Origin of the sequence: Prevotella jejuni, assembly GCF_900187995.1 — a bacterium.
Taxonomy (GTDB): domain Bacteria; phylum Bacteroidota; class Bacteroidia; order Bacteroidales; family Bacteroidaceae; genus Prevotella; species Prevotella jejuni.
In genome coordinates this window covers 1-57,671 of the sequence record NZ_FZNZ01000005.1, presented here as the reverse complement: position 1 = coordinate 57,671, position 57,671 = coordinate 1, and the positions used below count along the sequence as shown (strand labels likewise).

General features: G+C 45.2%; 29 protein-coding genes (1 of these 29 running past the window's edge). 19 read left to right on the top strand and 10 right to left on the bottom strand.

Going from position 1 to position 57,671, the window contains the following annotated elements; translation table 11 throughout:
- The 6 genes from CHB62_RS02665 to CHB62_RS02640 all read left to right on the top strand — a co-directional run.
- On the top strand, window positions 1-1,828 hold the 3' portion of the coding sequence (locus CHB62_RS02665) for a fimbrillin family protein (protein WP_089365600.1). It extends 986 nt beyond the left edge of the window; the window shows 1,828 of its 2,814 coding nt (coding positions 987-2,814); its start codon lies beyond the left edge, outside the window; the stop codon is at window positions 1,826-1,828.
- A 1,159-nt stretch (window positions 1,829-2,987) separates the two neighbouring features.
- Complete coding sequence (locus CHB62_RS02660) at window positions 2,988-6,089, top strand: SusC/RagA family TonB-linked outer membrane protein (protein WP_089365599.1); 3,102 nt, start codon at window positions 2,988-2,990, stop codon at window positions 6,087-6,089.
- A gap of 31 nt (window positions 6,090-6,120) precedes the next feature.
- Window positions 6,121-7,674, top strand: a complete 1,554-nt coding sequence (locus CHB62_RS02655) for a RagB/SusD family nutrient uptake outer membrane protein (RefSeq protein ID WP_089365598.1) — start codon at window positions 6,121-6,123, stop codon at window positions 7,672-7,674.
- A gap of 35 nt (window positions 7,675-7,709) precedes the next feature.
- On the top strand, window positions 7,710-8,801 hold the full coding sequence (locus tag CHB62_RS02650; RefSeq protein ID WP_089365597.1) for a glycoside hydrolase family 18: 1,092 nt from the start codon (window positions 7,710-7,712) through the stop codon (window positions 8,799-8,801).
- Window positions 8,802-8,817: 16 nt separating this feature from the next.
- A complete protein-coding gene (locus tag CHB62_RS02645; RefSeq protein ID WP_089365596.1) occupies window positions 8,818-9,978 on the top strand; it encodes a BT_3987 domain-containing protein in 1,161 nt (386 codons plus the stop codon).
- Window positions 9,979-9,997: 19 nt separating this feature from the next.
- The gene (locus tag CHB62_RS02640) at window positions 9,998-11,005 is read left to right on the top strand and encodes a discoidin domain-containing protein (protein ID WP_089365646.1); all 1,008 of its coding nucleotides are present in this window, start codon (window positions 9,998-10,000) and stop codon (window positions 11,003-11,005) included.
- A gap of 1,939 nt (window positions 11,006-12,944) precedes the next feature.
- Here CHB62_RS02640 and CHB62_RS02635 read toward each other — a convergent pair.
- The 8 genes from CHB62_RS02635 to CHB62_RS02600 form a co-directional block, all read right to left on the bottom strand.
- A complete protein-coding gene (locus CHB62_RS02635; protein ID WP_089365595.1) occupies window positions 12,945-13,313 on the bottom strand; it encodes a tellurite resistance TerB family protein in 369 nt (122 codons plus the stop codon).
- 317 nt (window positions 13,314-13,630) lie between these two features.
- Window positions 13,631-14,335: a hypothetical protein gene (locus tag CHB62_RS02630; protein WP_102048277.1), complete on the bottom strand. Its 705-nt coding sequence runs from the start codon at window positions 14,333-14,335 to the stop codon at window positions 13,631-13,633.
- 1 nt (window position 14,336) lies between these two features.
- Window positions 14,337-14,918, bottom strand: a complete 582-nt coding sequence (locus CHB62_RS02625; protein ID WP_089365593.1) for a hypothetical protein — start codon at window positions 14,916-14,918, stop codon at window positions 14,337-14,339.
- A gap of 37 nt (window positions 14,919-14,955) precedes the next feature.
- Window positions 14,956-17,610, bottom strand: coding sequence for a coiled-coil domain-containing protein (locus CHB62_RS02620; RefSeq protein WP_089365592.1), 2,655 nt, complete (start codon window positions 17,608-17,610; stop codon window positions 14,956-14,958).
- Window positions 17,611-17,616: 6 nt separating this feature from the next.
- Window positions 17,617-21,003, bottom strand: a complete 3,387-nt coding sequence (locus CHB62_RS02615) for a hypothetical protein (protein WP_089365591.1) — start codon at window positions 21,001-21,003, stop codon at window positions 17,617-17,619.
- A 10-nt stretch (window positions 21,004-21,013) separates the two neighbouring features.
- Window positions 21,014-22,630 carry a hypothetical protein gene (locus CHB62_RS02610; RefSeq protein WP_089365590.1) on the bottom strand — a complete coding sequence of 539 codons (1,617 nt, stop codon included), beginning with the start codon at window positions 22,628-22,630 and terminating at the stop codon, window positions 21,014-21,016.
- A gap of 7 nt (window positions 22,631-22,637) precedes the next feature.
- Window positions 22,638-23,024: a hypothetical protein gene (locus CHB62_RS02605; RefSeq protein ID WP_089365589.1), complete on the bottom strand. Its 387-nt coding sequence runs from the start codon at window positions 23,022-23,024 to the stop codon at window positions 22,638-22,640.
- 18 nt (window positions 23,025-23,042) lie between these two features.
- Window positions 23,043-24,458: a hypothetical protein gene (locus tag CHB62_RS02600; RefSeq protein ID WP_089365588.1), complete on the bottom strand. Its 1,416-nt coding sequence runs from the start codon at window positions 24,456-24,458 to the stop codon at window positions 23,043-23,045.
- Window positions 24,459-25,840: 1,382 nt separating this feature from the next.
- On the opposite strand from CHB62_RS02600, the gene CHB62_RS02590 reads away from it, so the two are divergent.
- The 8 genes from CHB62_RS02590 (at window position 25,841) to CHB62_RS02550 (ending at window position 44,666) form a co-directional block, all read left to right on the top strand.
- Window positions 25,841-26,056 (top strand): hypothetical protein, encoded by a 216-nt coding sequence (locus CHB62_RS02590; RefSeq protein ID WP_089365586.1) that lies wholly within the window; start codon window positions 25,841-25,843, stop codon window positions 26,054-26,056.
- Window positions 26,057-26,189: 133 nt separating this feature from the next.
- Complete coding sequence (locus CHB62_RS02585) at window positions 26,190-29,987, top strand: TIM-barrel domain-containing protein (RefSeq protein WP_089365585.1); 3,798 nt, start codon at window positions 26,190-26,192, stop codon at window positions 29,985-29,987.
- Window positions 29,988-31,646: 1,659 nt separating this feature from the next.
- A complete protein-coding gene (locus CHB62_RS02575; protein ID WP_089365584.1) occupies window positions 31,647-33,137 on the top strand; it encodes an IPT/TIG domain-containing protein in 1,491 nt (496 codons plus the stop codon).
- 36 nt (window positions 33,138-33,173) lie between these two features.
- Window positions 33,174-36,290 (top strand): SusC/RagA family TonB-linked outer membrane protein, encoded by a 3,117-nt coding sequence (locus CHB62_RS02570; protein ID WP_089365583.1) that lies wholly within the window; start codon window positions 33,174-33,176, stop codon window positions 36,288-36,290.
- A 30-nt stretch (window positions 36,291-36,320) separates the two neighbouring features.
- Window positions 36,321-38,351 carry a RagB/SusD family nutrient uptake outer membrane protein gene (locus CHB62_RS02565; RefSeq protein WP_089365582.1) on the top strand — a complete coding sequence of 677 codons (2,031 nt, stop codon included), beginning with the start codon at window positions 36,321-36,323 and terminating at the stop codon, window positions 38,349-38,351.
- Window positions 38,352-38,374: 23 nt separating this feature from the next.
- Window positions 38,375-39,433 (top strand): DUF1735 domain-containing protein, encoded by a 1,059-nt coding sequence (locus CHB62_RS02560; RefSeq protein ID WP_089365581.1) that lies wholly within the window; start codon window positions 38,375-38,377, stop codon window positions 39,431-39,433.
- A 21-nt stretch (window positions 39,434-39,454) separates the two neighbouring features.
- Entirely contained in the window at window positions 39,455-41,260 is a 1,806-nt protein-coding gene (locus tag CHB62_RS02555) for a BACON domain-containing protein (RefSeq protein ID WP_089365580.1), read from the top strand.
- 214 nt (window positions 41,261-41,474) lie between these two features.
- Entirely contained in the window at window positions 41,475-44,666 is a 3,192-nt protein-coding gene (locus CHB62_RS02550; RefSeq protein ID WP_089365579.1) for a M60 family metallopeptidase, read from the top strand.
- A gap of 260 nt (window positions 44,667-44,926) precedes the next feature.
- On the opposite strand, the gene CHB62_RS02545 is transcribed toward CHB62_RS02550, so the two are convergent.
- A complete protein-coding gene (locus CHB62_RS02545) occupies window positions 44,927-45,247 on the bottom strand; it encodes a hypothetical protein (protein WP_089365578.1) in 321 nt (106 codons plus the stop codon).
- 1,044 nt (window positions 45,248-46,291) lie between these two features.
- Between CHB62_RS02545 and CHB62_RS02540 the strand changes: the two genes are divergently transcribed.
- From CHB62_RS02540 to CHB62_RS02515, 5 genes are all read left to right on the top strand, one after another.
- Window positions 46,292-47,653, top strand: coding sequence for a phosphatase PAP2 family protein (locus CHB62_RS02540; protein WP_089365577.1), 1,362 nt, complete (start codon window positions 46,292-46,294; stop codon window positions 47,651-47,653).
- Window positions 47,654-48,112: 459 nt separating this feature from the next.
- Window positions 48,113-48,595, top strand: coding sequence for a hypothetical protein (locus CHB62_RS02530; RefSeq protein WP_089365575.1), 483 nt, complete (start codon window positions 48,113-48,115; stop codon window positions 48,593-48,595).
- A 58-nt stretch (window positions 48,596-48,653) separates the two neighbouring features.
- Entirely contained in the window at window positions 48,654-49,406 is a 753-nt protein-coding gene (locus CHB62_RS02525) for a hypothetical protein (protein WP_141240397.1), read from the top strand.
- Between the two features lie 370 nt (window positions 49,407-49,776).
- Window positions 49,777-50,343: a hypothetical protein gene (locus tag CHB62_RS02520; RefSeq protein ID WP_089365573.1), complete on the top strand. Its 567-nt coding sequence runs from the start codon at window positions 49,777-49,779 to the stop codon at window positions 50,341-50,343.
- Window positions 50,344-50,564: 221 nt separating this feature from the next.
- A complete protein-coding gene (locus tag CHB62_RS02515) occupies window positions 50,565-52,397 on the top strand; it encodes an erythromycin esterase family protein (RefSeq protein WP_089365572.1) in 1,833 nt (610 codons plus the stop codon).
- A gap of 706 nt (window positions 52,398-53,103) precedes the next feature.
- On the opposite strand, the gene CHB62_RS02510 is transcribed toward CHB62_RS02515, so the two are convergent.
- A complete protein-coding gene (locus tag CHB62_RS02510; protein WP_089365571.1) occupies window positions 53,104-56,505 on the bottom strand; it encodes a trifunctional glycoside hydrolase family 18/polysaccharide deacetylase/glycosyltransferase family 2 protein in 3,402 nt (1,133 codons plus the stop codon).
- Between the last annotated feature and the right edge of the window lie 1,166 nt (window positions 56,506-57,671).

The following is a 57,671-nucleotide window of genomic DNA, read 5'->3' as shown; positions in this document are numbered from 1 at the left end:
CGAGACTATCGTTGGTAAGGATGGTGATAGCTTCACATTCTACATGATTCCACAAACGTTGTCATCGGATGTCAAGGTAAAGGTTTACTTCGACAATCAAGCTTCTCCAGCTATCGTAGCACCATTCGCTGGTACTTGGAAGGCTGGTACAACAAAGACATACGCATTGTCACAGTCTGCTAATAACCTTAAATACACCTTCGAAGCTACTCCTAATCCAACTGAAGCAGCAAACACTGAAGGTGCAACTACATCATATCAGATTACATCATACGTAGACGATGATAAGCAGCATCGCCCTGTTAAATGGAAGGTAGTTAGCTATGACGCTGATGGAGATGGTACCTTCTCTATGAGTGAGAAGCCTGATTGGTTGACTATTCCTAATGAAGGCAGAACAACAACACAAGATGTTGAGCAATATACTGCTACCTTCAAAGCCAACCAACGTGACGTTTTGGCTGATTTCAACAATGCAATGAAGACTGCAGATTCTGTTACAAACTACAATCTTGCTAATGCTAAAGGTGATCCAGCTATAGAGAATACAGCAAACTGTTACATTATCAGTGCACCTGGTACATACCGTATTCCATTGGTTTATGGTAATGCTATTGAGGGAGGGATTACTAACGCTTCTGCATATACAAGTACAGCACCAGTTACTCACTTACCGAAACCAGGTGGCGGATATTATCCTGAAGACCTCATCTTACATACATTCGTTGATCATAACGATGATCCAATTACTTCTCCATATATCAACATACAGAATGCTTCAGACCAAGCAACAAGTGCAAAAGTTATTTGGGAAGATTGCCAGGACATCGTTACAGCCCCTACCGTTACAGGAAGTGGCGCAGACTCTTACCTTACCTTTACAATCAAGAAAGAGAACCTGCAGAATGGAAATGCCGTTGTTGCAGTAACAAATGCAGCAGGTAATAAGGTAATGTGGTCATGGCACTTATGGTTTACTCCTAAGAGTTCTCTTAAGAAAATTGCCGTTACCAGTGATGGGTCTGAATATAAGTTTATGACTGATAACCTTGGTTGGAAATACACCAAATGGACAGGTGGACTTAAGCGTGAAGTTGTTGTTAAGATAGAACAACAGGCTGAAACAGGCGAAAAGAAGACTGCTACTATTACGCTTAAGCAGGCTCCAGGCAATAATGTTCGCGAAGGATATGGAAATCTTTATCAGTGGGGACGTAAGGATCCACTGCCTGGTATCAATACAACAGGTTTTACCTTCGATAACAACTATGTAGAGATACCTAAAGATAAGGGAGATGAACCTGCTAATGTAATTAAGATGAAGACCCGTACTATTGGACGTAGTATTCAAAATCCAGGCATAATGCTTCCAAAAGTTGGTGGTGGTAAATTAGGCTGGCATTATCAACAGATTATTAATATGTGGTCTGCAAACAATAATAAGCTTGATGGTTCTGTTCGCAATAATGTAAAAACCATCTATGACCCTTCTCCTGTAGGTTTCAAGGTGCCTGATGCACATGCATTCATGGGCTTTAGCACGACAGGAGCTGTATGGAGCAATGGTTATGCATTCAAAGTTGATAACGATAAGGAAATCTACTTCCAAGCAGGAGGTGCCCGTTATGGTACAAGTGGAGCATTAACTGCTAATGGTACTGTTGGTTTTTACTGGCAATCAGTCCCTAAGCCTGATGGTGCTGGTAGTCTTGGATTTGGTTACCGTACATCAATGAAAGATGGTACAATAGCAACAATTAATTCTCCTGCAACAGATGACCTTGGTTCTTATGCGAATGGTTATGGTGTACGCCCAGTAGCAGAGTAAACATAACTTTTCATTATTATATAATTACAGCCTCTCAGACGCGAGTTTGGGAGGTTGTTTTGTGTTGTCTGGTGTAGGGGAGGTTATTTGCTTTTTAGAAGTTGCTGTCATTCCTGTCATGTTTTGTGGGCATGTAAGTGGTTTGTAGTCAACGAGATTAGGGTAAATGTTAAAAGTGACAGCAAAGAAAAATAAAACTAAATTAGGGGTTGAGGAGAAGGAAAGAGGGATCGTTCTATCCGTCCTGTCCATCTTAGCAAATAGAGCCGTCCTCACAAAATCAAGCCGTTCTATCCGTCCTGTCCGTCTTAGCAAATAGAGCCGTCCTCACAAAATCAAGCCGTTCTATCCGTTCTGTCCGTCTTAGTAAATAGAGCCATCCTCACAAATTCAAGCCGTTTTAGCAAACTTATCAAATGGAGCAATCATCGTAATTTGAGCAATTTGTGTAATTCGTAGTCAAGTGTTATTTTATCTTGTTACTCCCTTCTGTTCCTCTGTTACCCTGTCTTCTCTTATCCTGTCACCGCCCCTGTTACCTTTCTGTTTCCTCTGTTATTCTGTCTCCTCTTACCCTATCACCTCCCCCTTGTTACCCCTCTCCGTTTTTCTGTTACCCTGTCTTCTCTTACTCCGTCCCTCTGTTACCCTGTCTCCTCTTACCCTGTCCCTGCTTGGTTATTCTGTCTATAGGATAGTGTTAACTATTCGCAAAGTGAGTAAAAAACATGATAATAGTGTTTATTATTGTTAAATTATTGATATAAATTAAGTGTTATAGCTGTGTAAAGTGTTATCTTTGTAATAACAAAGCTACAGAAAAAACCGTAAGCGCATGAGTAGTCATGGATAACTTTTGGACAATACCTATTTAGTATAGGGAATACCTCTAATTTAAGGGACACCGTAAAGAGAATGAGAACTACACTGATATGTATATAAGATGAAAGGCTAATATATATTAAGCTGGAGTCCTAATATATATAGCATGGAGTTCCAATATATATAACATGGAGTCCTTATATATATAAGGTGGATCTCTACAATGTGAGAGCCCTTCATGGTGAGGGGAGCTTTTAGTGTAGGAGGGAGCTGCTGAAGACATAAATAGGTTTACCTAAGTCAGAATAAGATTATCAACAAATATATAAAATAACTAATGAGAAAAGGAAAGATTCTACCAGTAAGTGTTTTCCTATCTTGCTGCTCTTTGACCGCTTTTGCCAGCAGTCATGTCACTTCGGCTGACAACATTGGCAAGAACGTAATCATTGCAGCTACCAAGGCCAATGCCGCAAAGGTAATGGGGACACAGCAATCAAGTGGTGACGTGAAGGTTACCGGAACAATCGTTGACAACACCGGAGAGCCTGTCATTGGTGCTACTATCCGCGTAAAGGATTCGCAGAATGGTACCACCACCGACCTCGATGGTAAGTTTGAGATTACGACTCATAAGGGTGCTACCCTTATCATCAGCTATATCGGTATGAACACCGAGGAGGTGAAGGTAAGTGGTGATGCACCATTGAACATCACTTTGAAGGCTGAGGCTCATCAGATTGAGGAAGTTGTGGTAACCGCTTTGGGTATCAAGCGTTCAGAGAAGGCGTTGAGCTATAACGTTCAGAAGGTAGGCGGTGAGAACCTTACAACGGTTAAGAATCCTAACTTCATGAACTCCCTCGCTGGTAAGGTAGCCGGTGTGAACATCAATGCGTCATCAGCTGGTATGGGTGGTGCAGCGCGCGTTGTGATGCGTGGTCCTAAGTCAATTACCCGTAGCAACCAAGCATTGTATGTAATCGACGGTGTGCCAATCAACAACACCAGTCAAGGAGAGATTTCAGGTGGTGCGTTCAGTTCACAGCCAGGTTCAGAAGGTATTGCCGATATCAACCCAGAGGATATCGAGTCAATCAGCGTCCTCAGTGGTCCTGCTGCTGCTGCCCTCTACGGTTCAGCTGCTGCGCAGGGTGTCATCATGATTACCACGAAGAAAGGTAAGGAGGGTAAGGTAAGCGTGACAGTAAGTAACAGTTCACAGTTTGCTAACCCATTTATCATGCCAGAGTTCCAGAACTCATACGTAAACCGTGCTGGCGAAGTGAAGTCATGGGGTGCAAAGACTCCATCAGTCTATGGAAACTATGAGCCAAAGGACTTCTTCAATACTGGTACGAACATTCAGAACAACGTAGCTCTGACAGCAGGTACAGACAAGAACCAGACCTATATCTCAGTAGGTACAACGAATGCAAAGGGTATCATTCCTAATAACAGCTACGACCGTTATAACTTTGCATTCCGCAATACAACAACGTTCTTGCACGACAAGATGACTTTCGACTTCAACTTCAATTACATCAAGGAGCATGATAAGAACTTGACAGCACAGGGTCAGTATTTCAACCCATTGACCGCTGTTTATCTCTTCCCACGTGGTGAGAGCTTCGATGCCGTTCGTACTTACGAGCTTTATGATGCAGCCAGAGGTATCAACGTTCAGAACTGGAACTTCGGTGATGCGTTGAGTATGCAGAACCCATACTGGGTAGCCAACCGTATGGTTCGTTCAAACAATCGTAGCCGTTACATGGTTAGTGCAAGTCTTAAGTATAAGATCTTCGATTGGATGGACGTTGTGGGTCGTCTGCGTTGGGACGATGCTAACACAAAACAGCAGGACAAGCGTTACGCAACAACGACTAATCTCTTCGCACACTCAAACTATGGCTTCTATGGTTATGACAAGGTGAATGACCGTTCACTCTATGGCGACTTGATGTTTAATATCAACAAGACATTAAACGATTTCTCAGTATCAGCCAACCTCGGTGGTTCGTTCACACGCCATAAGTATAATGTAACAGGATTCCAAGGCGGTTTGAAGGCACCATCTAACCTGTTCACTCCAAACGCAATCGACTACGGTACGGCAACAGCTGACAATCGTCCTATCTTTACCGACAATGCTCACAAGGTGAACTCACTCTTTGCTAACGTCGAGTTAGGCTGGCGCAGTATGCTGTTTATGACCGTAACAGGTCGTAACGATTGGGACTCAGCTTTGGACGGTACCGACAACGTATCATTCTTCTACCCATCAGTAGGTATGTCAGCAGTCATCTCTCAGATGGCAAAGCTCCCATCATGGATAAGCTACATGAAGGTTCGTGGCTCATGGGCATCAGTAGGTTCAGCGATTTCTCCAAACATCACCTCACCATGGCGTTATCAGTATAACCCAGCGTCAGGTACTTATAGCACCGTAACTTATAAGTTCCCATCCAACTTCCGACCAGAGCGTACCAACTCTTGGGAGGCTGGTTTGACAACACGTTTCTTCAATAACGCATTGACCTTAGACGTCACACTCTATCAGTCAAACACTCGCAACCAGACCTTCCTTCGTCCTATCACAGGCGGTCAGGGCTTCTCTTCAGAGTATGTACAGACGGGTAACGTAAGAAACCGTGGTATTGAGCTCTCATTGGGTTATGGCCATTCATGGGGCGACTTTGCATGGAACACCAACTTCACTTACAGTGCTAACCGCAACAAGATTGTTGAGTTGCTCGACGATCCAAACGAGGTTATCAACCAAGGTGGTTTGAGTGGTGCTAACATCATTCTTAAGAAGGGTGGTACGATGGGCGACCTCTATATGACCAGCGACTTCAAGCGCGACGCAGAAGGCAACATCGCTGTAAAAGACGGATCCGTATCACAGGTGAATCTCTCTAATCCATCTTATCGTGGTTCAGTACTTCCAAAGGGTAACATCGGTTTCTCTAACGACTTCTCTTGGAAGGGTATCAACTTCGGCTTCGTTGTTACCGCACGTTTCGGTGGTATCGTAATGTCACAGACACAGGCGTTGATGGATGCTTACGGTGTGTCTAAGGCATCTGCTGACGCTCGCGACAAGGGTGGTATCGCAGTAAACAATGGTTTGGTATCAGCCGAGAAATACTATGCTGTAGTAGGTGGTGAGAACCCAATCTGGTCAGAGTATATTTACAGTGCAACCAACGCACGTATCCAGGAGGCACACCTTGCTTACACCTTCCCACGTCGAATGTTAGGCGGTATGGAGCTGACACTTGGTTTGACAGCCAACAACCTCCTTATGCTTTACAACAAGGCACCATTCGATCCAGAGGCAACAGCATCAACAGGTACCTACTATCAGGGCTTCGACTACCTCATGCAGCCAAGCCTCCGTTCACTTGGTTTCAATGTGAAGCTTAAATTCTAAACATTTAACCACTCATTTAATCGAAATATAAATGAAAAAGATTAATATATATAAAGCGGTCACAGCTTGCACATTCGCAAGTGTGCTGCTATGCTCAATGTCGTCTTGTACAGACGGATTCCAAGAGGCAAACCGTCCAGGAACGGGTGCTTCTCTCGAAGACTTGTCACGCGACAACTATCAAACCTCATCTTTCCTCGTACAGATGGAGAACGAGGCTTTCCCTGAGCAGGAGAATGCTTACCAGATGAACGAAGACCTTATCGGTAACTACTTAGGCCGTTACATGACATACGCTAATAATGGTTTCTCAGAGAAGAACTTTGCTCGTCTCAATGCACCTAATGGTTGGGTACGCTATCCGTTCAAGGATTCTATGACAAAGACGGTGTCTGCTTTCAAGGAGATTGCACGTGTGACAAAGAGCGAAGGACCAGTTTATGCTTGGGCTTTGATACTCCGTGCACAGTCGTTCATGCGTCTTACAGATATGTACGGACCACTCCCTATCGGTGCTGACGCTACTGATGGCAATGCTTACTCATCACAGGAGGATGTTTACAAGAGTCTCATTGCTGACCTCAACAAGGCAACTGACATCATCAAACCATTGGTTGCTGCCAACGAGAATATGACTATCGCTGATGGTCATGACAAGGTCTATCAAGGTAAGATGGCTAAATGGTTGAAGTATGCGAACTCTTTGAAGCTCCGTATTGCTATCCGCATCCGCTATGTTGAGCCAACATTGGCTAAGCAATTAGGTGAGCAGGCAGTACAGGACGGTGTCATCACAAGCAATGAGGACAACTGCGCTATAGCTTACACACCAAACGGACAGTATAAGACATCCGTAGAGTGGGGCGATAGCCGTGCTTGTGCCGACCTTGAGAGCTACCTCACAGGTTACAACGACCCACGTCTGACAAAGTTCTTTAAGCCTACAGAAGAGGCTGGCAACCGTGCTATTATCGGCTGTCGTGCCGCTGCAAAGATTGGTAATAAGACCACAGCAGGTAAGGCTTACTCTGCTGCTAACATCAAGCAGGACAGCAAGGGCGTATGGCTCACTGCTTCTGAGATGGCTTTCTGTCGTGCAGAAGGTGCGTTGGCAGGATGGAGTAATATGGGTGGTACCGCTAAGAGTCTCTATGAAGAGGGTGTGAAACTCTCCTTCGAACAGTGGGGTGCTGGCGATGCAACGACCTACTTGGCTGATAACACATCAACTGAGGCAAACTATGTCGACCCAATCAGCGACTACGGTGGGAATGTTAATGCTGTCAGCAATATCACTATCAAATGGGACGACTCAGCTACTGACGAGCAGAAGATGGAGCGTCTGATTACTCAGAAATGGATTGCAATGTTCCCTAACGGACAGGAAGGCTGGAGCGAAATCCGTCGTACAGGCTATCCAAAGGTGTTCCCTCTGGCACAGTCAACAGACTATAGCATCCAAGTTGCCAATCGTATCCCATTTGATATTGATGAGGCTACCAATAACAAGGCAAACTATATTAAGGCTGTACAGCTGTTAAAGGGTAATGACGACTATGCAACCAAGATGTGGTGGCAGCGTTAAACGATATCTATCATACAATAAACATTCGATAAAAAATGAAGAATTTAATAAAGATATTCTTGCTTTCAGCCTGCGCTGCAACGGCTTTCACAGCCTGCAGCGATTGGACTGAAACTGAGGCTAAGGACGGAGCTGACCTTACTCACTCAAATAAGTCGGAGGCTTACTATGCGCAACTCCGTAACTATAAGAAGACTGACCACTCTGTAGCTTTCGGTTGGTTTGGCAACTGGACAGGCTCTGGTGTTACCCACGAGAACTCTTTGGCGGGTCTTCCTGATAGTACTGACTTCGTTTCTCTATGGGGTAACTGGAAAAACCCTTCTGAGGCGATGCTGAAAGACTTGCGTTTTGTTCAGAAGACTAAGGGTACGAAGGTGCTCATCAGCTGCCTTGTTTTCGACATTGGCGACCAGATCACTCCTACCAAGACAGACTCTACGCTCACATGGAAAGAGTGGCGTCATAAGTTCTGGGGATGGGGCAACGATGAGGCTTCACAGATTGCTGCTACTGAGAAATATGCAAATGCTATCTGCGATACTATCGCTAAGTATGGCTATGACGGCTTCGACCTCGATGCTGAACCTTCATACGCCCAGCCTTTCCAAACCGATAAGGAGCTTTGGCAGAACGCTAAGGTGATGGAGGCTTTCGTAAAGACTATGGGCAAGCGTATCGGTCCTAAGTCGGGTACTGATAAGATGTTCGTTATCGATGGTGAGCCTGACGCTATGGCTGCTGAGTATGGCGAATACTTCAATTACTTCATCCTTCAGGCTTATAGCTCTTCTGGTAACAGTGATCTGAACAGTCGCTTTGCAACACAGGTTACTCACTTCCAGCAGTATCTCACACCGGAGCAGGTGGCTAAGAAGCTCATCGTCTGCGAGAACTTTGAGAACTATGCTGGTAAGGGTGGTGTAAACTTCTGGTTAGACAATGGTCAGGCTGTTCCTTCACTCTTAGGTATGGCCTACTGGAACCCAGTTTACAATAACGTAACCTACCGCAAGGGTGGTGTAGGAACCTATCACATGGAGTACGAATATAACGTGTCTGGAAAGACTGGCAACTATCCTTTCTTGCGTAAGGCTATTCAGATTATGAACCCATCAATCCAATAATCAAGACATTCAAATTATGAAATACAATATTTCTAAGCTTTTCGTCGGAGCTGTGGCTATGGCCTCTCTGACACTGCTGGGCGCATGTAACAATGCTGAATATTCGCCTCTTTCTAATCAGGCGTATATCGCACAGACCAATACTAACGGCAATTCAAGCCAGAATATTACTATCGGTACGTCGGCTGTCACTTCTTCTGTGAACGTGCGTCTGTCCGACCCTGCTACACAGGACTATACTTTCGAGATTGTAGCTGACACAACAGCTCTGGCTGAATACAACCAGCGTAACGAGACTTCTTACAAGGCGCTGCCTGCTAATCTCTACTCTCTCTCTTCTAATGAGGTGACGATTGAGAATGGTAAGTCGGTCTCTTCTGAGGTGACACTGACAATCAACCCATTGACACAGGCACTGAAGGACAGCGGTCTGAAATATGCTGTTGCCCTCCGTCTGAAGAGTAAAGATGGTAAGTATGACGTCTTGAACTCTGGTAGTACTATGGTTTACGTCCTCGATCAGGTTGTTTATCAGGCTGTGCCAATCGTTAACTCTACGCATAACATCCACTTCGCAATGCGTCAGACCTATAACCTTTCACAGTGGACTGTCGAGATGAACGTGAACATCAGTAAGCTCGGTACGGCGCTTGGCGAACTTAACAACCAGACGCTCTTCGGTGCATGGGGTAATGATGGTGGCGAGATTTATACTCGCTTCGGTGATGCTCCTATCGAGGGTAACCGTTTGCAGATTAAGACGCAAGGTACACAGATGAACAGTAAGCAGCTCTTCAACGAGAACCAGTGGTATCACCTCGCATTCGTTTGCACAGGGACAAAGCTCTACCTCTATGTTAACGGTGTGCTTGATAACTCTATGGACCTCCCTGGTAAGACAACTAACCTCAGCAACACCTTTAACTTCGGTAACACAGACTACCTCAAGGCTAACGTGAAGGTGAGTGAGTTACGCTTCTGGACAGTGGCTCGTACACAGGCTCAGATTGCTAATAACATGTATGCTTGTGACGCTAAGAGCACCGACTTGGAGGCTTATTGGAAGCTCAACGAGGGTCAGGGCGATACCTTCAAGGACGCTACTGGTCATAACAACACAGGTAAGTGTGTAGCTGTTCCTACTTGGGAGCAGAACGTAAGAATCGATGGTAAATAAGTCAAAAGGAAACTCAAATATGAAAATAAACGTATTCAAGTCAGTGCTGGCAGCCTCTTTGGTTGCTGCCACACTGGCATCTTGTCAGAGCGAACCAGAAGTTGGTAGCACGCTCTACCCTACTGCAGAAGAAAACTACTCTGCAAAGGCATATCTCTACACTGGTAGCAGTGAGGGCAACAAGGTGTCGCTTGCAGGTGAGAAGTCGGCAACAGCTGTTACCTTGACAGGTGATAGCGCACAGTTCTACGTAAGACTGTCTTCTCCATCTGAGAAGGATGTTACTGTTACATTGGCTGCTACATCTGACGGTGTTGAGGCTAACAGTAGCGAAGAGGTGATGAGCACTGACGCAATCCGTCTTAACAAGACATCTGTTACCATCGCAAAGGGACAGCTGACCTCTGAACCCATCACTGTTAAGTTGGTCAATGGCGATGCACTCAAGAATCTGACAATGTTGAAGAACGGTGTGACATCTGTTGTTATGAAGAGTGTTGATGGAGCTGAAACAGCAAAGACAAGTACTAAGGTGGTTGTAGCAACTAACTTCACCTTCGATAACATCAATGCATCTGGTACGCTCAATGCAGACAAGCAGATTGCATTGAACGAATATCAGATGTCAACTACACTCAGCAGTTCTAATGCAGCAAAGTTGAATGATGGCGATAACAACACCTATGTGTATTCATATACCTATTATGAACCAGAGTTTACAATGGCATTCAATAGCACAAAGGAACTGATTGGTGTTGGTATCCTTTGCAACTACACAAGCTACGGATATGGTGTGAAGAAGGTGGCTGTAGCTACCAGCTTAGACGGTAAGACATGGACAAACATGGGTACTGCCACTGCAGCCTCAACCTATGATGATGATACTCCATTCCCAATTGTATTTAATACTCCAGTAACATGTAAGTTTGTTAAGCTGACAATCCTCCAGAGCTTTGACGAAAGCGAGAACCCACGTTTCTTGATTGGTGAGATTGGTGCTTACGAGTATCTTGATTGGAGCTTATGAGTAAGCGTTAACTTCTATCCGCTCATAGTAGCGCATACAGATTTAGCCTCCGAAGTATTCATTACTTCGGAGGCTTTTTTGTTTAATCTAAATATAATTCATCATTCACAATCCATCATTATTCAAACGAAGTTCTCCTCAGTACGTCATAATTATGATAACCAATATCAACTGTCGTTTATTGCTACAAACAACTCGTAAACTAATCTACTTGTCAACTACCAACAAAGAACTACGAATTTCTCTAATTGTACGAATTGTTATAGCTAAGCTATTCGTACCATTCGAAAAATTCGTAGTCATTAAAGCTACAAATCATATAGTTCAAAGCTCAAATCCAAATATTCAAAGTTTATAATTACTACTATAAGCTGTGATTTATCGTTGCAAGCAACTGGTTAACTTGTCCACTTGTCAACTACTAACAAAGAACTACGAATTTCTCTAATTGTACGAATTGTTATAGCTAAGCTATTCGTGTCATTCGAGAAATTCGTAGTCATTAAATGTACAACTCATATAGTTCAAAGCTCATATTCCAATATTCGCAGTTTATAATTACTACTATGAGCAGTGATTTAGCGTCGCAAGCAACTGGTAAACTTGTTAACTTATCAACTACCAACAAAGAACTACGAATTTCACTAATTGTACGAATTGTGATAGTCAAGTAATTCGTGTCATTCGAGCAATTCGTAGTCATTAAAGCTACAAATCATATAGTTCAAAGCTCAAATCCAAATATTCGCAGTTTATAATTACTACTATAAGCTGTGATTTATCGTCGCAAGCAACTGGTTAACTCGTCCACTTGTTCACTCGTCTACTTGCCCACATACCAAGAATAGAAAGCATATTCTCCGCAAGTTTGCGGAGAATAATTGCTTTTTTCTCCGCAAAGACTTGTCATTATAGCAAAAAAGTTGTAAGTTTGTTGCACTAAAACAGAGGTCTATGAAGAATCAATATATATGGTAGAATGCAGATTTGTGTAAGTTGACATGGCAAGACAACGCCCTTACTGACAACAACAACTGGCCCTTCTACTAACTGGCCTTTCCCCCTCTATAACTAATCATCAACACCCAACACCCAACACCCAACACCCACCTTTAACTATAACGTTCTGTGAATTCTGTATGCCGGAGGCGTTCTGTGGGTTCGAAACGTGCGCAAAAAGGTTCTGTTAAATCTGTGTATTCTGTGAGAGAAAAACTTACCCCACGAATTAATACGTGCGCTTAAAACCTCCGTGAACTTTGTGTGCTCTGTGAGAGATAAAACTCCCCAGCGTGAGAGAAAAACCTCCCCCCTTCCCCTTCTCATGCCCTTCCCGATTGCAGAAGGGCCTTAACAACAATTCAGAACATGCCCTTCTTGCACGCAGAACATGCCCTTCTTGCCCCAAGAAGGGTATGTTCTTGAAGGGTACTTATAACATTCTGATTTCTTGTAGGTTACAGGCTTGATTAAAGTCGATGTCGTCCCCTTGTTCTAAGGACAAAAATTTACGTTTTATGTAATGCGCAGCAGGAAGTAAGCAAATGACTATCTTTACTCAGAACCACAGATAAAATCATACGATGTAATACGCCATAGGAGATAAGCGCATGATTATCTTCACTCAGAACCACAAGTAAAACCATACAAAATAATCTGCCATAGGAGATAAGTGCATGACTATCTTTACTCGAAATTAAAGATAAAGCCATACGAGGTAATACGCCATAGGAGATAAGCGCATGATTATCTTCACTCAGAACCACAAGTAAAACCATACAAAATAATCTGCCATAGGAGATAAGTGCATGACTATCTTTACTCGAAATTAAAGATAAAACCATACGAGATAATACGCAGCAGGAGGTAAGCACATGTGATGAGTGCTTACCTCCTACCGAATTGTAATTATCCAGAAAGATATTATTTACATTATTGTTTATTTCAAAAGAGAATCGAGGACAGCTGGGAAATTCTTTGCTTTAGCCTTCAAGTTCAGCAACAGAGCTTTCTCTGTTTCATCTACTTGACCGTCAGCGCCAATCTTTTCAGACAGCATCTTCACTTCTTCTTCGTCGATTTCGCCATCTGCAAGAATATTGTCAGATATTGCTTCAACAAAGAACTCCTTCCATTCTGGAGCATTGTTCTCACCAGAAACAGCGTCGTTGAGCTCGAAGAGGAAGGCTACCTCTTCTGCATCAATTACTCCGTCAGCATAAAGCACTTTGCGTAGTTGCTCTACTTCCTCCTTGTCTATTTTGCCATCAGCAAGTAGACTCTTCTTCAATTCATCTAAGTTTTCCATAATTTTGAAATGTTATGATATTTAATTCTACTTATCTCTGTAAGCTAAGGTGATATGATCACCAACGCAAAATGCGTTTAGATAAATAATTCTCTATAAATGCCAAGGGCAATAAATGCGATGGCTAAGATACGACACAGCATGATTAATGCCTTTCGGTCATGTTTCTTTTTGATACGTCCATTGATGAAAATGGGGAGTACAAGCCATAAAATGACTGCGAGAATTATGTATATCAGCATGATAATTCGTTTTGTATGAAGGTGTACTCATCTATTGATTTGAGTACACCCTCATGTATAAAGTGAGTGAAGGTATTAGCGAATTAGTCCCTGTCGGTACATTTCATTGACACGCTTCTGGACTTCCTCATAGCGAGAACCCAGTTTATGCCTACGCGTCACACCATTACCGTATGTTCCTCTGATAACATCCTTTGCTGTTTCTTGAACAGAGTTAGCTGGTTCAGCTGCCGTTGGCTCGGTATTGCTTGACGTCCCAAGATTATCCGTAGACGCTGTCTGCTGGTCTGTCGTTGTGTTAGCAGTAGTGTTATTAGCTGAGGTATTGTTTGAAGGTGTCGTGGTTTCGCTAACAGAATTGTCTTCGGCTGCCGTTTCGTTAGCAGTCTCTGTGGCAACGTTGTTGCCGTCAGCTTCAGGCTTCACCTTAGTTGTAGAGTCAGCTTGGGCCGTCTGTGTAGAGTCTTTCTGGGTATCCGTACTGTCGGTCTTAGCCACAGTAGTAGTGTCCTGAACGTCGTTCCCTTGACTGTTGTTGTACAGGTAATAGCCACCACGAAGAAGTGCTGCAAGAACAAATGCAGCCAACCATTGCTTCCAATTTCCACCCCTCTTACTGCCTTCAGCATTGGTTGTAGGCTCTGTAGGAGGAGGTGGGGTAGGTGTTGGTTCCTGTTGGGACGCAGACGACTGCACCTCAGGCGTCACCTCTGTTGTGGGTTTCTCCTCTGGCTGAGACGTCTTTGTCCTCAGTGTAACCTTCCTTTTAATTTCAACCATATTAGTCGTTGCATATAATTGCGAAGCCTGGTATCTCATCGAAAGCAGTACCAAGATCCATTACGCGGCTCTCATTCTTGAGCGCATAGCTGCCACCGTTGTTTTTGATAGAGCATACGCAATAAACGTGACCAGTCTCCTTTGCGTCGGCCAATACCTCGAGGTAATCACCAGAGTCGCTCTGAAGTTCAACACGACCGCCCTCGTCAGCGTAAGTAATATCGAGCTGCTCGATTGCTGCATTGTAGTTGATGATGCAAACGTAAGCGCTCTCGATTTCGTCAAGACTGGCAACGTTGATCTGTTCAGTCTCCTCACCACCCTCTGAAGGTTCCTTGTTATCGCCTAAGTGAAGCATGAATGGGAACTTATCTAATGCGCCGAGGTCGCTCTTTCTACCACGATACTCATTAGAGAAGACGCCACCCACTTCGCCATCCTTCTTCTTAAAGAAGATGCAAAGGTCTAAGTCTGTTGGTGAGTTCCATAACAACTTAACTTTGAGCTTACCTGAGAATGTGAAGGCACACTCCTCCTGCTTTTTACGAAGAGTAATCTTTTTCTTTAATGTTACTTCTGCCATAATTACTAATTGATTAAATGTTTATTGTATGTGAATGCTAAAAATCAAAATCATTGTCAGTGCCTCTTGCTGTCTTCCCTCTGTTTGTCTTGCCCTTGACAGGAGGCTTTTTCATGTCAAAGAAATCATCTTCATCGGTCGACTTCTTTGTTGATGAACCAGTAGATGTCGTACGCTGAGGGTCGGAAATGGCGGTGGAGTGGGTGCTGCCACTTGTCGTCGTCGTTGCCTTACCACCTGTTTCAAAGAAGTCATCACCCTGTGTTTCTTCTTTTGTTATTGTAGAGGAGGATTCTGCATACGCCTGTTCAGCATTGGAGACGGTGTTAGAATAGCCACTCGATGTGGTCGTTGTCTTACCGCTTGTCCCAAAGAAATCATCTTCTTGATGCTGAGAATTGCGGTTGCTAACAGTCCGAACAGGTTGTGTCCTGCTTTCGCTTACGGTTTGACTCTGAAAGGCAGTCTCGGCATCGAATATCTGTTTGAATAGCAGTTTCAGGTCGTTACGATGTTCAGGATACTCCCTCTGCAATTCTGTCAATAAGTCTTTTGCCTCATCCCAATTCTTGTCAACGATGAAGTCTTTGACCTCATGGACAGCATCTTTGTATCGTTTCTCAGCCTGTAAGGTAGCGAGCTTCTCTTCAGCACGGGCAACATTCTTACGGAGGTTCTCGTCCTCACGCATCCTGAGTGCCTCATGACCATAGGTAACTACTTTATCCCAATCCTCGTCGAAGAGGGCCGAATCAATCTGACGTTTAAGCTTTTGCCATCTCTCCTCCTCTTTATCAAAGTCGAGCTTTGCCGCTTTCAGTCGTTCAACCCTTTCTGTCCACTTACGTTGGTAGACGGTGTCTGTGTCAATCAGCTCGTTACACAAGGATATAGCAGTGTCGAAGTCCTTAGCCTCCTCAGCCATCTGGTATTGCTTAATGAGGTCTGTAACACGTTGTTCATGCGCCTCCTGCTCTTGTTCTATCTTCTGTATTCGCCCCTGTGCCTCCTTGTTCTCGTTGTCAATAGCCTGTACCTTCCTAAGCTCGTCAAGTGCCTCTTTGTAGTATTGTTGTGCCAGGAACATGTCAGCACGAGTAAGATATTTCTCAATCAAGGTCAGCGAGTCAATCTTTTCTCTTGCTGCTTGGTGGATACGTTCAGCCTCTTTAGAGTTCGGCATCAGGTTCAATGCGGCATCACTCTGCGATAGTGCTTCTTGCCATTGCATAGCCTCAAAGCTCTTTTGTGCTCGCTGAATGATACTTTTATATTGCTCCTCTTTCACCTTCTTCTCCGACATGAGTCGTGTAGCCTCAGCCTTCTTCTGCTTTGCCTCTTGGTCGTCAGGATTATGTTGAAGTGCGATGTCGGCCCAATCTAACATCTGGGCATAGTCTTGCTTCTTCTCATAATCATAGATATTGGCCATCGCCTCTTTATACTTATTCTCTGACTCGTGCGCAGCTCTATCCTTTTCTTCCTGTTCAGCCCTCTGTCGTTCGGCCTCAACTCTTCTTGCCTCTTCCTCTTGTGCAAGTCTTCGGCGTTCTAATTCAGTCTCACCATTGGCGATGGCTACACGGGTTGCCTCTGAAAACTGGTCGCAATCTATTGCAGAATAGACTGCAACAATATGTGGGAGTTCGGAGTCCTTAAAGAAAATATAGTTCTTGTCAGGTAGGGCGTAACGCTCTTTGATAGCTCTGATAAACTGTTCGTTTGTAAAAGTGTTTCCTAAGAAAACAACTCCTTTGAGCTTTCCTGCAGGTATGTTGATTTTGTTGATGAAATTAGTTATCTCTCTGATGATATCATCGACAATGCTACGTGTATGCTTGTCGATATCATCTTTTAAGACAACAGCGTCGTATGTGTTAGGGAGTTGAGAGAATTTAATGTTGTTAATGTGGACAGGACGGTATGGACCTGCATTCTCTAACTTGTCTATCCACTGGTCGACATACTGATTGAGACAGAGATATTCACGTTCAAGGTCTTCTTCTGTGTCGAGGAAATGTTGGCGTTGATTGATACTCTTGATAACACTCTCCAACAAGGCCCTGCCTCTGAGGTCGGTTCCCATACCAACAAGACTATCCTCAGCCTTCCTTAACAGGATACCTTCTGTGCGCTCATACACAGAATAGGTGAGATTTTCGTTGCAAGCATTGAGCAGTACATAGAACCCATCTTCCGCATATTGTCCTTTCTTGAAAGCAAGTTCTAAGGCAAGTTGTCCGATACGGGCAACCGACTCTTTTACGGTGAACTTGTTTCCTTCCAGTACGTCTTTTAGGAAGACAAGACGGGCTGCATCAGAGATGTCCTTAGAGAAAGAGATATAAGTCTCTACCTCTCCTCCATTGTCATCGACAGCGTCTCTTAACTCGTCAAGAATACCTGAGGCCTTAAATATCTTGTACATCTCCTGCTTTCGACCGTAGCGTATGAATGAGGCGGTCGTATCAGGAATTAGATCAAAGACATTACCATAATATTGAAGTTCATTATTATGGTAATGTTGCTTATTATCTTTACCATAGACAATAGTGTCGTTGACTCTATCTTCATAGAAGTAAAGCCAGAAACGGTCCTCCCCGTTAGGAGGAGTTATGGGACGTGGCACACCATCGATGCAAACTGCACCGATGATGTACCATTTATCTATGTATAAAGTAAGAACCTTCATTAATGTTTATTGATTGAATGCTTTCTTTATTAATGTGTCTAAGAAGCAAGCACCTTCTGCTATGATGATTGGCTGATGATAGGTGAAGTCGTCGCCTTGAGTCCTACGTGCCTTGCGGTACTCATCATCATTATTGCAGATATAGCTTGTGATTCTGTTCGGGAGGTCTGCAAGTTCCTCTCGTAAATTGTCTGCTTGTGGATAGAGACGAGTCTTTTGACTGACAAAGTCGATGAATATCTCCATAAATTTCTCAAAGTTTGTTACTCCTGAGAAGTCGAATTTATTCATCTCATTTGCAAAGTACTCACCCGTAAGCTCATCTTCTGTCTGGAGCTCTTTAGGCGTACCATCATTCATGATGTACTTGACGCCAGTCTCACCACAGATGTCTGAATCAACCTCTTGTTGCTTCTTTATGAGCTCCTTAGCGTCAACAAGTCCCATTGCCACCTCGGCCTTGTTGTTTATCTCAATCTCATCTCGGTATTTCACCTCCAAGTTCTTTTCTGTAACAAGGTTTACACCAGCATTGAGACATTTCTCATAATACTCGTTTGTCACCCTTTGTGTTGCCGAACTTCTGAGCCAATGGAAGAGTCTACCACCCTTACCAAAGGAGAGAACATCAACCCTTCTGATATGGTCCATCTTCTCTGTTTTGATAGTCTTACCTATCAGCATGCCAGAATAGAAGAGCAGCAGACCTGTCACGTAGGCTGGGATTGTGAATACAAACCTCGCATTATTGTTGATAGAAGAGTAGAACTCCTCGTAGTCGTTTTCGCTCTTTAATTGGTCGAAGATACTGTTCAGATAGTAAGGTGCCTTTGATGGCTGTGTCAGAACTTCCTTGATGTTAGCAACAAAGACCTTTGTCTTCCTTCCTTCATGGAAACTAACTAACGCCTGACGGAATGACTCTGACTTGATGACCGCATTGAAGAAGACTCCAGCGGCTATGCGGACAGAACTCTCCCGATAGAGTGACGACTTGTTGCCGTTGTTCTGGTCTTTGGCAAGGAGTAGGATATCACTCGTACTTCCACCGACATCAATACCGAGGAACATGTTGTCCTTGTTCAGTCCGAAGTCACGTGAAAGGGCAAAGCTACAGACAGCCTCGGCCTCAGTAGTTAGTTCTCTACCTAATTGTGGTTGACGTCCTCCTGTAATAGGGGTCATTCGGCATAGCTCTTCAAAGATTTTCTCAAGCTCGGCACTGTCGGCCTCCATCATCGAACCAGGGTAACTCCATCGCAGCTCTTCTGGCCGTATTCGCTCCTCTTTATAAAGGTATGCGCAGGTTTGCAGCCATATAGACTTCAGGAAAGCACGCTTCTTTTGCAAGCCTTTATCATTGTCCAGCCACTTCATATTATAGTGTAACGTACCAGCTTGAGTCTTGATTTCATACTGGTTCATCTCCTTCACAAAGATATTCGGTCTGTTTACAGGGACGCCACCAGCGATTTCCTCTGATTCATTATAGCAGTTATACCTTGTGTCATGTTCGTGGAGCCAAGACTTAACCTGTCCGTTCTCGGATACATAGTTGGTAAAGAACAGTAGCTCATTATTCTCTGCTATAGAGCGGGTATCGCTGTTCTCTTTACCTACAAGCACTGTTCTATAATTCTTAAACTCAACTGGGTTAGCCCCTCTGTCGCCTGCATTATAATATACACAGGTGTTGTTACTTCCAAAGTCTATACCTACTACGGCAGTACCGTTTAGGTCTATTGTACTCTTGTCGACTATCACGTCCTGACGGAAGATGAGGTAGCCTGCGTGAACATCACGGCCTGTGTCTTTGACAAAAGCAGACAGTCCGGCTAAAGGTTTGTTAGCACAGATGATGTTATACTTAGGTAGTTCTTCACCTTGTCCGGCTGGATAAGTAATCAGCTTCTTGACCTTTATCTGTATATCTTCGTCTGCTGAAGGTTCGTAATCGGCTGTCCAAAACTTTTCGTCAATGGTCCTTACAAACTCACCCTGCCATTTGAAGATAGGTTGGAACTGCTCTTGAGCATCGGCGGTAAACTCTGAATAGAGGTAATACTTGTCCCATCTCTCTGATACAAAGTCTGGCCACATAATCACCTTACCCAGATCTGTAATCCAATCAATCTCATACTCACGGGTATTCAACGTCACTTTCTGACCGTCAATCTCTACAATCAGTGTTACTGCTAACTGTCCTGCGTCTGTGATAACACCTGTAAGTGAGGTGTTACCGCTCTCGTTGTACCCTAACAGACCACGTAGATTATTCTTGAAGATATCTATACCTCTTTCTGAAAGTGGGAGTGTGAAATAGCTCATACTGCCGTCTTTTAGTTCCTTGACCCTTAGGTAGAATACCGGAGCATCAGACAGTTTTGGACGTGTATCAGCATCCTCAGCCCAACCAATGACGAACTTGTCATCGCTAAGAAGGTCCTGAATGTCACCGATGAGCTTGTAGTCTCCATTATTGGTATAGGTGAAGGTGTAGTCTGGTTTAAGGTAGACTGGCACATCACTCTTAAGGAGAAGTGAGAAAGGACACTCCAGATTGCCATATTTAGCGATAGGTCCTTTATCGCGAAGGTTACCGCCACCACAATATAACAACTCCTGTTCCCATTTACGACTCATCTGTTTAAAGCCGTCGATGGATATAGGTTGTTTACCACCTCTTTGCGAATTAATCTTCTTCTCGAACTCCTCAAGGTTGCTATTCATATTCTTTATGAACAAGTAGACCTTTTGTAACTGGTCTGGGGAGAGGTATCTCGTTGGGTCTTCAAACTTTCCATCACGATACCACTCTATGTCACTGGCATCATCACCGAGGTTGGCATAGTTGACACCAGTGAAGACTCCTGTCATAGGGGAGGTACCACCGACCAAATGGTCACGGTAGTAGATGAGGTGAATAAACGGTTGTTCGTCAGGGTTCTTAGCAAGTTTATCTTGATTGCCCCACACGTCCTTATCTTCAAAAAGCATACGACCGAATGCGGCAGCGATATCATATTCATCTCCCTTAACGTCCATCTTGATAGGATTAGAGAACCGAATACGATCAGGGAACAGTGCGATGGTTGCTAACAGACCCTTCCATTCACCATAGAGCATGTCATAGAACTGCTGTAAGCCAGACGCTTTAATATTTGGGTCGGGGCTTGCAATTGTCTGCAAGGCAAACTTGAAGAGTTTAGCACGTGCCCATGGTGTAGGAACACCAGAGATGAGTGCAGCAAGTTTCTCCGCTGTCAACCCTTCTAATATCTTTCCTGTTTCAATACCTTGGATGTAGGACGAAGCCATGTTAAGCTCGTTCCACTGACCTTGAGTTCCTGTTGTCAGGTTGGTATAACTCTTTATCAATAATGCTTTAGACATAACTTCCCTATTAATTAAACTTATACAACTTTGCTAATGTGTCGAATATCAACTTATACAGCTGCTCTCCTTTGTTGGTAAGGTTCTGCCACTCCTTTGTAGTGTCACGCGTTTGTATGAACTGTTTCTTGAATGGGTCGAATAAAGAACCAAATCCCAACACTCCACTCTTACTATAAGTATTGTCTTTACCAATGCCTTCGTTTCTATAGATACATTTATTCCAATCCATCTTCATCAGTTCTTTGAACGTCATTGGAGAGAATAGGTTGGCATTGAACAAGAAGGCATCCTGTCCACCTGCTGAGCGATGGATCTGTCGGAGCCAACCCTCTTGAAGATTGTCTCCCACTTGTTTCACGAAGAAGAGGTTGAAGTATTCTCTCAAACTCTTTGCCTGTGTGATATCCATTTCGACGAACTCTTGGATTTCTTTCTGGCCTCCAGACCTTACACTCTCTACAAAGTCATCCTTGCCATTACAGAAGAGAGAGAAGGCTATCAGCATTCCAAACTTCTGTGCAAATTCCTTGGCTCTCTCCTTACCGACAAAGTCTTCAAAGTCAAGTTTACCACTTTCAGAAACTGCACGATACTCGTAATCAGTCTTATGGAGGTCCTTGTTTTGTTGAAGTTGGCTTTCATCCGTGTTATAGAAATCGAGCGCAGCACAGGCAGCAAGCAGTTCTATGTAGTGGGAGTCATTCTTTTGTTGCTCGCCACCTGTAATTGTTTGTGTTATTGTGTCTTCCTTTCTTTGCATTGGGTTCCAGCTAAGATTATCCGTCCCAAGCATATAGAATTTCTGATAAGTGCTCTTTACCGTAGCGTCATCATCATAGAACATCATTGCTACTTGTGAGTTTAGTGCAAACTTATCACTTGTTGCAATAATCTTCTGATTGTTTAGCTCGCCACCACTTGGCGCTCTAAAGCTGAAATAGGCAGTAAGAAGAGTAGAGCCAAAGTAGGCACTTCTGAGTACGTTGGCAGCTCCATTGCTCATTATCTCAGCAGCTTTAGAGATTGCTTGTGGGATGATAGGGATAGACGAAGCACCTGTTCCGCCGAATACCGAACCAAGGATGAACACTCTTGGTTGGCCGTTCTGAGATGCTCTGATGAGTTCGCTAAGAAATAGCTTCAACTCATTATTTGCTGGTGACTTAGCCGCTTCGAGGATAGAATGATACATCATCATTGATCCTAAATGGGTTTGTGCGCGATAGCCATGGCGGAGGTTGAAGTCTTCCACGTTCTCTGACAACACAAGGTCGGCTAAGTCTGTCTCCTCTCTATGGTTATACTGTGTGTCACCATAGTTAAAGACAGCCTTAAAAGTACTCTTCTGTTCGTAGTTAGGGCTAAACTCGTAATAGTTTATATTAGCAGAGAAGAACGAGTTCTTCAGCGCTACTCTGTTTGCCCTGTCTTGCCCCTTAGTGTTGCAATAGGCATCCTTTACTTCCTTTAAGCGTGAGAAGTTACCGTTGTTTTTGTCAGTGTCAAGTGCCAGTAGGTGAATGTCTGTATCATCAAACATACCCATGGCACACAGGTGGATAAGCGACTCTATGCATCGCATACCTGTTCCACCGATACCAAGTACGAAGAATTGTCTTGCCATGATGATATTATTTTTTTTCTTTGCCGAGTATAGATCCAAACTTAGAATGGCGGAAGGTGAACATTAGTGCAACGCCCGCAACGAGGTAGACACCAAGGTTGATGCCCATACATTTAAGGTTACATGCCTTGAACATATTCTGAAATCCCATGTTATGAATATGTGTCATCACTACTAAATCATTGTATAGCCAAAAGCCCAAAACGGCTATGATTGCTATTACAATGAATGCAATACGTCGTTTGATATACGAACGGTCGTTGCCACCTTCCCATGGGAACATGTTTGAAAGGAGCAGGGCTAAAAGGAGGGCTACGAAGCCAACGACAACAGCATAGACCATTGTGCTGTTCATCAACTGGTTAAGTTGTGAGATGTTAGTTATAGGTGTCATATTAAAATAATTTTAGGTTTAACGCTCATTAGTCTTTACATAGATGGTATAGATAGGACAGGTGCTGATCATTGCTTTAATGTCTGGGTCGGTAAGGCATTGCTCTACGCTCGCTGCTACGGACACATTCTTATTGCCAGGCATGTCTATACTGTCAAAGGTGAAGATATGTTTGTACTTTTCAAATAATGGTTCTACCTTTGATACACAGATGTCTATCTTGAAATAGTTGAAGGGTGAACCATTCAGCACAGGGTCTGGATTGTAGTTCTGTGTATCGAAATGTAAATCAATCTTACCATGTTCGTTGAACTCTTTTGGGTCTACTTTTACGAAGTACTCGCACTCAGCAGGGTCAATCTTAGCCTCTGGCTTCTGCTTAGCATCCTTGGCATTGTAGAAGTCAGAGTACTCCTGATTGATATTATACACCTTAGCCGATACTCCTGTTATGCGATAACCACCGAAACTCTCTCTGTCTAATTTCCATCCAGAGATGAAAGCCTCTCCATCAGGGAGTGGTTGACCTGTATTAGGATTGACTGCATTAACAATCAAGGGCTCTATGCCGTTTTCCCAATCAATCTCCCAGTCTTGCACCTCATAGCCATTTTCATTCGATGATACCTTGGCATTCAGTTGCTGGTTAGGCTCGGTTGTCTGTGCGTTCTTCGATAGCAACTGTGGATGGTCGGCCGAGAGGTGGAACAACTCAACCTGTGGGAACTGTTTGAGGTTGATGGTCTGCATGATACGCTCATAGATATTCCCCTTCAGCCTACAGTCTGTGAAGAGGATGTAGAAACGTTTCTTGTTGAAAGTCTGACCATTATATGGCTCTGTGTAAGGCTCTGAAAGGATATAGATGTCATGTCCCTTCTTCAGCCATGACTTTAAGGCACCAGCCATATAAGGGTTGTTGATATTCCCTTTAGCAATGGATGGCTGGAAATATTCACCATCGGTAAGGAGCACTGACTCGTTGTTCTCATTGGCCATACGCTCTGCTGCCGTCTTGAGGTCGGCATAGTTTGTCTCCTCGATGTTACGTAGGAGCACGAAGGTTGAGTCTGGTTGATGTTGCTCAATACTATTTCCTTTGATAGAGTAATACTTCCTTGTGGCATCGGTCCATGAGGGTACTAATGCCTGAAAGAAGGGAGAGTTCTGCCCTAACGAGATACATTTTGAATAGTCTACATATAGCGATAGCTTGTCAGGTGATATCTCGTCGACGCCCTTACTGAAATAGGTTTGTTGAAATTCGGGTATATACTTCGTGTCTGATACGGTCGCTATCTTAGAGCTACATGCGCTTAGACCTATAAAGCCAAAGATGGTTAAGGTCGCCCATGTAAGTGCTTGCGTCGTCTTTTGTAGCTTACTTTTAAGCTGGTTCCTATTGGTCAATTGATTCTTACAACTGTTAATCATCGCTTTTATGTGATATTTAACATGCTGTTCCCAAGCTGTCAGTAAATTATACGATTGTCTTAACACAACGAGACAAAGGTGGGAACCTGCATTGTAATGCCTTACATAGTGGTATGCCATGGCATCACAAACGCAACGATTGTTACTGTTGTGCTACCTATATTATATTAATGTGTAATGTATTTAGAGTTATTCATTTTCACTGGTTAGGATTTAGGATTATTCCTTCGATGCTGATGTAAAGTTTAATTCTCCCAGCATTTACACGCAGCAAAGGTAAGTAAAAAGTTTTATAATAACGACTAATAACAATACAAAAAAATATTTAATTGTTGTTTTCAGCCTTAATTCCCTTACTGTTTGTGTCTAACTGTAATGCTGGCTCATACTCTTTCCCCAGGTGGCCCCTCCCCCCTTCCCCAGGTGGCCCCTCCCCCTTCCCCTCCCCAAAAGGGAGGGGCGTGATCACCGAGATACCCCTATAAGATGGGTGTAAACTTCGTTATGTCCCTTAATGTTAGTCTTGTAGGGGTAACCTCACATACTACGCCCCTCCCTGCGGGGGAGGGGATGGGGGAGGGGCCACTATCTTGTGAGCTCAAACTGTGCGCCAAAAGGCTCAGTGAACTCTGTGCGCTCTGTGAGAGAAAAAACCTCCCCACAGCGAGTCTCAAGCGTTTTTTTCTCACAGAAAAACACAGATGAACAGAACTCACAGCATTCCACAGAGACATTAAGTCAACCGATTTCACAGAACGTTACAGCCACCTTTAGCTATAACGTTCTGTGAAATCTGTATGCCGGAGGCGTTCTGTGGAATCGAAACGGTGCGCAAAAAGGGTCTGTTAAATCTGTGAGTTCTGTGAGAGAAAAAACTCCCCAGTGTGAGAGAAAGGATTGCCCTCTGTGAGAAGAAGAAACGCTATGTGTCGGCGAGCATATCAGTGTCGTGGTGATTTGAGTAATTCTCTATCCGCATGAAAAACATTTACAAAATGCAGCGAAGTGGCTCTTTATTTACGATGGGAATGTTGGTAAGAAGGTAGAATATAACCAGCACGTTTTCAGATGGTTATGAGTATGGAGCGAGAATATGCCTTTCTTGCATCAAGAAGGGGCTTTTCTTGCATCAAAAAGGGCATGTTCTCGGATGTTGAAGGGCATGTTCTTGAGTGTAGAAAGGCGTAGACAGGATAGGAGAGGGGCGAAAAATGTTTACACGTTCGGGGCATGTGAGAAACGAGGACAGCGTGACGCATGCGGTAGGAAAGACTGGGACAGCTGGCAGGATACTGTGGCGAAGATAGCAAGACAGCGTGGCAAAGACGGGAGGACAGAGCGGAGCAACAGACTGAAAAGACTGAGACAGCTGGCAAGATACCGTGGCGAAGATAGTAGGAAAGAGCGGAGCAGATAGTAGGAAAGACTGGGGCAGCAGGCATGACGGGGCGGAGCAGATAGCTGGAAAGGCTGTCGCTGATGGCAAGGAAGGGGGGAGGGGACGGTCGGAAAGGTGGGGGAAGAATGGGGAAGACAATCGGGAGCAGGAGGGGGGAGGAGGACGTAAAAAGCTGATAAGTATGAAAATTATTGGTTAAAACATTGTAATTTATAAAAATATGGTGTATCTTTGCCACTACGTAACAATAACAATCAAAAGCTAAAAACCAGAAGTAGTTCGCTGAACAGGCCTAAACCTAAGCTTGGAGGACGAAAACGAAAATCTATAAGATGAAAAAGAAAAGAGCAAAGATGCTGCTTGCTGCCCTGTTATTAGCAGTGGGCGAGACCGCTTTTGCTGATGGAACGGTAGTAAGCGGTATTCGACAAATCAACCCAACAACGGTAGAGATTACTTACAGCGATGGTGGTGTGATGACGGTTGACTTCTATGGTAAGAATGTCTTCCGCCTTTTCCGCGACCCGAAGGGGGGCATTGTGCGCGACCCATCCAGCACTCCTCCTGCGCAAATCCTCGTCGACAACCCACGTAAGGACGTTGGACAGCTGAGTATCAATGCGTCGGATGCCGATGTGGACGTGTCTACTGCCGAGCTACGTGTGCGTTTCGACCGCAGCACAGGACTCATGACAGTCACCGACCTCCGCAATGGTAAGGAGGTTATTAAGGAGGTTAAGGGTGTTGACTTTCAGAAGAATCGCACCACGGTGACACTTCGTAATGCCGTGGGAGAGTTCTTCTATGGTGGAGGAGTACAGAACGGACGCTTCTCTCATCGTGGTAAACGCATCGAGATTGTCAATACCAACAGTTGGACCGATGGTGGTGTGGCTTCGCCAGCACCGTTCTATTGGTCGACGGGGGGCTATGCGGCCATGCCTTACACGTTTGCTCCCGGTGTTTATGACTTCGGTAGCACGGACAAGAACACGGTGACGATCAGTCATGACATGCCCTATCTCGACCTCTTCCTGATGGTTGACACGACCCCAGTCGATTTGCTTCGCGACTATTACCAACTGACCGGTAACCCCGTCTTATTGCCTAAGTTTGCTTTCTATGAGGGCCATCTCAATGCCTACAATCGTGACTATTGGAAGGAGACCACCGAGGAAGGCAAGGGAATACGCTTCGAAGACGGTAAGAGATATGTAGAGAGTCAGAAAGACAATGGCGGTATCAAGGAGAGTCTCAATGGTGAGAAGCAGAACTATCAGTTCTCTGCTCGTGCCGTTATCGACCGTTATAAGAAAGACGACATGCCGTTAGGATGGATTCTTCCTAACGATGGTTACGGGGCAGGCTATGGGCAGACAACGACCCTTGATGGTAATATTGCCAATCTTAAGAGCTTAGGCGACTATGCCCGTAAGAATGGTGTTGAGATAGGTCTATGGACCCAGTCAAACCTCCATCCAGTGGACAGTATCTCAGCTCTCCTGCAGCGTGACATCGTGAAAGAGGTGCGCGATGCAGGCGTGCGTGTGCTGAAGACCGACGTAGCATGGGTTGGTGCAGGCTATTCCTTTGGCCTAAATGGTATCGCCGACGTGGCCCATATCATGCCTTACTACGGCAGTGATGCGCGTCCCTTCATCATCACCTTGGACGGATGGGCCGGTACACAGCGATATGGCGGAGTATGGTCGGGCGACCAGACCGGCGGCGAGTGGGAGTATATTCGTTTCCATATCCCAACCTATATAGGCTCAGGCCTCTCCGGAATGGGCAATATCACGAGTGACATGGACGGTATCTTTGGTGGGAAAAACCTCTCCGTAAACATCCGAGACTTCCAATGGAAGACCTTTACACCTATGCAGTTGAATATGGACGGGTGGGGTAGTAACCCTAAGTATCCGCAGGCTTTGGGCGAGCCAGCGACGAGTATCAACCGTTCTTACCTCAAACTCAAGTCGATGCTACTCCCTTATACCTACTCATGTGCCCATGAGGCCGTGACAGGGAAGCCCCTCATGCGTGCGATGTTCCTTGATGATAGCAACGACTACACCCATGGCAGTGCTACACGCTACCAATATATGTACGGTCCATCCTTCCTTGTTGCACCCGTCTATCAGAACACCTCGGCCGATAAGGAGGGCAACGACGTGCGCAATGGCATCTATCTACCGAAGGGAACATGGTACGACTATTTTACAGGAGCTACCTACGAAGGAGGTTGCATACTGAACGACTACTTTGCACCAATATGGAAGTTGCCTGTCTTAGTCAAGTCGGGTGCTATCATTCCGATGGTCAATCCGAATAATAACCCTTCTGAGGTCGATAAGAGTCGACGCATCTTTGAACTCTATCCAGACGGTAAGACAAGTTTTACCCTCTATGATGACGACGGTACGACACAGAAGTATCTCAACGGAGAGGGGGCTACCACGCTCATTACCTCCGACCTTAACGACAAGAAGGTGCTGACGGTTAGCATCGACAAAACCGTGGGAACATTCGATGGAATGGTCAAAAATCAGTCGACAACCTTCTATCTGAACACCAACGCAAAGCCTAAGAAGGTCACTGCCATTGTCGGTGGAAAGAAGATACGACTAACGGAGGCAGAGCAGGGCGACAACACGTGGCAGTATGTTCAGGCTTCTAACATCAATCGTTTCGCAACGGCTGGCAGTGAGATGGAACGCCTACTGGTAACTAAAAATTCCCAAATCATCGTGCGCTTGGCGTCATGTGACATCACGAAGGAGGCCGTGACGCTCCGTGTGGACGGCTTTGAGCAGTTGAGAAAGTCAAACGAGACCTTACGAAAGAAGGGTGTCTTGACTTCTCCCAACCTGCTTGAAGCTGATGTCCAGTCGTATAGTGTCACACCGAAGTGGGCTCCTGTGCAGAATGCCGACTATTATGAGATAGCCTTCAACGGTCAGACTTACACCACCATCCGCCACAACTCGCTTCTCTTCGACGACCTTCAGCCAGCTACCGACTACGACTTTAAGGTGCGGGCGGTCAATAGTGAGGGTGCAAGCGAATGGACGCCACTACACGTGAAGACGGCTGTCAATCCGTTGGAGTACGCTATCAAGGGTCTTACTGCTACCTCAACGGCCCGTGATATGGAAGGTTTTGAAATCCATCGACTCGTTGACTTCAGTACAACAGGCGACATCTGGCACACCTATTATTATACGAAGGCGGTGCCATTCGACTTTACTGTCGACCTACATAGCACTAACACGCTCGACAAACTGCAGTATGTTCCACGCGCAAATGGCGGTAATGGTACGATAACCAAGTGTGATATTGCTGTCAGCAAGGACGGTAGAAACTGGACAGAAATCGGTCCTCAGCAGTGGGCACGAGACGGAAGAACGAAGGAAGTGACGCTGTCTACCCATCCTGTGGCACGTTATGTGAAGGTGAGTGTGAAGGAGGCTGTCGGCAACTTCGGCTCTGGTCGTGAGTTCTATGTCTTCAAAGTGCCTGGCACAAAGACTATCCTTCCTGGCGATATCAACCTCGATGGAAAGGTAGACGAGAACGATTTCACCTCTTATATGAACTATACAGGACTTAAGAAGGGCGATGCCGACTTCGACGGATATATCTCTGGTGGTGACATCAACGGCAACGGCTTGATTGATGCCTACGACATTTCGAATGTTGCCATGCACCTTGAGGATGGTTGGAACGACGATGATGTAGCCCCTGTTGGTGGTAAGGTTTATTACGAATACAACCGTAAGTCTTACGCAGCAGGCGACGATGTCATCATCAAGGTGAGGGGTAAAGGCCTCAAGTCGGTCAATGCCTTCAACCTTGTCTTCCCATATAGTCCGAAGGAGATGAAGTTTGTCAAGGTAGAAACCGACCCATCAATGACGATGCGCAACCTCACCTACGACCGCCGTCACAGCGATGGTTCGCAGGTGCTCTACCCAACCTTTGTGAATGTAGGCGACCACCCAACGCTCAATGGCGACGCCGACCTCCTCGTCATCCGTATGAAGGCTCTTAAGCCATTCACCGTTAAGAACACAACAGCCAAGGGCTTGTTGGTGGATAAGGAGATGAGGGAGGTGGAGATAAAGTAAATGCACTGCGCCAGAAACACGCTGGCACTACACTCTACACCAGTTGGCCCCTCCCCCGGCCCCTCCCCCGTAGGGAGGGGAGTGATATGTGAGGTTACCCCTATTGGGCTGCTTGTGTCATGCGTGGAAAGTCTTATCTTTCACGCTGGGAACTTTTATCTCTCACAGAACTCACAGATTGAACAGACCTCTTTGCGCACTGTTTCGAACTCACAGAAGGCCTCCGGCATACAGATATCACAGAGCGTTTCAGCTATCGTAGACGCCGAACAAGGGGCAACACGAAGCCTACATCCAGCCCATAGGGGTATCTCGGTGATTACGCCCCTCCCTTTGGGGGAGGGGAAGGGGGAGGGGCCACTACTTGCTTTGAATGCTGTGTGTTCTGTTCATCTGTGTCTTTCTGTGAGAAAAAGAATAATTGTGAGACTCGCTGGGGAGGTTTTTTCTCTCACAGAGCGCACAGAGTTCACGGAGGTTTTTGGCACACGTTTCGAGCTCACAGAACGCCTTCGGCATACAGAGTTCACAGAGGCCTCACCCCCAGCCCCTCTCCGAGTGGAGAGGGGAGTAGTATGTGAGGTTACCCCTATTAGCCTGCTAATGATAGAAGATGGGCTGCTAAACATCTGGAAGACATGTAGGGGTATCTCGGTAATCACTCCCCTCTCCATTCGGAGAGGGGCTGGGGGTGAGGCCTCTGTTGGGGGTGATGTATATGAGAGAGGGGAGTTAGTATGATGAAAAAAATCATTACATTAAATGAAGCTAAATGCCCTCTAAATTGTGGTGTGATGCTTCCTGTAATTGGGTATGTAACATTTTTGAAATCAACAAGTTACAAATAGCATTTGAGAACATGCCCTTCTTGCTTCAAGAAGGGCGTTTTCAATGTGCAAGAGGGGCATGTATTCGAACGTAGAAGGGCCTCTTTTTGCTTCAAGCTCAGCTCATTCTCGATTGTAGAAAAGAATGATTAGCGAAAAAACCTTACACTAACAGCCATCGGCCCCTCCCCCTTCCCCTCCCCCGAAGGGAAGGGGAGTGATCACCAAGATACCCCTATAAAAAGGATGTAGGCTTCATTATGTCCCTTATTCGTACCAACATTAGCAGTAACGCTCTGTGAACTCTGTATGCCGAAGGCGTTCTGTGGACTCGAAACCGTGCGCTTAAAACCTCCGTGACCTCCGTGCGCTCTGTGAGAGAAAAAAATCACCAGCGTGAAAGAAAAACCTCCCCACGCCCCACACAAGCAGCCCAATAGGGGTAACCTCACATATTACGCCCCTCCCTGCGGGGGAGGGGTTGGGGGAGGGGCCACCTCCATAGGGGTAACCTCACATACTACTCCCCTCTCCATTCGGAGAGGGGCTGGGGGTGAGGCAACCTTGTCCTCGGGTCCTTCCCACACCCTTTAATTTAGGATTTTTTGGTATAAGCATACGATATATAAGGTGGATATGCACAGAAAAGTGGGTTATTTGATTAAAAATAGTTAATTAATAGTTGTACTGAATACATATCTTAAAATTATTTTCTAAATTTGTCAACCTTCAAAAAGATAAAGTACTGACTATTTACCTAAAGGCAGAAACTTACCTAAAAAGAAGCAATGAAATAATTAAAAACAATAATCAATTAAACTAAACCATTTCTATGAAGAGACTTTTCAAATCTTATTTGTGGATGGTCTTATTGGGTTCACTTGCATGGGCCTCCTGTTCTGATAAGGAAGTAGGGGGTAGTGTTGGAGGCTCCTTTGACCCTTCGCAACCAATTGTCATTAATGACTTCTATCCAGACAGTGGTGGTATTGCTACGCCAATGATTATCACTGGAAAGAACTTTGGTACTGATACCACTGGTCTTTCACTATGGTATGTTGATGAAGATGGAGGTCGTCACCGAGGTGGACTTGTATCCTCTAATGGCGAGAAGCTCTATTGTTATGTGCCAGCAGGCTTGACTTACAAGCGTAACATCAAGCTTGAAGTGACACGTGCGAACGGTAACGACACTATTAAAGGTGAAGGAACCCGTGACTTTAAGTACATCACACAGACTGCCGTAACGACTATCGTGGGTACACAGACAAGTGATGCACATGCTACAAAGGCTGACAAACTGTTGACTTCAAACCTCTCAGCTCCTGCTTACCTTTGTATCGACAATGATAACAATATCTTTGTTGTACAGCATACTTTCAATGATGGTCTTAACGCAAACGGTACAAACTGTGATATTCAGTGCCGTAATGAGAAGAATGAGAATATTGGTGGTATGGTATTGAAGGCTAACTTGAAGAAGGATGAGGTTTCTATCCTTCAGGTGAATAGCGACAAGATTAATGCACCAGCTTACTCAACACTTGATGGTTATGAGGGTGTTTACGTACCAGACGATAGTGGGCGTAAGTATTATAGTTTGTTGAAAGACCAAGGCTATGCCGTTCACAAGCAGCAGTTCATTAATCCTAACGGTTATTCTGACCTTGATAATAGCAACTGGAAGTACTGCTTCGTGATTAATAAGAACGACCAGATGATTTACTCTGTGATGTTTAAGGGTCAGCTTATCCGTATTAATCCTAAGACACGTAAGGCTGAGCTGCTCTTGAAGCGTGTAGGTAAGGATGGTCCTAAGGGTTCAGGTGGTTCAGATGCTTTCTGTACATTCAGCCCTACACAGCCTAACCGTTTGTTCATCTCATTTACCGATGCCCATCAGATTTGGTATGTTGATGTAGACCAGTTGTCAGACAAGGATTCTCTGACTTACCAAGGTGAGCCATACGCAGGTATTTCTTCTTTCGGTACAGTAAACGTCACCGAAGGTAAGGGATGGGAAGATGGAGCATTGAAGAATGCCAAGTTCTGTTATCCACGTCAGATGACCTTCACCAAGGACGGCAAGCTCTATATTGCCGACTCAGGTAACCAGTGTATCCGTATGATTGATACCACGCAAGGCAAGAACGCCCGTGTAACCACCCCAATCGGTGTTCCACAGAGTGCAGGCTTCCAAGATGGTGGTGTCGAGTTAGCCAAGTTTAATTGGCCGACGGGCGTCGCGGTGAGTGCCGATGGGAGTACGGTCTATGTCGCCGACTCGAAGAACCAAGTGATACGAGAGTTATCAATCAAATAGCTAAAAGCCTAATAAATACTACAAACATAGATATATATGAGAAGAACATTATATGTCTTGTGTCTCATGTTGGCTCTATTAACCTATGGAGTCCAAGCCTATTCGCAAGATAATAGTACTGCAAAGCAGTTCTCGGTAGCAGGTGTCGTCTATGATGATACGGGTGAGCCATGTATTGGTGCTACCGTTCGTGTAAAGAACGAACCAGGAACAGGAACCATAACCGACCTGGATGGTAAGTTTGCTATTAAGGTTAAGCCAGGTGCTACACTTCAGTTCGAGTACGTAGGTATGGAGACCGTGCAGCGAACAATCCTTAAGGACGAGCCTTCACTATCGGTGAAGTTCAAGGTAGCTAAGACCAATGCTATCGACGAAGTAGTCGTTACTGGTCTTGTGTCACAGAAGAAGGTGTCAGTAGTGGGTGCTGTCTCTACTATTAATATGGAGGAGTTGCGCACGCCAGGAACCTCTCTCGTGAACATGATTGGAGGCCGTATGCCAGGTGTTATCACCATGCAGCTCTCAGGAGAGCCAGGTCAGAACCTATCTAACTTCTGGGTACGTGGTGTGTCAACCTTTGGTGCTGGTGCAAGCGCCTTGGTCCTCATTGATGGTATCGAGGGTAGCCTCAATGATATTGATGTAGACGACGTTGAGAGCATCTCAATATTGAAGGATGCTGCAGCAACAGCCGTTTATGGTGTGCGTGGTGCTAATGGTGTTGTATTGGTAACTACCAAGCGCGGTTCAAAGGAGAAGATACAGGTTACAGCTCGTGCGACCGTTAAGCTCTCACATCTCAATAAGTTACCAGAGTATCTATCGTCTTACGACTATGCAAGGTTGGCCAATGAGGCACGTGCAATGTCAGGAGAGGCCGACATCTATACGCCAATTCAGTTGGATATCATCAAGAACAACCTCGATCCAGAGCTTTATCCAAACGTAAACTGGATTGACGAGATTATCAAGAGAAACTCTTTGCAAGAGAACTACTACGCCAGTGCGCGTGGTGGTGGAGATGTTGCACAGTACTTCGTGTCAGTAGGTTATCGCCATGAGGGTGCTGCCTATCGTCAGAAGGAAAACCAGTTCCATCAGCCATTGTCCTACGATCAGTTGACTTATCGTGCAAATATTAACATGAACCTCACCAAGCGTTCAGAGCTTTACTTTGGTGTTGATGGTAGCATATCAAACTATACAACTCCGGGAGGTAAGAATACCAACCAAGTGTGGGAGGATGTACTCCAGCTGAATCCATTGATGTTCCCTGTTACATACGCTGACGGAACATTGCCAACCTACGGTCAGAACGACCTTATCTCTCCATTTGCAGCCCTTAACTATCAGGGTTACAACTCAGCTGATAACACTCGTAATATGATTACCTTGAAGTTCACACACCGCTTTGGTGGTATTCTCAAGGGACTCGTGGGTTCTGTTCAGGCTGTTAATGACCGCACATCAGGTTTCAGTGAGCGTCGTTTCGTTAGACCAGACTACTATCGCGCTACAGGTCGTACATCAACAGGTGACCTCATCAAGACCTTACGTTCTAAGCAGCAGGATATGTTTTACTCTTCAGACAATGAATCTTGGAGAAAGTACTACATGGAGGCTAAGTTAGACTATAACACAAGTATCGGTGCTCATAACCTCGGTGCACTTCTCTTCTATTACATGGAAGACACAAAGGGGTCAGAGTGGGGCAATGGTGATGCACTCGGTATCGCAGCTATCCCTAAGCGTCGTCAGAATGTATCAGGTCGTTTGTCATGGGGTTATAACTCTACTTACTTCGTAGATGCTAACTTCGGTTACACTGGTTCAGACATCTTCCCTAAGGGTGAGCGTTTCGGCTTTTTCCCATCAATAGCTGTGGGTTGGGCTCCAACATCCTATAAGTGGGTACAGCAACACCTCCCATTCGTTAACTTCTTCAAGATTCGTGGTTCATACGGTCTTGCAGGTAACGACCAGATTGCAGATAAAGATTCTCGTTTCCCATACTTGACCATTATTAACAACCACGCTGCTACGACATGGGGTTATAACGGACAAGGTATCGTTGAGAAGCAGACAGGTGCTGATAACTTGAAGTGGGAGGTTGCTAAGAAGTTGAACGTTGGTATCGATGCTAACTTCTTCAATGATGCTATCAAGTTGACAGTTGACTTCTTCCGTGATACACGTGACCACATCTTCCAGAACCGTGTTACATTGCCAGAGTATGCTGGTATGGTGACCTATCCAAAGTCTAACGTGGGTCGTATGCACTCTTTTGGTTCAGATGGAAACATCTCTTATTTCCACAAGATAAGCAAAGACATGAACTATACCGTTCGTGCTAACTATACATGGTCACAGAATATTGTAGACTACTTCGAGGAGAATAAGCTTGCTTACGATTATCAGAGCGTGACAGGTATGCCATACAGTGTATTGCGTGGTTACATCTCTGAGGGTCTCTTCAAGAATGAAGACGATATTCGTCAGAGCCCAGACCAGACAGCAGCCTTCGGAGTTGTGCGTCCTGGTGATATCAAGTACCGCGACGTGAATGGTGATGGTGTCATCAACAGTGACGACCGTGTGCCACTATCTTACGGTAACAACGTTCCTCGTGTCATGTTCGGTATTGGTGGAGAGTTCAACTATAAGGACTTTACCGTAAGTTTGCTCTTCAAAGGTAATACCGGTGTAAACTACTACCGAGTAGGTATGGGTCACGACGCAGGCTGGATTCCATTCTATAATGGTGAGATGGGTAATGTATTGAAGATGGTGAACAATCCAAAGAACCGTTGGATACCATCATGGTATTCAGGCGATCCTTCAACGGAGAACCCTAACGCCATGTTCCCACGTCTGTCTTACGGCTCAAATACAAACAACTCACAACTCTCCACATTCTGGAAGAAGAACGGTTCATTCCTTCGTTTCCAAGAGTTGAACTTCCGCTATATATTCCGCCATCGTAAGTGGTTGCGTGCAGCAGGACTTAGTTCATTAGAGTGTGACTTTGTAATTAACAACCTCTTCACTATCGACAGTGCAAAGTACTTCGACCCAGAGCAGGCTTGGTACAATGGTGCGGCTTATCCAATCCCAACCACCTACTCATTGCAAATGTACTTTAGATTCTAAAGGTTCCACCTCTTTAATTAGATTGTAATAATGAAAAAACATATATTAGCTTTGGGCACTGTTGCAGCCTTGTTCGCAGGAATGACCTTCACGTCATGTAACTTCTTGGACCAAGACGACAACTTTAATGCTATCTTCAAGGAAGACTCAGTCTTCCACTCAGCCCAGAATGCAAATGGTTATCTCTTTGCTACACCAACGATGTTCCCATCAGCTGGTAACATCTGGGGTAACTCTTGGAATCCAGGAGAGACGGCCTCTGATGAGATCTGTGTACGTTGGCAGACCAACGAGTTCTGGGGAGCAAAGTTCACAGTAGGTAATGTTAATGCTGAGAACGTTCCTAACTGGGGACAGTGGTATCAGATGTATAAGATTATCAGACGATGCAACCTTATGTTAGAGAAGGTTGACAAGATTGGTGATATGTCTAACAATGATAAGGCAGACTATAAAGCAATGGTTCACTTTATCCGTGGTTATGCTTACTACGTATTGTTGCAGAACTGGGGTCCTTGTCTGATTGTCGGTGACGAGGTTGTATCAACCAGTGAAAAGGCTGATTACTATGACCGCGAGCGTGCAACAATGGATGAGTCAATCGACTATATCTGTAATGAGTTTGCACAGTCACTTCCGGGTTTGAAACGTCCAAGCGAGCAGTCAACAGCTTACTTCGGTCGTCCAACAAAGGGTACTGCCTTAGCACTTATCGCACGTCTTCGTCTCTTGCAGGCTTCTCCAACCTTCAATGGTGGTACTTATGCAAAGCGTTGCTTTGGTGAGTGGAAGCGTAAGAGCGATGGCAAGTATTATGTAAACCAGACTTACGACGCAAAGCGTTGGGCTGTCGCTGCAGCCGCAGCAAAGCAGGTCATCGACCTAAACTACTATACGCTTTACACAGTCGACGCTGATAAGGATAATCCATATCCACTTGACGCATCAGTTCCAACGGCTAAGTTCCCTGATGGTGCAGGTGGTATCGACCCATATCATTCCTTTGCTGATATGTTCAATGGCGAGGGTACAGCAAAGGTAAACCGTGAGCTTATCTGGGCCGATGAGTATTCTGGTCCTGTAATGACCTATTCTCGTCACTCATTCCCTGTTAACTATGGTGGATGGGGTGGTATGTCAGTACCTCAGCGTGTGATTGATTGCTTCTTGATGAAGGATGGTAAGAAGCCAGCAGAGTCTCCACTCTATGAAGCCGACCTAACCAAGCATATCAATCAGAAGAAGTCTATCGGCGATTGTGACATGGCCAACGGTACACCATTAGCCTATGTAAACCGCTCAGCACGCTTCTATGCAAGCATCGGCTTCCCTGGTCGTATCTGGAAGATGAACTCTACCACCGATGGAAGTTATAACAACCAGACTTTCTGGTACTCTATTGATGACTCTAAGGCTGGTAAGAACGCAGCAGGTAACAACCCTAACGACTACTGTATCAGTGGTTACGTACCATTCAAGTACATCCACCCAGATGACTCTTGGCATGGTAAGGATGGTGCTTCGGTTATTCCTAAGCCATTCCCAATCATCCGTTATGCTGAAATACTGTTGAGTTTCTGTGAGGCCGACAACCATGTTCAAGGTTCAGAGAACGTGAAGACATGGGATGCAAACGGTCGTCTCGTAGACGTAGCAGTGACCCGTGACGAGGCAGCTATGGCTCGTTACTTCAATATGATACGCTATCGTGTGGGCTTGCCAGGCGTTGAGGCTGCAACACTCAGCTCTGAGAATGCTTTCGATGAGGTTATCAAGAACGAACGTCAGGTTGAGCTCTTCAATGAAGGTCACCGTTACTTCGACACACGTCGTTGGGGTACTTACTTCACAGAAGACGCTAACAGCTCTAATTGGCGTGGTCTTGATGTTTACAGCGAGAAGAAAGGTAACAACGATGGTCCATTCTTCAACCTCGTAACCATCAACGAACAGAATATCCGCGACCGTAAGGCTCTCCCACGAATGGTATTCCTTCCACTCATACATCGTGAGTTGGTTAAGAGCCCTAAGATGGATCAGAACCCAGGTTGGGATCGTTAATAACGTTAATATTGTAACTATTTATGAAAAAATACAAGTATATATTAGGATGTGCCTTAGCTGCTGTAGCATTGTCATCATGTAACAATTATGACTTTGAGCAGAACTTCTATCCTCATAAGGTAGGCTTGATGGCAGGTTCCAACCGTATCTATGACCGCACCACAGTAGAACTCTCTGCTGTGGAGCAGGGGACGGCTTCTGTCAAGTTAGTGGCTAACTTGAGTGGTTCACAGCTTGCCGACCGTGACTATCACGTGTCTATCGCTCATGACGACTCACTCTTCAATGCGTATAATAAGTCAAACTTCGATATCGACAGTACTAAGTTTGCGCGTCTTCTCCCAGCCGACTGCTATGAAGACCCACAGATGGCGGGTACTATCCCAGCTGGGTCAAACAAGTGCTACTTTGATATCAAGTTGAAGAACCTTGGTACTCTGTCTCCTGACAGTGTCTATTTCCTCGACTACAAGATTGTCAGCCATGATGCAAGTGCAATCGCAACCGACAATAATAAGTTAGGTGTTCAGTTGAATCACGTACTGGTTAAGATTCTATGGAAGAACAATTACGGTTCAACAGCAGAGAATTGGAACTATCAGTTAGTATCTTCTCAGGTGACAAACGTTGAGACCAAGTCAACCACTCGACCTACCAATACTGTCCGTGCCTTCCCTGTAGCGGCTAATGCTGTTCGTTTCCTTGCTGGTGACGAGAAGTGGGATAACTACGAAAAGGCGCTCCATGACATTAATGTGAAGAGTATCGTTGCTACCATCGGTTCAAAGACTGTTACTAATCCTTCAGCTTACAACGTAACACTGAAGCCTTTCAAGCAGGATTCACTCGAGGTAGAGATGCTTACTCCAGTTGGTGAGTATAACAACACATTCTTGCTTAATGAGTTAGGTGGTAGTGCTTCAACCAATCCAACCTACTTTAAGGAGTTCCGCCTCCACTATCGTTATCGCGTGATGAAGAACGCTAAGCAGAGCGATGGAACATGGAAGGTTGGCCCATGGAAGGAAGTGTTAGCAAAGATGCGCTACCAGTATAACCCAAGAGCAGACAAACTTTAACCGTATAAATAACGACGAATAATGAAACTGAAGATTAATTTCCTATTCATACTGTCAGTGCTGTTTGTGGGGACATTAGGCCTCGCATCCTGTGCAGCTGACTATGACACCGACTTTACAAGCAAGGAGCTTGAGGTTCCTCATTCCTCCCAACGAATGATAGCATTCAATAAAGAGGGCGGTGAACAGCAGATTGTTGTAGAGACAAACGTAGCTTTGGAAGACTGGAAGGCGGAGAGTAATGCCGAGTGGCTCACTGTCACGAAGAATCCTGACGGTAAGGGCGTTACGGTTAAGGCTCCAGCTTACGATGGCTTCAAGGCTCGTGAGGCGAAAGTAACTATCTCTCATGGCGAGCGTGCATCCTATGAGATTAAGGTGTCACAGATGGGTTACGAGAGTGTTCTCCGTATTCCTGAGCAGAACCCATTCTTCAATCGTGAGGGTACCTTCTATTCTCTCCTTGAGAGTAAGGTGACAAGTATCGACGTACCAGTTGAGACCAACCTCCATCTCGACCATATCATTGTTCCTGACACTGTATCGTTTGTTCGCTTGGACACAACGAAGACCGTCAAAGAGAATGGTATTGTGAAGCTTCACTTCGACATGGATGCTAACACAACTGCCGAGACTCGCTACTGTACTGTTCGTCTGAAGAGTTCTGACAACTGGGATGCTTCTATCGAGTATGTCATCGAGCAGTCGGCTAAGGGCTATAAGGTGCGTCCTATCTATCCTATGGAGACGAAGGAGGCAGCCGTTGAGATGGTCGACCTCGGTCGTACTTATCGTGTGCCATTCCAGCGTTCTACGGCTGATGGTAACTATGAGATTATCATCCCAGAGGAGGCTAAGAGCTGGCTTTCATCACCTAAGAAATATATCTCTGGTGCGGAGGTTGACTTCACTGCAACGCTCAACAGTACTGATAATGCACGTTCTTGTGATGTGGTTTGTAAGCCTTCTAATAGCAGCGCACAGCCTTTCACTATCCACGTGACCCAACAGCCATTCCAAGACATCGTACCTACTGGTGTCAACGATGTGAACGTTACGCCTGGTAAGGGCCAGTTCACTGTGACTTGGAAGGCGCCTGATGAGGTCAACTATGAGAAGGTTATCGTCAGAGCAAAGAGCAATATGCCGGGTGTACCAGAGTCTGTAAAGGAGGTAGCAGCGAACGAGACGTCTTGTGTCCTCGATAATGTCTTCAAGTTTGCAGGCGACTATACCATCACCGTGACGACTCAGGGCCTCAGAGGTAAGAACACCCACGATCCTGCAACAGCTACTGCTCAGGCTAACGAGTGGTCTGAGTCTGTTGAGATACCGCTCACTGCGGCTATGGTATCATCTAACTCTATGCAGCCAGGGCACGAGGTTGGCGCTGCTGTCGACGGTAATAAGACTACTTACTTCCAGACGAAGAGCAACGGAAACACGAGCGATCCACGTCCTTACATTGATATTACGCTGAACGAAGGTATCAATGGTACGTTCTACCTCGGCTTCGATGAGTATAAAGTTAGCAGTAATGACCGCAACCCTAAGCGTGCTAATATCTACGCTTCATCAGATGTCATCACTGCTGCTACGCCTGTTTCTACACAGACAAACTATCGTTCTGCGAATGCTGTGAGCGAACCACTCGCTTACACAAAGACCAATGGTGCTACTATCACCCATATCCGCTTCGAACCTACACAGCGTAAGAACGGTTCGAATATCAATAATGGTGGTGGCTCATCTTACTGGTATCTCGCTGAGCTTCACCTCTATGTTTACCACGATGAGGCTTGGAAGAAGGAACAGTTAGGTCTGTAATCTGTATTTACCAACCTACTGGCATAGTCCCCCTATGCCAGTGGGTTGTCTTCGTTAATATACTATTCAGGTGATGTGCTATACCTTCGCACGAAAGGTGCGGGGCGTGAACACCACGGGTGCGGAGCCTCCGCACTGTCCTAAAAAGGGGTGAAAGCAAACTTGATACTTACCGAAGAGAAACCTAAAAAACAACTACTTATTAAATACATCTATGTTATTCGAAAGATTTTTACGCAAGAAGACACTCATGGCAGCACTGGCTCTGACCGCTGCTGTGCCAAGTGTTGCGAAAGCTTCGATGCTCTCTGCGGCGCCAACTGCTGATGGAGAGAATCAAAAACTCAAACCGGGAGTTTATTACATTGTTAATGACAAGCGTCAAAAAGGTACTGACCTTCATGTCTTTGTCGATGGTAAAGGCACCTTACATGGGCAGCAATATAGCAGTCCATCAACCGACTTCTCCGACCTCTTCTTACTACATGCTAAGGACGGCAGGTACACCATTCAGAGTCTGAAGAATGCTAAGTACGTTCAGAGTGTGGGTCAAAATAATGAGGTCTATAAGACGGCCGATGATGCTTACAAGTTCCGGATTGAGTATCAGACAGAGTCAAGTGGGACGGGTAAGTCTTACTTCAATATCTATAATAGTAATGCTGAAGCTTGGTGCTGGCACCTCGATGCTCAGAAGGATATCGTTCGTTGGTATCCTTTGAGAGACAATGGTATAACAGCACTCGGCCCAAGTGAGTTCCGCTTCGACCCTGTGAAGACGCTTACAAACGAACAGGTGCTTGCTCGTCTGGCTCAACTGACCAAGGTGGTAGACCCAACAAAGGACCTCACAAAGTATTATCAGATTGTTTCTGACACTTATGGCAGGGCGATGCGTGAGGACTTTATTGTTGGCGAATTGTCTACCTCGGGTTTTAACAGCAGTGATTACTCTTATTATTGGAAGTTAGAAAGGTTGGCTAACGGCCGCTACGTGTTCCAGAATGCTGTGACAGGAAAGTATATCGTTCCTCAGAATGGGCAGACAAGTCGCTCTTATACGACAGCTGAGGGGAAGGGCACTGGCTTTGACCTCCAACGTAACACGGACGATCCATACGTGTTGGCTTTCGAGATGGTCGATGCTAATAATGTTGGTATCCATTGTGCTGAGAGTCAGGGATACCATCCTGTAGGCTGGTACACGCATAACGAGGCGAATAAGTGGGTCTTTAAGGAGGTTACACTTGACCCTGCTAAGCTCAAGGATCAGCAGGAGGCTTACAAGACTCGTGTCGACTTGACCAAGAATGTGGATGTCTATGCTGAGAAGGTGGCTAAGTATTTCACTAACAGTGCTGCTACGGAGGTTACTGCCGCTACAAAGGCGATGACCGATGAGGCTTTGAAGGCGCAGATGACTACCGAGGGTGTGCCACAGGGACTACAGGAGGTTGTGTTGAAGATAAAGAACCAGAGCTGGACTGTTTACCCAAGTGGTCGTAACTGGGAGAAGCTCTTCCGCATCGCTGATTATAAGGTTTACAGCGAGAATAACTATGGTGCTTGGGCGCGTTCAATGGGTATCGGCTACGATTATGGTAGCATGACGAACCCTACAGGTATCACGGCTCGTGATGGCGAGGACCTCTTTGTCTTCCTTGGCGATGATATTCCACAGAATGCAACAGTGCAGATTGAGCTCGTACCATTGGGTACACGCAGTGCTGGTAAGTACTATAACTTGAAGAAGGGATTGAACATTATCCTCAATCAGGGCGAGAACAACGTGTTTGTTAACTATATCGGTCGTACCTTCAACAACGGTAAGTACCTCAAAGACTATAAGCCTATGAACATCCACATCGAGGGTGGTAAGGTGAATGGATACTTCGATCTCACAAAGGGTAACACCAATGAAGACTGGAAGACAATGCAGTCTGATGGCCTTGTATGGGCTAAGGCGTTCAATATGAAAGGCGAACTGATTGTCATGAACATGCCTGGTGATGATTGCAAACGCTATACTCCTGTTCACATGAAGGAGTTGGTTGAAATCTGGAACAGCATCGTACAGCGTGAGGACGACCTCATGGGCTTCCGTGCCGCTAAGCGTGATAAGTGCAACAACGTGCTCAACGCTACTGCTGTCGACCATGGTTATATGTATGCTACGACGGGTGGTACCTATTATAACTACAACACTTTGGCTGATGTTCTCAACTATGATAAGGTGAAGTGGGGCAATGGTACACTCTGGGGTCCTGCTCACGAGTTCGGTCATAACCATCAGCAGCTGTTTAACACGGCTGGTATGACGGAGATTTCGGTCAATATGTACTCTAACATGATAATGTTTACTTCGGGTCGCGTAACCAGCCGCTCTGAAAACTGTTCTTATATAGATGTTGACGGTAAGAAGTATGATGGGGTTTGCGAGAGTGCTGTCTCAACCTATGCTGACCGCTTTGCTAACAAGAAGAAGTGGTTTGAATATGGCACATGGGGCACAACGCAGATGTATTACAAGCTCTATATGATGTTCCATGCGACTGGTCTTGATGATCAGTTCTGGCATAATTGCCTCGATTATCTCCGTACCCACCGTCTTGAAGGACAGGGTACTGCCAACTGTCAGGGCCAGAACGACTACTTACTCTTTGCTAAAGCGTGTTCTTTTGCTGCTAAGCAAGACCTTTCAAGCTTCTTTGAAGCATGGGGACATTTCTATGATGTGAACGGATCTGTCATCGGTGACTACAGTAACACAACCATGTACACCACAAGAGCACAGTGGATTGAGGCAAAGAAGTTCATGCAGAAGTTCCCTAAGGGGCCTGCGAACAATATGATCTTCATTGATGATCATATCCGTCCTACCCCAGCTATCTATCCTAATGCGGCCCCTGGCACAATGCGTCAGGACTTCAATGGTGCCGTACGCATTGGTTCTATGGGCGACTTCGGTTCATGGGACCAGTTTAAGAAGGATAGTCTCGGAACGGGCTGGGCTGTTGTTAAGGAAGAGAAGACCGTTAATGGCCGTCGCACCTATACTATGGAGGCTAAGAACAGCCACGTGGTAGGCTTCAAGATCTACGATAGTAAGGGTAACCTCCTGTACTTTGCGAATACCAAGACATTCACTATTCCTAAGAAGGTGATGGAGGCTGCAGGGAATAACATCCAAGTTAAGGTATGTGGTTCAGATGGTTCTGAGGTCGACCCAGGCAAAGAGCCAACTGGTATTAAGACTTTCACCTCACCATCAAATGGCGGTAAAGTAGATGTCTATAGCATCTATGGTGCCCTCCTTCGCAGTAAGGTGAACCCAGAGACAGCCCTCGAAGGCCTACCTAACGGCATCTATATCGTTGGTGGCAAGAAGGTTGTTGTTGGTAAATAAGCCGAAATGAGAAGGGAGAATAGGGTAGAGTAGCAAAGGTAGAGTAGGGTAGAACCACAAAACCTACCCACAGCTGGTGGCAATCATCATCCCCCACCAGCTGCCCCTCGCCCCTCATCCCCTATCCCCCCTCCCATTTTCAGCGGACCGCTTCCCAATCCACAGCGGTCCGCTTTTTTGTTTCCAGCAATCCGCTTTTTTGTTTCCAGCAATCTTCTCACCCGTTCCCTTCGGTCTGCTATCCTGTTTCCTTTGTTCCGCTATCCTGTTTCCTTTGGTCCGCCTTCCTGTTCCCTTCGTTTCGCTTGCTTGTTCCTTTTGGTCCGTTTCCCTGTTCCCTTTGTTCCGTTTCTTCGTTTCTTTCGGTCCGTTTTCCTGTTCCCTTTGTTCCGCTTCTTCGTTTCTTTTGGTCCGCTACTCCCTTTCTTTCGTACCCCGCTCTTGTTCTTTTCGGCCCGCTTCCCCGTTTCCTTTGTTCCGCTCTTTCGTTTTCTTCGTTCCGCCTGCTCGTTTCCTTTTGGCTGCTCCTCCGTTTCCTCCGTTCCGTTTCTTGTTTCCTTTGGTCTGGTTCTACGAGGCACTACCTCGTAGTCAGCTCCTTTCTCTCCTTGTCCTCTCTCCCCTTTTGTCAGGTATTTTCGTCCCTCTCAAATCCGATACACGCCTTTCAGTGTTGAAGACCATGCCCTTCAACGTTCGAGACAACGCCCTTCTTGCCCCAAGACAACGCCCTTCAACGTTCAAGAACACGCCTTTCTCCTCCCGTCTCCGTATGTGTCTGGTTTCGTGTTAGTTGCAAGTTCCGTTTCGTTTCATCCCCTCCTCCCAGCGTAGGGACTTTCGTGTGTGTTCTTGTTAAGTTTTTTCATAAGCCTAAGCGGCTCATTGGTTCTTTTCTCTCACGTTGTTTAGAACGCATGAAGCTCGTAGGGAATTTTCTCTCTCACAGATTTTCACAGATGAACAGAGGCCTTTCTGCTAACAGGGGGAACTCACAAACGTCTGCTGGCAGGCGACAGATATCACAGAATTTACACCCATCAGAAGCCTCACCCCCAGCCCCTCTCCGAATGGAGAGGGGAGTGAACACCGAGGCTACCCCTCCTTCGCTGCTTGTGTAGTGATGCGAATGTACTATTAGCTTGCCCCCCTCTATATGTAATCTTTAACACCCAACATTCATCACCCAACACCCAACAAAAGCTGTAACGTTCTGTGTTATCGGTTGACTTAATGTCTCTGTGCGCCTTTGGGCCTTCTGTTCATCTGTGTAGTTCTGTGAGAGAAAGAACGCCCTCTGTTACTTTCCTCCGTTCCTCTGTTACCTTGTCTTAAACATATCCTGTCCTGTTCCACCCCTCTGTTACTCATCAAACTTGTTTCTCTGTTACTTTGTCTCCCATCTCAAGCAACTTGTTCACCTGTCTACTCGTCCACCTGTCAACTTGCCTCGTTACCCTGTCTTAACCATACCCTGTCCCCCCATACCCTGTCCCCTGTCCTCTTCACATTTCCTCCTATCCTCTCACAATAATCCCACTACTCTATCCGTTAGTATCTCTGGGGGCCTCATGTCCCCCACAGATAGAAATGTTAAAACCTCAATTTTCAAACCTCTAACTCCCATGTTCGACGTTTTGTCACTTGCGTTCTGTGCTCCATGCCCAAAGTTAAAAGTCCTGAGAACAACCCTTGTAATCCTCTCGTTCGTAAGTCTTAGCCATCCCGCTGAGGCCTCTGTTGCCTTGGCTGATAGCCTACGGCACATGCCCTCCATCGCAGTAGACGACAGCCTGGGTGTGACGACAGACACATGTGCGGTGGCAGACACGGTGACCACGGTCAGACAGGCGTGTGAGAAGGCAAGATACAAGAATGACACACGCCTCGACAGGGTCGTCTACACCTGTGCACCCCTTATCCTCAACGGACTAATCATGCGTAGCGAGAGCAAACGTTTTCGTGGTCTGCGGAACGACTATATACCACACTTCGACAGGCGATTAGACAATTACACGCAGTATCTCCCAGCTGCCGTCATGTTAGGACTCAAGTTAGGAGGAGTGAAGGGAAGGAGCAGTTGGGGGCGCATGCTCGCCTCTCATGCCATGTCGGTAGCGTTGATGGCAGGAATTGTCAACGCCTTGAAATACTCGGCACAGGTAGAGCGACCCGACGGAACCGACCTCCGTTCGTTCCCCTCTGGTCATACCGCCACCGCCTTCATGACCGCCACCATGCTCAATAAGGAGTATGGCTATCGGAGTCCATGGATAGGTATTGGAGCCTACAGCGTAGCCGCTGCGACCGGTCTTATGCGTATGGCGAATAACAAACACTGGTTGAGTGATGTGATGACAGGGGCTGGCGTGGGCATCGTAGCCACTGAGATGGGTTATTACCTTACTGATCTTATCTTTAAGCAACGTGGGTTGAACAAGCCAACAACGGAGGAGACGTTTGAAGAGAAGTATCATCCCTCGTTCATCGGACTGAATTTTCTTATCAATGAACCGCTGGGGAAGTATCCTGACGGGAAGGGATCGCATGTCAAAGTGTCACGTGGTTGTACGTCAGCAGTGGAGGGTGCGTATTTCTTCAACCCCTATGTCGGTGTTGGTGGACGGTTCTCTGTGACCCGCACATCGGTTATCGTCGATGGTGTCAAGGCTGAGGATAATGTCTTCGATACGTGGAAGGTAGGCGGTGGTGCCTATTTCTCTTATCCCCTAACGTCCCGCTGGCTCCTTGGAAGTAAACTCTTAGCCTCGTCAGTGTTCTATCCTAATATACAGTTGACGGACGAGTTGATCGATTCGCGCCATGGCATGGGTCTCGGAACAGGTCTGTCACTGATGTTCAGAGCACGCCAGCATTACAGTGTTCGCTTCTTGGTAGATTATAACCTCCTGCCTTATCGTGCCTTAGGAAAGCATACTTGCTTCCATTCCTTAGAGTTAGGCTCCTCGTTTGTCGTGAGCTTTTAGGGGACAGCTGATAGTGGGCGCAGGACGTCGCCAGTGGTTCCTGCCCTCGTTCCAGCCTGCCCCTGTCTCCGTTCCCAGCCTGTCTTCCCTCCGTCTCCAACGGTCCCCTGTCCGTCCCCTGCGGTCCCTGTTCTACGAGGCAGTGCCTCGTAGGCCTCGACCTCAGCCGCCCCTGTCTTCCTTCCCAGTTTTCCCTCCTCTCCTCCCCCTGCCCTTCTAATTCCCTCTCCCACCCGAAAATAATTGTTATTAAATTTGTTTTAATTATATTAGTTTTATATCTTTGTCCCGAGTAAATAATCAGAAACATAAAAACCTAAGGTGATTAATGATTTCGACGGTGGTCAGTGAGATAGAAGACGGATAGTTATATTCGTGTCGCTAAGCCTTTACGTGCCTGTCGTAATACTACTTGAGAAAGAAAACAGACAATTTTTACCAATATTAATGCTATACACAATGATCAGAAAACTGTATCTTGCAATAAGCTTAGCGCTATGCTTGGCTGTTGCACCCCAGGCCCTCTATGCACAGAAGGGCAAGGCAAAGACTGCGGTATGTAAGCTGAATGAGACCCAAAAGGAGAAACAGCTGTTTGCTTATGGTTTCTACAAAACCTATATGAACAGCCTTCTCTATACTCAACTCGGCGATCTTAGTAGTGTCATTGCAGAGAAGTTTGTTAGTCCATCGGTCATGAAGAAGAGTGTTGATATGGACGGTGATGTCCTTATCGATGCGCAGGCCTGTGATGAAGAGAATATACGAACACTGAAGGTTGTACCGCTGAATAATGATTGGCTCTGCGTCTCTTATCTGTGGATAACACCTTATAAGGATGTCGGAACAAAGCGCAAGGTGGTATATATTAAGGTGAAGGAACAGGGCAACTCGTTCGTCATCGAAGATGCTACTACGAAGAAGCCTGACTTGAGAAAGTAGTCTTCTGTCATTGAGAATAATTAAGACAGTTGCCTTATTAACTTAATACATTATGGTTATGAAGAAAGATCTCAGAACAAGACTTGTGTCATTCTTCGGCTCAAGAGGGATGAAAGCTGTCTGTATTATCCTTTTACAACTCCTTTGTGTGCCAACTGTTTGGGCACAGGTGACAGAAGAAGACCTTGATACTACTGAACTTTTTAAATGGAACCCACCAACGATAGAGGGCAAGTGCGAACAGCAGAACATCAGACTTAACATCAAACAACCTTACAAACTGATAAGGAGTAGGGGCTACATACCCTGCCAACTGCCCTGTGACACTAAGGAGTGTATATTTAGACATATTATTGCTCAATCTGATGCCAGTATCGTTCATCAAGATAAAGACTGTGAGCTCTATTTGAAGACATCGATTAGGAGTGGGAATAGTAGGGATGACCTCACACCACTCCCTACGGGTGGAAAGATAAATATGAACATCTACGGCTATATTAAGTCCGACCTGAAATGGCAGGTGGATAAGATGTGTAAAGTTGCAGAACCGTGTGAGGTTGACGAAATAAAGATGCTTCTCACTGACTATCCAGCCTCTCTTGCTAAGCAGTACTTTAATGCTGACTATATGCTGATGTATCCTATTGACACAAAACAACAGGAGTGTAGGGATAAGTTCACCCGTGCTCGTTGTGTTGTGATAGGTAAGGATTATAGATATGTCTTTATGTATTTCTTCTTAACGGACGATAATGCAAAAGACCTTAACAAGTATCTTGCTCAGCTGAAGGGGATGATCTGGTTCAATTAGTGGGCGCTCCTCGGGTAATACTGATGGGGCTGAATTACGCTCACTGTGCTCTTGTTGATGGGATAAAAGAATGATAACCGCAGCTGACGATGCTGACCTGAACGCACAGGGAGGCCTGTCGGCGCATAAACTGATACACAAGGAAGGATATAGAAAAATAATGTTATAGAAAAAGAGAAGGAGGGTTGTTGATAATCACTGCTCTCTCCACTGTTCCCTTCGTTCTTTGACGGATGGGACGGAGAGGGCAGAGGTGGGTCTTCCTCTCCACCCTAAGCTGGATGGAGGGGAGTCTTCAAGAGAAAAGCAGAGCGACATCTCATTGGAACAAGTTGTTTTTTAATTATTAAATTCTAATCTAAGTTTGAATATGAAGAGAATTAAGAACATTTGTTATGCTTTTCTTTTAGCATTCTTGTTTTGCCTTCCTATATGGGGACAAAATGATGTGAAGATTACAAGGGTGGGGAAACTCATTCAAGAGTCCCTCCCTTCAACTTGGGAGCGCGACACCTTCATGACCTACTACATTGCTGCAGATGCGGATAGTACAGAACGTTTTATCAAGGAAGGAAACTGGAAGCCTGCCTATGAGAAACGATATACACCTTACAATAATGTGTCACTACCTTTAATCGACGAATGCTTTGCTGAGTCCATAAGTGCGGTTCTTACAGAAGAACAAAAGAAACTCTTAAACCTCATTGGAAAGAAAAGTAATATTATGTGGTCTAAGTTCTATGTCTTTATAAATAGCAAGAAGAGGTTTGTAAAGATAAAAATGATGAGCAGCACAGCGAAGTACTTAACCCATGAGCAGATTTATGAGATTCTGAGACTATACTCTAAATGTAAGCTGCCAGTGCACCCTGTAGTAGGAGCCTTTAAAGAGAAAGAATACTATATAACGGGTGCTTCGGTCTTCAAGATAAAGTAATGCTACGGACAGAAGGCCTATCAGCATCATAAAAGAATGATAACTGCCGTTGACAATGGTCCTCCCTGAACGCACAGGGAGGCCTGTCGGCGCATAAACTGATACACAAGGAAGGATATAGACAAGCACATGGCGGACTCGGTAATCACTCTCTTCTCCATTTGAAGAGGGGCCGGGGGTGAGGTCTGCTAAGCTACTCGTTTATACATAAATAGCATAACATGAATATTAGAAATATTACATTGAAAGACAAGCTCTTAGTGATATTAATCCTTATTAGCACTGCAATACCATGTATAGCACAGTCGGGAAAGCAAAACTACACAAGGGCGTATGACTTAGACTTTAAGATGTTACCAGACTCTTTGCGCCCCTATCGCTGGATAGAGAACGGTGCCTATGCGCTCTACACTATACCTTGGGGTGTTAAAGGACCAATGCGAACGTTGTACGCAAGGCGGTACATAAAGGAAATTCCAATTGTAGACAGATTAAGAACGGAGTTCTCTCATAGAATCCTCTTGCCCCACGACAATCTTAAAGAGGGTGTGGTAGGCCTTGAATGTAAGGGGAGTGGACTAAAGCGTGTGGTCCTAACGCTGCAAGCGATTGATGAAGAAGAGAAGGTGGTGGCAACAGGATCATTCATCTGTAAGCCTGACTCTGTGCTCAAAACGTATTCGACACATATAAACCTGACTAATGCGTCTTCATTGAATATAGGTATCAACGTCTTAGGCGAGGAGAGGAAAGATGCGTATATCGCCTTCTCAAAACTGGAGGTGACACTTGATAATAAGCCTATCGACGATTATCCCGTTAGGACACTTGCTCCTTTGAGGGTGGAGGGTGGTCTTAACCTTATTCGTGAAGATAGTAATCATTGTTTCGACCTGGCACAGATAGACGGACTCAGAGACAAGCGAATAATTGGTTTAGGAGAGTCTTTACATGGTAACTCTGACGTTAAAAGCTTTGTTACCAGACTGATTGAAGCGTCTGTCAAACGGCATGATTGTAGATTGGTCTTGATGGAGTTCCCCTTAGGAAAATCACTCTTCTTTAATCGTTATATACAAGATGACAGCTTCACAATGGACTCCTCCTTGATACCTCACCCAACAGTAAGTGCACTCTTAAACGTACTTAGGACTTATAATCGGGGTAGGGCAGACAGTGATAAGGTGCGGTTGTTTGGTATTGACTATACACATCAAAAGACGATAAGTATGTCGTCTACCCTCCATCTGTTTGATTTCATCGCTGCACTTAATAAGGAACAACACATCCCAGAGGCTGACAGACTTGCTGTAATGATAATGAAAGACAAACTGGCTGACGCTGTCAATTATCTTGATAAGCACCGTGCGGAAATAGCTAAGCTACTTTCAGATGACGAAATGGCCTGTTTTGACTTTATCTTAAAGCTGAATGTACAGCATCAGCAGACTCCTTCTTTTGAAAGGTATGCCCAGCGTGACTCTACGATGGCTCTCTGTGCGAAGTTCTTAATAGATAGGTGTGCCAAAGATAAGCGTGAGAAGGTGTTTATCTATTCCCATGCCACACATGTAAACCCCGTGTCGACCTATCCTGCCGTACCTTGCTTGCCTATGGGAAGTTATCTGCGAGAGGCGTATGGTGACGACTATTGTCCCTTACTCCTCGTCACAGAAGGTGGCGATGCGATTGCGACAGATATAACATTCGGCATGAAGGACGCTGCAATAAACAAAGCACCAGCTAATAGTTTAGAGTATTGTCTTAATGCTTCGACCGACGCTTCTGTCTATCTCCCTATGACTCCTGCTTTCAACCGACTGATACCAACACGCTTTAAGGGTGCCTATCATGTCTTACAAGAGTTCTTCCCAATCAATGTGTATCAACGGTTTCGTGGCGTCTTCTTCGTGAAGCACGATGAAAAGAACAATGTCCATATTCATCAAACGAGCTTGGAAGATGGTAGTAAACTGGCAATAACGAACATGAAACAGCGTAAACAGCTCCTTAAAGAGATGGAGGACAGATTAAAAAACGTGGATAATAAGTAACTTGTCGTAGATAGCTTAATAAAAAGCCCTCCCCCCTGTTTGTATGGAGAAAGTAAAGTCTTTTTCTTTGTCAATGGTAACTATAATCCAAACATCAAACAGCTATGAATAATAAACAACTCCTGTTATCTATGATTTGGAATTATCTTTTATCTCTATCTTTAGTTTTCTTTGCCGTATCTTACTATTCACAGCATCATGAAGATATAACGAGAAAGTCCCAACTTGTACTAAAAGCTGTCAAGTAGCACAATGAGTCAGCGGTTATCTAAGTGCGCAATTCGAAGTCCTCAACAGCCTTTAATGCGCTATCGCCCTACAGGACGTGTTTGAAAGAGAAGGTGTTTTATGCCCGTTGGGTTTATTAACTAAACAGTATCGATTATTGTAAGGTGATCATTCTACCAACGTCTATCTTCTTTCCTTTACTTAGTAAATTCTCACGGAATACCATAAAGCGTTTATAATAATTCCGTGAGAATTCCGTGAGAAGCCTTTGTTAATTCCGTGAGTATTTCTTGTAATCTGGTGATTTACAATGATATGTAATCTTTTCTACTGTATTCTTTTTCCGTGAACATTGTTACAAAGTTCCGTGGGAAATACGTGGAGAATGAGAGGTAGAACTGTTTAGCTGTATTCTCTTCTGTCCCCTATCAATGATACAGGTTGTTTGTTACCACCCTTAGCAGCAAGGGTAAGGCTGCTACTCACCAACATGGCCGGTGCGTTTGAGGACACCCCATGTCTGCAGCTCACCCTTGATTGCTTTAAGATAACTCTTGAAGAGGACGTAATACATAATCCAACGATAGAAGAAACGTTGCGGGATAACCCACAGGAGTACCCATAATCGCTCGCCTTCAAAGATGTAAGCCATGATAGACACACTTGCGTCAATGAGAAGGAAGATGAGATAATAGAAGAATATCTGCAAGGCATTGCCAGAGAAGAGACCAATGAGCATCAGTACATCTGCCAATGGTGAGAAGGTTGGGATGATATACTGGAAGATAAGCATATTAGGCATAGCCCATAGTCCGAAGCCCTTCTTCGATGGAGAGAAGAGTGAGGAGCGATGTTTCCAAAAGGCTTGCATCACTCCAAAGCACCAACGGATACGTTGCTTCACAAACTGGCGGAGCGTCTCTGGGGCTTCGGTCATTGCCACAGCATAGTTCTCGTTCTCAATGATGTAACCATGTTCGTTGATACTCATCGTCAGGTCGCAGTCTTCTGCTAAGGTGTCAGTGGTAAATCCTCCCACCTCTTCAATCACCTCTTTACGGAATGCTCCGATAGCACCAGGTACAACGGTAATGGCATTGATGTTAGAGTAAGCCATGCGATCAAAGTTCTGACTGCTGGTGTATTCAATAGCTTGCCAGTAGGTGAGCATATTCCTTTGGTTACCCACCTTCACGTTTCCTGCCACTGCACCAATGCGTTTATCCTTGTCAGCAATGAAGTGCTTCATCAGTCTACTTACTGCATCCTGCTTCAACTGGGTGTCGGCATCAATACAAACCACATACTCTGAGCGACAAGCAGCGATACCATAGTTCAGTGCCGAAGCCTTACCACCATTCTTCTTAGCGAGTACAGTAACCTTATCATCGGTATCGAAAGCCTCACGCACACGTTCGAGGGTATGGTCTTTACTACCATCATCGACGAAGTAGATATGTAGGTTCGGATAGTCTTGTTGCTTGAGCGTAGTGATGGTGCGCACAATATTCACCTCTTCATTATAACCCGGTACGATGATAGAGACAGCTGGTGCCGTAGCAGCATCAATCGGTGCATAGTTGCGTCGGTTCTCTGCTCGCTTCTCTCTGAACGTCAACACGTACATGAATACGAGGCGCATCATACCCAAGACAAGGAAGACAAGGAAGAGAGCCGTGAGGAAGTCGGATACATGATAAATCATCTCTGCCAGCCAAAGGTTGGTTTGCATGGCATAGTAAGCCTTTCCCTTGTTGATAGCAGGCATAAGAGTTTGCTTGTTCATCCCTAAGTATTGTTCGAGAGAGATGAACTGATAACCTTCATGTTGTAGGGTCTCAATGATACGAGGGAGGGCTTCAATCGTAGGTTTACGTGTGTCACCACCCGCATCATGGAGCAAGATGATATGTCCGTCTTCATGGTGCACACCATCAATGACACGTTGGTAAATCTGGTCAGCCGTTACGCCCTGTTGCCAGTCATTAGGGTCGATAGACTCACCCACAAAGAGGTAGTTGCGTCGACTTGCCACTATCATTGGCCATATCTCTTCATGGTCTGTCGGGTCGGCATCGGCATTGTAAGGAGCACGGAACAGGATTGTACTATGTCCTGTGACGCTCTCTATCAACATTCTTGTCAACTTCAACTCAGCATAAGAGCGGTTGTCGGAGTTCTCAATCATGTTATGGTGGGTGAAGGTATGGTTGCCGATAGTGTGCCCAGCATCATATACTTGCTTCACCAAAGGCAGGTTCTTCTCCATCTGCAGTCCCACCATGAAGAACGCAGCAGGGACATTATATTTCTTCAGCGTACTCAACACGGTAGGTGTCCAGCGGCTGTCTGGTCCGTCGTCGAAGGTGATAACGAGTTGTTTATCCTTACATTTACCAAGTCGTTGGATGGTATATGTTGACGGAAGGGAGTGATAATACTCCTCAGAGATAAGGCGGTTATCCTTATCTATTGTCACTGATATATTTCCAGGGTGCGGCTCCGTTGTTACTTCCAGCACCTCTCCAGATCCAACGAAATTAACATCATCGGTGCCGTTAAGCTGCATCAGCTTCTTAACAGACATCCTTGCCACATTCTCCCACGACATATCCTTACCGTAGAAGCGCCATATACGTTTGTCTTCAGTGCCCAAACGCCACAGACCATAGCCTGCGAGATGATATTCAGCACCAAAGCGCATGATATTAAAGGTAGTCGCTGCATCAGTAAAGAACACCTGATGAATCTTTCCATCATCAGTGTTTTGATACGAGAAGTTAACGTTGTAGGTGTCATCATCGAACTTTACCTTTGCATCTGCGTCCAGTGCGGTAGCCATTGTCTGGTCGAATGACACCGTCGAAGCCGTCTCCCCATTAGGCCAGTCATATCCGTAAGTTGCCATACCGAGTACTATCTTGTCGTTCGGAACGTTCTTAGCCGCCCAGTCGGTAGCTTTCTCCACCCAACGTTGCGAACTGACAGCTCCTGGCTGACTCCCCATATTATGTTCATCGTAGGCCATGAGGAAGAGATAGTCATTATACTTAGCCAGTTCCTGCATGTTATAATCCTCGTTGAAAGGTGCAACAGCCTGTGTTACATAGAGTCCATTTGCATGGAAAACACGTGCGAATTCTTTGACTAACTCAACGAGGAGGTCGTTGTCTTGTATGTCGAGTTCCTCTAAGTCAAGGTTGATACCTGCAAAACCATAATGTTTACATTTCTTGACCAACTCATTGATGAGTGCTGTACGCTTCTTCCTATCACGCATGATACGACCGATACCTTCTGGATGGAAGTCGGAGTTGTAGTTATTCGTGAGCATTGGAAGGATAGGAATACCAGCCTTACGCATCAAGCGCAGCGCCTGCTTGTCAAGCCTATATTCCACCTTGTCGGTCTTAGGATTGATAAAGAACCACTCTGGCAACACCATATTCAGGTGTCGTATATTGTTCTTCAGAGAGATATAAGCATGCTTATCCCAGTTAACATACCATGCCGAGCGCACACCAATCCGTGGGTCGTCCCACTCCCGAAAGTATTTCTGCGTCAGACTGTCCGCCTTCCCCACAAATCGTTGCTTCTTGATGGTAGCTTTCGCATAGTTATTATGCATCTTCTTCTCCTTGAAGAAGTCACGAAACGACTTATAGAGTGTTGCCGTCTTGTTGTCCTTGGTATAAGGAGATGAGGCTGACACCGCATTTCGATAGTCGTGATGGAAAGGCATCTGCGGGCTACCCTCCAAGGCAAACATTGCTAAGAAAACGATTCCAAAGAGTGAGAGAATCGTAAGGACTACACGTAGGGTCCACTTAAAATAACTCCAACGCTGACGGGAGTCTGTCTGAAATACTTGTTTGCTCATTGTCTTGTCTGTTATCTGAAAGCAATTCTTACTGTCTATAAGAGAATGTCTTATAAACGTCCTTTGTATCTTTTACCATGCAAAAGTACAATAATTCTTATAAAAAGAAACATTTTGGGGGATAATTATTGGGTGATGGGTGTTGGGTGTTGGGTGGTGGCTGTTGGGTGTTGGGTGGTGAGTGTTGGGTGGTGATGAATTGTTGTGATGGGCGATGAAGGGTGGGGGAAGATTTTACCCTTTGACTCTTTTGAATTATGAAGGGGTAATGAAGCCTAAGAAAAGGAGGAATTATTACAGCTTATATACGAGTTTTTTTTATAATTAAGTTGCTGTCACTTTTAACATTTCGTGTAACTCTACTGGGAGTGAATGGGTTAGACAAGATTATAGGATGACAGATATGACAGGAAAGTCGGTTTTGGTTTTTCGCATGTTGAGGGTTGCTTGTTCTGCTTCAAGGGGTTTTGTTGCTGCGAGGTGGTCTTTTTCTCTTTTGCTTCCTAATATTTTCAGCCTTTCCCTGTCTGCTTTGTTTGTGGACTGTCAACGGTCGATTTGTTCCACCTTATATATTATAAGGAAATGAGGGGATATAATATAAGAAAACAAGAAAAAGTCTACTATAATTGCACATCGCCTTTGATGTAAATCAAGAATTAACTGATAGATTGTTATTTTTTGCTGTTTAATTTTGATGATATGCGTATTATTCCTACCTTTGCATTGTAATTCAAGAGCGATATAGCTGATTACAAGGTTTAGTCTTTTACAGGTATTGAAGATTGCTCAGGATTATTCATGTTAGAAAGAAGATTTGTTTAGGTTAGTAATAGATTTAGGTTTTTAGTTATATTTTAGGTAAAGATTGAGAAAAATCAGCGTCGGGAGACGATGGTAATTCGGAGATAACGGTGGAGCTTACGCTCTTCCGTTTTTTTTGTGACTAAGTTAACGAGGGACAGGGTAACGTGGCAAGTTGACAAGTTGACAAGTTGACGGGTTAACAAGTTGCGTGTGTTAGAAGACAGGGTAACGTGGCAAGTTGGTTACTCATTAAACAAAAATATGGCTGAGACAGTCAACTATCTATCCTATTTTCATCCTCTTTCATTGAAAATCTTTTCGTTTTAAGACTTCGAAAATCTGTAGACAAGGGTTTGAAA

Coding starts and splice junctions, on each gene's coding strand:
- CHB62_RS02660 (WP_089365599.1), top strand. CDS start 2,988: ATGAGAAAAGGAAAGATTCTACCAGTAAGTGTTTTCCTATCTTGCTGC.
- CHB62_RS02655 (WP_089365598.1), top strand. CDS start 6,121: ATGAAAAAGATTAATATATATAAAGCGGTCACAGCTTGCACATTCGCA.
- CHB62_RS02650 (WP_089365597.1), top strand. CDS start 7,710: ATGAAGAATTTAATAAAGATATTCTTGCTTTCAGCCTGCGCTGCAACG.
- CHB62_RS02645 (WP_089365596.1), top strand. CDS start 8,818: ATGAAATACAATATTTCTAAGCTTTTCGTCGGAGCTGTGGCTATGGCC.
- CHB62_RS02640 (WP_089365646.1), top strand. CDS start 9,998: ATGAAAATAAACGTATTCAAGTCAGTGCTGGCAGCCTCTTTGGTTGCT.
- CHB62_RS02635 (WP_089365595.1), bottom strand. CDS start 13,313: ATGGAAAACTTAGATGAATTGAAGAAGAGTCTACTTGCTGATGGCAAA.
- CHB62_RS02630 (WP_102048277.1), bottom strand. CDS start 14,335: ATGGTTGAAATTAAAAGGAAGGTTACACTGAGGACAAAGACGTCTCAG.
- CHB62_RS02625 (WP_089365593.1), bottom strand. CDS start 14,918: ATGGCAGAAGTAACATTAAAGAAAAAGATTACTCTTCGTAAAAAGCAG.
- CHB62_RS02620 (WP_089365592.1), bottom strand. CDS start 17,610: ATGAAGGTTCTTACTTTATACATAGATAAATGGTACATCATCGGTGCA.
- CHB62_RS02615 (WP_089365591.1), bottom strand. CDS start 21,003: ATGTCTAAAGCATTATTGATAAAGAGTTATACCAACCTGACAACAGGA.
- CHB62_RS02610 (WP_089365590.1), bottom strand. CDS start 22,630: ATGGCAAGACAATTCTTCGTACTTGGTATCGGTGGAACAGGTATGCGA.
- CHB62_RS02605 (WP_089365589.1), bottom strand. CDS start 23,024: ATGACACCTATAACTAACATCTCACAACTTAACCAGTTGATGAACAGC.
- CHB62_RS02600 (WP_089365588.1), bottom strand. CDS start 24,458: ATGATTAACAGTTGTAAGAATCAATTGACCAATAGGAACCAGCTTAAA.
- CHB62_RS02585 (WP_089365585.1), top strand. CDS start 26,190: ATGAAAAAGAAAAGAGCAAAGATGCTGCTTGCTGCCCTGTTATTAGCA.
- CHB62_RS02575 (WP_089365584.1), top strand. CDS start 31,647: ATGAAGAGACTTTTCAAATCTTATTTGTGGATGGTCTTATTGGGTTCA.
- CHB62_RS02570 (WP_089365583.1), top strand. CDS start 33,174: ATGAGAAGAACATTATATGTCTTGTGTCTCATGTTGGCTCTATTAACC.
- CHB62_RS02565 (WP_089365582.1), top strand. CDS start 36,321: ATGAAAAAACATATATTAGCTTTGGGCACTGTTGCAGCCTTGTTCGCA.
- CHB62_RS02560 (WP_089365581.1), top strand. CDS start 38,375: ATGAAAAAATACAAGTATATATTAGGATGTGCCTTAGCTGCTGTAGCA.
- CHB62_RS02555 (WP_089365580.1), top strand. CDS start 39,455: ATGAAACTGAAGATTAATTTCCTATTCATACTGTCAGTGCTGTTTGTG.
- CHB62_RS02550 (WP_089365579.1), top strand. CDS start 41,475: ATGTTATTCGAAAGATTTTTACGCAAGAAGACACTCATGGCAGCACTG.
- CHB62_RS02540 (WP_089365577.1), top strand. CDS start 46,292: ATGTTCGACGTTTTGTCACTTGCGTTCTGTGCTCCATGCCCAAAGTTA.
- CHB62_RS02530 (WP_089365575.1), top strand. CDS start 48,113: ATGATCAGAAAACTGTATCTTGCAATAAGCTTAGCGCTATGCTTGGCT.
- CHB62_RS02525 (WP_141240397.1), top strand. CDS start 48,654: ATGAAGAAAGATCTCAGAACAAGACTTGTGTCATTCTTCGGCTCAAGA.
- CHB62_RS02520 (WP_089365573.1), top strand. CDS start 49,777: ATGAAGAGAATTAAGAACATTTGTTATGCTTTTCTTTTAGCATTCTTG.
- CHB62_RS02515 (WP_089365572.1), top strand. CDS start 50,565: ATGAATATTAGAAATATTACATTGAAAGACAAGCTCTTAGTGATATTA.
- CHB62_RS02510 (WP_089365571.1), bottom strand. CDS start 56,505: ATGAGCAAACAAGTATTTCAGACAGACTCCCGTCAGCGTTGGAGTTAT.